The following is a 56732-nucleotide window of genomic DNA, read 5'->3' on the forward strand; positions in this document are numbered from 1 at the left end:
CTGCGGCTCGTCCATCGTCATCGACGGTGCGTTCACGGCCATCTTGGGCCGCCGTGCGCCCCGCCAACCACTCGGTTCGATCGGAGCCGCGTCGAGGAGTTCGCTTACCGCTTCGGACGGGTCGCTGGTTTCCAGCGAACCCAGCCTGTCGACGATCTTGAGCAATGTATCGTGAATGGCCTCGAAGGTGCGCGAATTGCGCTCGTCGGAACGCCGCGTCAATGTCTCCAGCGTCTTCAGGTCCTGGGCGAGGCCAGATACCGCGGCCGTATTGGTGCTCGTTCCGGCCAGCGAGCGCACCGCGTTCTCAGCCGCCTCGCGTGCGGCGCCGAGGATGGAATCGCGGGTCCCGGCCAGCGCTTTTTCGATTTCGTTGAGCCGCGGGCTGATGTCCTCGAAATCCGGCAGCGGCGTGCTCGGCTTGGAAAGATGCGCAGACAGGCCGGCGACCTGCGCCTCCAGGCTGCGGATCAGCGCCGGATCGATGCCGGCGACTTGGGCCGCCGAAGCGTCCAGGCGGCTTGAAATATCCTCGAGCCTGCTTTCCAGCCCGCGGATCGCCGCCTCGCCGGCGGGATCGGGAGCGCGCGTTTCCATGCGCTTGGCCAGTGCGGTGAAGCGGGCGTCGATGGCGTCCATGATGCCGGCGCTGTCGACCTGCGCCATGCTGCGCTGATCCAGCCGGTCGGCAACCTCGTCCAGCCGGCGCTCGAGATCGCGAAACAGCATGTTGCCCTGTTCGATGGCGTCGCCCTGGCGACGCTCCATCATGCCGGACAGCACGTCGAAACGCTGCTCAAGCCCCTGGAAGATGTAGTCGGCGTCGGGCATGGCCGGCGCCTGATCGATCTTGTCGGCGATCAGCGCGATCTGCTTTGCGAGCCGTTCCATCGCCTGCTCGGGCAGGTTGGCGCGGCCGGCGAGGTCATCGACCCGGCTCGACAGCGTGTTCAACCGGTCGACCACGACATTGCCGGGACGGTCCTGCGCCACTTCCTCGATCTGCTGGGCGAGCGAGTCGATCCGCTTCTCGATGCGCTCGAAGGCTTCGTGGTCGATTGAATTCGCCTGTGCGGCGACTGTCGAGGCTACGATGGCGCGGGAAATCTCGTCCAGCCGCTCGTCGATCATGGCCAGCGTGCCGCCGCCGCGATTGTCCTGCTGGTTGGCGAAATGGTCGACCGCCCCAGCCAGTGTGCGGACCTTTTCCTCCAGCGAACGCAGCGACAGCGATTCCGGCAGGTTGTTGACGGCGTTGCTGATCTGCTCCAGCCGATCGGTCAGGGCCGCAAGGGCGGGATCGTCGGAGCGCTTGCGCTGATCGGCGTCGACGCGGTCCTCGAAGGCAGTCCAGCGGCGATCGAAATCGTCCCAGCGGCGGTCGACCTTCTGCACGCTCTCCTCGCGCGCCAGCGTGTCGAGCGCGGCCTTGACCTGCTCGAGTTCCAGTCGCAGCAGGTTGACGCTCCTGTCGTCACTCTTCTCCGACAGCGATTTGATGGCGCCGGACAGCCGCTCGAATTCCACGCCGAGTTCGGCGCTGCCCTTGCCTGTCGCGCCGGGCTTGGCGTTCGCCTGGAAGGCGCGGTCGATGTCCTTGCGCAGCGCGTCGAATTCGCGCTGCAGGCCTGAAGTCACCTGGTGGCGCAGTTCCTCGCGCATGCCGCGCAGCTCGCCCGCGATCTTGCCGACCATGGCGACGCTGTCTTCCTGGCCGCGCACGCGGTCGATGTCGCGCGCGATTGCCTGGTAATTCTGGTCGAAGGCAGGCGAGGGCGCCGGGTTGTGCGCACGCGGTGCCGGCTGCGGATCCTCATACCAGCGCTGCTGGGCCGTCGGCTGCGCGGCGGGATAACGCGGTTCCGCGGCGGGGTAACGCGGGTCGGCGCCATATTGGCGAGGAACGGGCCGTGCCGTCGCGTCCTCACGCGTCTGCCCCAGGCGCTGTTCCAGGGTCTCCAGCGAGCGGTTCAGCTGCTCGAGCGTTGTCTGCGGCTTGCGCTGCCTGCCGGCATTGAGTGTATCGAGATAGGACCGCTTGCTGTTCATCGGTGCGTCCGTCTTTCAGATTGGCCGGCTTGCGACCAGCTCCCCAAGTCCCTGCCGGAACGAGGCGACCGCGCTTCCATGCCACGGTGGAAGACAAGCTTCCCGGGTTTCACCCGCGCTCCGAAAAACCGTGAAAATTCGATACAGGATAACCACGGATAGCCGACACGCGCACATTTCGCCCAACGTGGTAAACAACGCGTTAACCAAGCTTAAGAAGTTGCAAGGAAGTTGGCTGTCGCGATTTCCGGTGCGGCATAAGGCACCGTTCTCAGAACGCCCTTGCGTCATGAGGCGGCTATCGGTATAGAATTGACGTAAACGTAAATGGCGCATCAACTGTGCTGTTTGCGATTTGTTTGTTGAAACCACGGCTGGAAGCACGCCCCCGCTTCCAGTCAGGCGACGCATGGTCCGGGACCGCGACGCCACCAGACGGGGAAGCCAGTGACCATGAAACTTATCTCGGCCGGCGAGACCGCGGCCAATACCAATAATGCATCCGTAGAAGTCGGCGAGGATCTCTCCCGCATCGGCGAAATGGCCAAAAAGTATGGCGTGACGCTGCGCACGCTGCGCTTCTATGAAGACAAAGGCCTGCTCCACCCGCAGCGCGACGGTTCGACCCGTCTCTATACGCGCCGCGACAAGGCCAGGCTGAAGCTGATCCTGCTCGGCCGAAAGGTTGGGTTCTCGCTGCGCGACGTCAAGCAGATGATGGACCTCTACGATCCGACCGGTTCCAACACCAAGCAGTTGCGGTTGGCGCTGGACAAGTCGGAGAAGCAGCTCGCTCGCCTGCAGAAGCAGCGGGCACTGATCGACGACGCCATCAATGAGCTCGGCGGCTCGATGTCGGCGGTGCGCCAGATGTTGGCCGAGCGTTCGACGCCGCAGGCGAGCGTCGCGAGCTAAGCCACTCTCCGACACTGTCGGACTTTCACCATCAAAGCCGCGTGGCCATGCTGCGCGGCTTTTCGCTGTCATGGCCTGCTGTTTCGCGCTGGCTTGCGCAATGCCGCAACGCCAGGCTCCGCGCGCGTGGCGACGGAATCTTGTCGCATCGAAAATATTGACGTTTACGCAAACGTCAATGTTTGCTATTGCCACTTCGACATTGGCCCGCTTGCCGCGCACGGCTTGATTTCGGGGCCTTTATCCGCATGGTGGAGGAAAGCATGCCGATTTACAGGGCCCCGGTCCAGGACACGCTGTTCGTGCTCAACGAGGTGCTGGGCTATCAGCGCTATTCGAACCTTGCCGGATTCGCCGACGCAACGCCCGACATACTGGAGGCAATTCTCGCCGAAGGGGCCAAGCTCGCCGAGAACGTCATGCATCCGCTCAACCGTGTCGGCGACATGGAAGGCTGCGTGCGCCACGACGACGGCTCGGTGACCACGCCCAGGGGCTTCAAGGAAGCGTTCGACCAGTATCGCGAAGGCGGCTGGATGGGCCTGGCGGCTCCGGTCGAGTTCGGCGGCCAGGGCCTGCCCTATGCCGTGCACACGGCGGTGGCCGAATACATGGTGTCGGCCAACATGTCGTTGATGATGTATCCCGGCCTGACCCAGGGTGCGATCGCGGCCATCATCACCCACGGCACCGACGAGCAGAAGGCGACCTGGCTGCCCAGGATGGTCGAGGGCACCTGGACCGGCACCATGAACCTGACCGAGCCGCATTGCGGCACCGATCTCGGCTTGCTGCGCACCAAGGCAGTGCCGAACGGCGATGGCACCTACAAGATTTCAGGCCAGAAGATTTTCATCTCGGCCGGTGAGCACGACATGTCGGACAACATCGTCCATCTGGTGCTGGCCCGTATCGAAGGCGCCCCCGAAGGCGTCAAGGGAATCTCGCTGTTCATCGTGCCGAAGTTCAAGCTCGATGCGTCGGGCAATCCGGGGACAAGGAACACCGTTTCCTGCGGTTCCATCGAGGAGAAGATGGGCATCCACGGCAATTCGACCTGCGTCATGAACTATGACGAGGCTGAAGGCACGCTGCTGGGCGAGGCCAATGGCGGCCTGAAGGCGATGTTCACGATGATGAACGAGGCGCGGCTCGGCGTCGGCCTGCAGGGGCTGTCGCTGTCGGAGATCGCCTACCAGAACGCCGTCGCCTACGCCAAGGACCGTTTGCAGGGCCGCTCGCTGTCGGGCCCTAAGTCGCCGGAGAAGAAGGCCGACCCGATCATCGTCCATCCCGACATCCGCCGCTCGCTGATGACCATGAAGGCGTTCAACGAGGCCGGCCGTGCCCTGGCGCTATGGACCGCGATCAAGTCCGATATCGCGCACCGCTCCGCCGACGACAAGGACCGCCAGGCGGCCGACGACTACACCGGCCTGATGACGCCGGTGGTCAAGGGCGTGCTGACCGACAAGGGGTTCGACCACGCCGTGATGGCGCAGCAGGTGTTCGGCGGCCACGGCTACATCGAAGAGCACGGCATGAGCCAGTTCGTGCGCGATGCCCGCATTGCCATGATCTATGAAGGCGCCAATGGCATCCAGGCGCTCGACCTCGTCGGCCGCAAGCTCGGCTTGAACGGCGGCCGCGCCATACAGGCCTTCTTCAAGGAGGTCGGCGAATTCTGCGAGGAAAACCGCGCGGACGAGAAGATGGCGCCGTTTACCAAGGGTCTGAAGAAGGGCCTCAACGATTTGCAGGCGGCGACCATGTGGCTGCTGCAGAACGGCATGGCCAAGCCCGACAATGCCGGTGCGGCCTCGACCGACTACATGCATCTCTTCGGCCTCGTGGCGCTGGGTTACATGTGGGCGCGGATGGCCAAGGCGGCACAGGGCAAGACCGGCGCCAACGGTTCCCACTCTTTCCTTGAAAACAAGGGGGCGTTCTATGACAACAAGGTCGTGACGGCGCGCTTCTTCATGGAACGGATCATGCCGGAGACCTCGGCCCACCTCGCCCGTATTTCTAGTGGCGCCGATACGCTGATGGCCCTGCCGGCGGAAGCGTTCTAAACTCAACCTCGCTGGTCTGTCTGTCTGTCTGTCTGTCGATACGCGGAGGAAATCGTGGCGACAAATCCCGCCGAAGTGCTCTCTTTGCCGAAGCCAGCCTGGGCGGCCGACGAGGTCGGCATGCTCTACGACATGGCTATCCGTTTCATGTCGGAGGAGATCGCACCGCGCTACGACGAGTTCGAAAACAACGAGATGGTCGACCGCGAAAGCTGGCTGAAGGCAGGTTCCGCCGGCCTGCTCTGCGCCTCGATGCCGGAGGAATATGGCGGCTCGGGCGGCACCTTCGCGCATGAGAGTGCCATCATCGAGGCGATCGGCCATGTCGGCGTCGACGGTTTCGGCATCGGCCTGCACAATTCGATCGTCGCGCCCTACATCCTCCATTACGGTTCGGAAGAGCAGAAGAAGAAATGGTTGCCCAGGCTCGCCACCGGCGAACTGATCGGCGCCATTGCCATGACGGAGCCCGGCGCCGGTTCCGACCTGCAAGGTGTCAAGACGCGTGCCGAGAAGGATGGCAACCAGTACAAGATCAATGGCTCCAAGACCTTCATCACCAACGGCCAGCTGGCGAACTTCATCATCGTCGTCACCAAGACCGATCCGGAGAAGGGCGCCAAGGGCACCTCGCTGATCGTTATTGAGACCGATGAGGTCGAAGGCTTCCAGCGCGGCCGCAACCTCGACAAGATCGGGCTGAAGGCCAACGACACGTCGGAGCTGTTCTTTAACGACGTGCGTGTGCAGACCTCCAACCTGCTCGGCCATGAAGAGGGACAGGGCTTCGTCCAGCTGATGCAGCAATTGCCGCAGGAACGATTGCAGATCGGCACCGGGGCGATTGCCATGATCGAGCGGGCGCTGGCGTTGACCATCGACTACGTCAAGGAGCGCAGGGCCTTCGGCAAGGCGATCATCGACTTCCAGAACACCCAGTTCAAGCTGGCTGAATTGAAGACAGAGGCCACCATCGGCCGTGTCTTCTACAATGACTGCGTCACCCGCCACATCAATGGCGGGCTGGATCCGGTAACGGCCTCGATGGCCAAGTACTGGCTCTCCGACCTGCAAGGTAAAGTCGTCGACGAATGCCTTCAATTGCACGGCGGCTATGGCTACATGAATGAATATCCGATCGCCCGCATGTTCCGCGACGCCCGCGTCCAGCGCATCTACGGCGGCACCAACGAGATCATGAAATTGCTGATCGGACGCTCGCTCTGAGCAGCTCTCTTCAGCGAACCCAAGGAGCATGAAAATGGCCGAAGCTTATGTCTATGACGCCGTTCGCACGCCGCGCGGCAAGGGCAAGAAGGACGGATCGCTGCACGAGGTGCCGGCGGTGCGGCTCGCCGCCAGGACGCTCGAGGCACTGCGCGACCGCAACGGGCTGGACACCGGCACGGTCGACGACATCATCTTCGGCTGCGTCGACCCGGTCGGCGAGGCGGGCTCCGTCATTCCCCGTGCCGCCGCTTTCGAGGCTGGCTACGACACCAAGGCACCCGGCATGCAGATCTCGCGCTTCTGCGCCTCCGGATTGGACGCCATCAATTTCGGCGCCGCCAAGATCGCGCAGGGCGCCGATGAAATCGTCATCGCCGGCGGCGTCGAATCGATGTCGCGCGTCGGCATGGGCATGTCCGGCGGCGCCTGGTTCATGGATCCTTCGGTCGGCCTGCCCGGCTGGTTCGTGCCGCAAGGCATTTCGGCCGACCTGATAGCCACCAAATACGGCTTCTCGCGCGACGACGTCGACGCCTACGCGGTCGAGAGCCAGAAGCGCGCCGCAAGATCCTGGGCTGATGGCCGCTTCAAGAACTCGGTCATACCGATCAAGGACCAGAATGGACTGACCATTCTCGACCATGACGAGCATATGCGGCCGTCGACCGACATGCAGTCGCTCGCCTCGCTCAATCCGTCCTTTGTCATGCCCGGCGAAATGGGCGGCTTCGACGCGGTGGCGGTGCAGAAGCATCCCGAGGTCGAGGAGGTCAACCACGTCCATCACGCCGGCAACTCGTCCGGCATTGTCGATGGCGCGGCGGCCGTGCTGCTTGGCTCGAAGAAGGCCGGTAAGGCGATGGGCCTCAAGCCCCGCGCCCGCATCCGCACCTTCGCCAACATCGGCTCCGAGCCGGTGCTGATGCTGACCGGCCCGGTCGACGTCACCGAGAAACTGTTGAGGCGTGCCAAGATGAAGCTGTCGGACATCGACCTGTTCGAGCTCAACGAGGCCTTCGCCTCGGTGGTGCTGCGCTACATGCAGGCTTTCGAGATCCCGCACGACAAGATCAACGTCAATGGCGGCGCCATCGCCATGGGCCATCCGCTCGGGGCCACCGGCGCGATGATCTTCGGCACGGTGCTGGACGAACTCGAGCGCCGCGACTTGAACACCGCGCTGGTGACACTGTGCATCGGTGCCGGCATGGGTACCGCAACCATCATCGAACGCGTCTGACGGGGAGAGAACGATGAGCTACGCCAATTTCACCCTCGACATCGACGCCGATGGCATCGCGCTGGTCACCTGGAACAGCCCGGACCGCTCGATGAACGTCTTCACCGAAGAGGTGATGCGCGAGTTGAACGCCATCGTGGACAAGGTGGCCGGCGATGCCGCCATCAAAGGCGCGGTGATCACCTCCGGCAAGGACACTTTCTCCGGTGGCGCCGACATCACCTTGCTGCAGAGGATGCTGACCAGCTTCGCCACTGACAAGGTCAGGGATGTCGAGAAAGCGACCAGGGCGCTGTTCGACAATGCCGGCATCATGACCGGCCTGTTCCGCAAGCTGGAAACCTGCGGCAAGCCATGGGTCTCGGCGATCAACGGCACATGCATGGGCGGCGCCTTCGAAATGTCGCTCGCCTGCCATGGCCGCGTCGCCGCCGACTCCGACAAGGTCAAGATGGCGCTCCCCGAGGTCAAGATCGGCATCTTCCCCGGTGCCGGCGGCACCCAGCGCGTGCCGCGGCTGACCGACCAGCAACAGGCGTTGCAGATGCTGACCTCCGGCCAGACCCTGTCGCCGCAGAAGGCGAAGGCGATGGGCCTGATCCACGAGATCGCCGAACCGGCGAAGCTGATCGAGACCGCGAAGGCGATGATCAGGAACGGCCTCAAGCCGGTGGCGCCGTGGGACGAGAAGGGTTTCAAGCTGCCCGGCGGGCCGATCTATTCGGCGGCCGGCGCCAATCTGTGGCCGCCGGCCATCGCCATCCTGCGCCGCGAGACCCATGGCAATTACCCGGCCGCCGCCGCGATCCTGAAATGCGTCTATGAAGGCCTGCTGGTGCCCTTCGACACCGCGCTTAGGATCGAGCAGCGCTATTTCACCGAGATCATGCAGAGCAAGGAGGCGGCGGCGATGATCCGCTCGCTGTTCGTGTCGCTGCAGGAGCTGAACAAGGGCGCGCGCCGCCCGGCCGGCGTGCCGGACACCAGGTTCAAGAAGATCGGTATCCTCGGCGCCGGCTTCATGGGCGCGGGCATCGCCTATGTCACCGCCAAGGCCGGCATTCCGGTGGTGCTGCTCGACCGGGATATGGAGGCGGCCGCAAAGGGCAAGGCGCATTCCGACAGCCTGATCTCGGATCAGGTCAAGAAGGGTCGCGCCAGGCCCGAGGAGAAGGACAAGCTCCTGTCGCTGATCACGCCGACGGCAGACTATGCAGACCTCGCCGGCTGCGATCTCGTGGTGGAAGCCGTGTTCGAGGATTCCGCCGTCAAGAAGAACGCCACCGAACAGGCGGAGGCCGTGCTGAAGTCGTCGGCGATCTTTGCCTCCAACACCTCGACCATTCCGATCACCGGCCTGGCCAAGAATTCGGCGCGGCCGAAGAATTTCATCGGCATCCACTTCTTCTCACCGGTCGACAAGATGATGCTGGTCGAGATCATCCTCGGCAAGAAGACCGGCGACAAGGCGCTGGCGACCGCGATCGACTTCGTGCGCGCCATCAAGAAGACGCCGATCGTCGTCAACGACACGCGCGGCTTCTATGTCAACCGCTGCGTCCTGCGCTACATGTCGGAAGCCTACAAGATGCTGATCGAAGGCGTGCCCGCGCCGATGATCGAGAACGCGGCGAAGGCCGCCGGCATGCCGGTCGGTCCCTTGGCGCTGACCGACGAGACGGCCATCGACCTCGCCCAGAGGATCATGAAGCAGACCATCAGGGATCTCGGCGACAAGGCCGTCGACCCCAGGCAGATGGCGCTGATCAACACCATGGTCGACGACCACGGCCGCTTCGGCCGCAAGAACGGCAAGGGTTTTTACGACTATCCGGCCAAGCCCGCGAAGAAGAAGCTGTGGCCGGGGTTGAAGGACCTCTATCCGCAGCTCGCGGCCGAGAAGGTCGACTATGAGGAGCTGCAGCAGCGCCTGCTGGTCACCATCGCGCTCGAAGCGGCACGCGTGATGGAAGAGGGTATCGTCACCGACCCGCGCGAGGCCGATGTCGGCTCGATCCTTGCCTTCGGCTTCGCACCCTATACCGGTGGCGCGCTGTCCTACATTGACGGGATCGGCGCCAAGCAATTCCTCAAGATCGCCAAGGGCCTGCAGAAGAAGTATGGCGCCGAGTTCAAGGCGCCCAAGCTGCTCATCGACATGGCCGAGAAAGGTAAGACCTTCTACGAACGCTTCGATCCCCATGCGAAGGGCGATGTGAAGCAGGCAGCCTGACATAGCGTCATGTACGTCTGGGCGCGCATGGCGCGCATGCTGGCCACGGCGCGCAGGCGTGGTCCCTATCTCATAGGCGGCGAAGGCCGGCTGGCCTTTCGCTGCCTGCCGACCGACATCGACTTCAACATCCATCTCAACAATGCGCGCTACATGATGCTGGCCGACCTTGGCCGCATCGATCTGTTTGTCCGTGCCGGTCTCATCACGCTGGCGAGGAAGAATGGCTGGGCGCCGATGATGGGCGGGTTGCAGGCCGTCTACGCCCGCGAGATCCGGCTGTGGCGCCGCTTCGAAGTGGTGTCCTCGATCGAGACCTGGGAAGGCACCCAGGTCATCGGCAAGCACCGCTTCGTCCTCGACGATGGCGAGACGGCCGCCCTGATCCTGACGACGGCCGGCGTCTATGACCGCCAGGCGCGCCGCTTCCTCGACATTGACGAGGTAGTCGCCGCACTTGGCCGTGCGGTGAACCCGCGGCCACCGACCGAGGCAGAACGCATCTTCATGACGTCGCACCAGGGACTGCGCGGCCTGGCCAAACGGACCTGATCAACCCGTCGGCGGCCAGGGTTCGATCGACTTTCCCAAGCCAGGCGCGGATGGTACATTAGGTATCGCTAACATGGAGTTGGCGGAGGATTAATCATCATGCGTATGATGCTGAGAGTTTCCATCCCGGCCGAGGAAGGCAACAAAGCGATCAAGGACGGCAGCATGGGCAAGTTCATCGAGCACACCCTGTCCGATCTCAAGCCGGAGGCTGCTTATTTTACCGCTGACGGTGGTTGGCGGACGGCCTACCTTTTCCTAGAGGTAAAGGACAGTTCGGATATGCCCTATGTCGCCGAGCGGTTCTTCTTCGCCTTCAATGCCACCGTCGATTTGATCCCGGTGATGAACGTCGACGAGCTCAAGAAGGGTTTGCCGAGGGCGATGGCGGCATTGGCCGGATAGCGGCTTCGGCCATGACACTGTGCCGTCGTTGCGGCACACAGCTTTGTTCGTGATCCACCGGCCGCGCTGGTGGACAACGCAGCGGTTGCGCGTTAGACAGGGAGAGGCATTTTTTCCTGTTTCGAAGGAGAGCACGTCATGCTCTCGCACGACCGCGTCTGGGCTGCCATCGATGCTCTTGCCGAGCGCTATTCGCTTTCGGCTTCGGGTCTGGCAAGGCGCGCGGGACTTGATTCGACCGCCTTCAACAAATCGAAACGCCTCTCGTCCGACGGCCGGCCGCGCTGGCCTTCGACCGAATCGCTGGCCAAGATCATCGAGGCCACGGGCGCTTCGCTGGACGAATTCACGGGACTGATCGAAGGCCGGGGCGCATCGCCGGCCAGCCGGCGCGCCGTGCCGTTGCTCGGCTTTGCCCAGGCAGGCGCCGGCGGCTTCTTCGACGATGCCGGCTTTCCCGCCGGGCAGGGCTGGGATCTCGTCGAATTGCCTGCGCAATCGACCGAGAGTTCCTATGCGCTGCAGGTGCAAGGGGATTCCATGCTGCCGCTCTACCGCAACGGTGACGTGCTCATCGTCGAGCCGGGCGCCGCCACCCGCAAGGGCGATCGCGTCGTCGTCAAGACCACATCAGGCGAGGTGATGGCCAAGGTGCTCGAACGCCAGACCGTCAAGTCGATCGAGCTGGTCTCGCTCAATCCGGAGCATCCGGATCGCGACATCCCCATGCGCGAGGTCGAATGGGTGGCGCGGATCGTCTGGGCAAGCCAATAGGTGCAGCGGGTGCGACTTCCTCATCTTGTCCTGGCGGTTCTGATGGTTCCGATAATGGCGGCGCTGGTCGTTGCCGGCGGACGCACGCTGAAAGGCAGCGCAAGCACTGTTGCGGTGGATCAGATCGATCCCGGCGCCGATACGATCCCGCGGGCTGACACCGGGACGGTACCAGAAGAACCTGCCACCTCAGCCATAGCTGCTCCGCAGCCGCCAAAACCCGCAGCGCATTCGCGGGCGATCGATCCGCAGGTCGTCGCGCCGCCGGAATTGCCCGCCGGAGAGCTCGAGCGGGTCGAGCCGCGCGAGCCGTTGAGCAAGCTGGCGCTCGCCGTGCCGCCCAAGCCGAAGATGCCCGACGACTGGAACGGCACAAAGCTGTTCCAGCCGGTCGCCCCGGCCGCCGGCCTGATCGAGGCGAAAGGCTATTCGGTCGCCGTTTCCGGCATCGATGTCGTCGGGCAGGACGAGACCTGCACCACCGATGGCAAATCCTGGCCGTGCGGTGTCCGTGCCCGCACGGCGTTCCGCGCCTTCCTGCGCGGTCGCGCCGTGGTCTGCACGGTGCCGCCGGAAGGTGGTCGCGCCCGGATCGCGGCGGAGTGCCGGATCGGCAAGCAGGATGTCGGTCAATGGCTGGTCGAAAACGGCTGGGCGCGCGCCGCCAAGGGCGGGCCCTATGTGGAAGCGGGTGACAAAGCACAAAGCGCGAAGAAAGGCATTTTCGGATCGGCGCCGAACCTTGCCGGCATCTCAGCGGCGCCGGGCGCACCCGCCCCAGCGCCTCAGGCGCCGGGTTCGATCCTGGAAGAGGACCACGGCGTCCTCAAGCCAGCTGACCAGCCAACGCCTTCTGAATGAGGGAGCGGGTCTCGGTGACGCCATAGAGGGCGGCGAAGGATCCGAAGCGTGGGCCGCGTTCCTGGCCGATCAGCACCTGATAGATCATCTGGAAGAAGGCGCCTGAAACGCCGGGGCCGCCTTCCGGGCTCTGCTTGGAATGATCCTGGTAGCGTTCGATCTTGCGCGCCACGTTGAGCGAAGCGTTCTGGATCGCCTCGCCGCTGGCGCCCGCCGGCAAGTCGCCAAGAGCCTTTTCGAGAGCCAGCAGCGCTTCGCGCTCGACCTCGTCGGCCGGTCGAAAGGTCTTCGTCGGCTTCACGAAATCGTCGAAATAGCGGATCGCATAGCCCGTCAGCCGGTCGAGCTCGGGATGGGTGGCAGGCGTCACGCCCTGCACGTGGCGCGAGATGAAGCCCCACAGCACATCCTTGTTCTGCGCATTGGAGGCGCTGACCAGGTTGAGCAGCAACGAGAAGGGCACCGGCATGTCGATGGCGGGCGGATTGCCGTCATGCATATGCCAGACCGGGTTGCCCAGCCGCTCCTTCCAGTCCTGACGCGAGTATGCGGCGAGGAAGGTGTAATATTCGTCCACGGCCCGCGGGATGACGTCGAAATAGAGCTTCTTGGCCTGCCGCGGCCGCTGGTACATGTAGAGCCCCAGGCTCTCGGTCGGCGCATAGGTCAGCCATTCGTCGATCGTCAGGCCATTGCCCTTCGACTTGGAGATCTTCTGGCCGTTCTCGTCGAGGAACAGCTCGTAGACGAAATGCTCCGGCGCCCGCCCGCCCAGGATGTTGCAGATGCGGTCATAGACCACCGCATTGGTCTGGTGATCCTTGCCGAACATCTCGAAGTCGACGCCGAGGGCCGCCCAGCGCATGCCGAAATCCGGCTTCCACTGCAGCTTCACCCTGCCGCCGGTGACCGGCAGCGTGGTTTCGGTGCCTTCATCGTCGAAGGTGATGGTGCCGGCCTTGGCGTCCACATGCTTCATGGGAACGTAGAGCACGCGCCCGCTCTTCGGCGAGATGGGCAGGAAGGGGCTGTAGGTCGCCTGCCGCTCCGGCCCAAGCGTCGGCAGCATGACCGCCATGATCTGGTCGTAGCGTTCGGCGGCGCGCAACAGCATCGCATCGAAACGGCCGGCCTTGTAGTACTGCGTCGCGCTGGCGAATTCGTAGTCGAAGCCGAACGTGTCGAGGAAGCGGCAGAGCATCGCATTGTTGTGGTCGGCGAAGCTCGCATAGTCGCCGTCAAACGGATTGGGCACCGACGACAGCGGCTTGTGCAGATACGGCTCGAGCGCTGCGCGATCCGGCACGCTGTCGGGTATCTTGCGCATGCCGTCCATGTCGTCCGAAAAACACAGCAGCTTGGTCGCGACCTTGTCCTGCGTCAGCACGCGGAACGCATGACGCACCATCGATGTGCGCGCCACTTCGCCGAACGTGCCGATATGCGGCAGGCCCGACGGCCCATAGCCGGTTTCGAACAGGATCGATTCTGGAAAGTCGGCGCCCTTGTAGCGTTCGATGATCTTTTTGGCTTCCTCGAACGGCCATGCCTTGCTCTCGACCGCGGCCGTCAGCAGTTCGGGATTGAGATCGATGATGTTTGATCCCGCCATGGTCCTGTTTTCCAAAATTATTCGCCGCTCTGGCTGCAAGTGTCGATTTTCAACCGGTCTCTAGGCGCGCGTGGCCGGAGCGTCAACGCGTGGGGCGCTTTTTCCTTGCGGCCTCGGGCTCACCTTCCTACCTTCGGAACCCGTTCAAGGAGTAAAGAATGCCGTCGCCCACCCCCCACGAAGCCCTGATCTATCTTATGGTCATCACTTCGGCCTCCGACCGGGACATGACCGACGTCGAACTGGCCAGGATCGGCGATGTCGTCCGCTCGTGGCCGGTGTTCGAGGATTTCAGGCAGGATCGGCTGGTTGCCGTGGCCCAAGCCTGCCAGAAGATGCTGCAAGAGAAGGATGGGCTGGAAGGTGTCCTGACCCAGGTTGCGGAGGCGCTGCCGGAGCGGTTGCGCGACACTGCCTACGCAGCCGCCTTCGAGGTCGCCGCCGTCGATCTGGAGATGCGGCTGGAAGAGGTGCGCGTGCTGCAGCTGATCCGTCGTCAGCTCGATCTCGACACGTTGACCGTCGCTGCGATCGGCCGTGCGGCGAAGGCAAGGCTTCGCACGCTCACCTGACATCTGTCTGAACCAGGACTGTTGGGGTTCAAGTCACCTGAACATCGGCTGTGCTTAGAAGAAACTGACCGGATCGGATCAGAAGAAACTGACCGGGAAATAGCGCAGGTAGAATTCGGCGAAGGTGCCTTTCATCGAAATCTCCTGCAACGCGTAATCGAGCGCCGCGGCCAGCGCCGGATTGTCCGCTCGCGTGGCAATGGCCATGCCGGTGCCCAGATATTCGGGCGCCAGGTAGGGGCCGCCGGCAAAGCGGCAGCAGCCGGCGGCATCGGAGCCGCCCAGCCAGAAGGCGAATCGCATGCCATCGCCGAAGGCAGCGTCGATCTTGCCGGCCTTGAGGTCGCCGTAGAGGGCTTCCGGTCTGTCGAAGGGGACGACCTGGACCGTGCCGAAATAGTCACGCAGCATGCGTTCATGCGCCGAGCCTGATATCACGCCGACGCGCTTGCCGTGCAACTTGTCGAAGATCGGTTCCGCCAGCGCCTTGTTCTTCGGCATAATGAAGCGCGCCGGGAATTGCAGGTAGGCGCGCGAGAAGGCGTATGTCTGTCGTGACTGCGGCGTTGCGGCAATGCCGGCGATGATCGCCTCGCCCTCGCCTTTCTCGAGCGCGCCTTGAAGCTCCGCCCAGGGCAAGGCCTGGATCTGGCACCTGTCGACGATATCGAGTTCCGCGCAGATGGCCCGCGCCAGGTCGATGTGGAAACCGGACAGCTTTCCCGAACCATCGAGGAAATTGAAGGGCGGAAAATCCGTGGTCGTCAGGAACCGCAGCCGCGGCAGTGCCGAAAGGTCTGGCTTGGGCAGCCGCTCCTTGGCGTCCCAGAGCACCGGTACCTGCGGCTCCGTCGCGCGCGCTCCGGGAACCAAAACCAGTGCCGCGATGAGCGCCGCTGCCAGGACCTGGAACCTCCATTGGAACGCCACGATAGAACTCCCCGCACCGTGCTCGTGCCGGTTTTGGTATGAAAATGGTACAGGCACAATGCTTTTTGATTTCAACGCTTCGATTTCGGGATATGATTTGGTGGGTTTGCAAACAGCGGTGGCTGCCCTGGTGGGGGTACCAGGGTCGAGAACCACAACCGGAAGGGGGCGCTTTGCAATTCCTGGTCGGTGGCGAAGCGCCGGCATGGCGTGGACCATGGGCTTCAATGCATAAGGCAACATGGGGTTGATGTTGCGATGAGTCAGTTCGATCGGACGCTGGAATACATAGACCAGCTGCAGCACGCCGCAACGGCGGCCGCGGTATGCGAGAAACTGTTAGGCGTAACATCGGAGTTCGGCCTGACCGCGCTGATGGCCGGAACCGTTCCGCGGCCGGGCACGCCGACGGGGCAGCAAAAGCAGCATGTGCTGCTTTGCGACTGGCCGGTCGAATGGCTCGAGCGCTATGTGACGCGCAACTATGTCGATCACGATCCCGTCGTCAGTCACATGAAACAGCTGCAGGCGCCGTTCCAGTGGCGGGAAGCCGCCCAGGGCGTTCGCATCGACAAGAGCAGTGGCGAAGTAATGGGCGACGCCGGCGCCTTCAAGCTGCGCGACGGGCTGGCCTTCCCGCTGATCACGCTCGATGGCGAAATCGTCATGGTGTCGCTGGGTGGCGAGGCCGTGGAACTGTCGGCGGCCGAATTCGGCCTGGTCTCGCTGGTCTCGACCTATGCCATTGGCCGCGCCATGCAGCTTCACACCATGGCGGCCACGACCATCGATCACATCGAACTGACGCCGCGCGAACGCGAGTGCCTGCAATGGGCCGCGGTCGGCAAGTCCGAATGGGAGATTTCGCAAATCCTCGGCATCTCCGAACACACGTCGGAGAAACATCTTCTTAACGCCAAAAGCAAACTCGGTGCCGTCAACCGGGTGCAGGCAGTCGCCGAGGCGATAAGGCGCGGATACATTAGCTAGGTCGGCCGTGCAGGCCTAGAACTTCTTGCCTACGTGATCACGCAATTTTCGCATCGAAGCACGGCCGTATCTTCCCCTGAAACACAGGAGACTACGGAATGCTTTTTTGTCTTTCGACCAAGGAATTGATGGAACGCCCCGACCTCTGGGAGGCCGTCCATCGGCTGCGCTACCGGATATTCGTCGAGGAAATGGGATGGGAGGACCTGCGGCGCCCCGACGGTTTTGAGGTCGACCAGTTCGATCATGACGAGGCGGTGCATCAGATCGTCATCAGGGGCGATGAAGTCGCGGGCTATCAGAGGATGTTGCCGACCACACGGCCGCATCTGCTGACCGAGGTGTTGACCGATCTCTCCGAAGGAACGCCACCGGCGGGCCCCAACATCTGGGAGTTGACCCGCTATGCGGTGGCTCCGGGTTTTCGCGATGGCCGGCGCGGCGTCTCGACGGTCGGCACGGAATTGATAGCCGGTTTCGTCGAGTGGGGTCTCAAGCGCGGCATCGACAAGGTCATCATCGAGTTCGAGCCGATGTGGGTGCTGCGCGCATTGCAACTGCACTTCCTGGCGACGCCGCTTGGCTATCAGCGCACCTATGGCAACCAGCAGGTCGTGGCGACGCTGCTCACCTTCAACGAGCACACGCTGGACGTGGTGCGTTCGCGCCGCAATCATCATGCACCCGTCCTGGCCAGGGGATATCCCGACATGCTCGGCCAAAGGAGGGCGTCATGAACGCGCACCCACAACCCGAACTGCGCAACCATGCGCTGATCGTCACCGTGTCGTCGAATGACGGCCGGCCGGTGCTCGACAGGAGGGCCTATGAGAGCCTTGCCAGGACGTTTCAGGAAGCCGCCGAGAACGAAGAGGTGCGGGTCGTCGTGCTGCGCGGCCTGGCGGGCTGCTTCTGTCTTGGCGGCGACTTTTCCGAATTCCTGGACGCCACCAAGCATCAGAAGCTGATCGCCGCCGTCACCGACATGTTCCGCATGCTGGCAACGTTTCCAAAGCCCATCCTGGCCTGTGTCGACGGCGATGCCGTCGGCGTCGGCTGCACCATCCTGTTCCATTGCGACATGGTGATCGCGTCAGAAAAAAGCACGTTCCGGGTGCCGTTCGTCGATTTCGGCCTGGTGCCCGACGCGGCGACCAGCATCCTGGCGCCGCAGAAGCTCGGCTATGCCGGTGCCTTCCGCTTCTTCTGCCTCGGCGACACGCTTCGTGCCGAAGATGCCAGGGCGCTCGGCCTAGTCGCCGAGATCGTCCCGGAAGGCAGCGTCGAGGAGGCGACGCTCGGCCGGGCCAGGCAGCTCGCCAAGAAGCCGGTTGCGGCGTTGTTGCAGACGCGCGGCCTGCTCAAGGGCAACACCACCGCGCTTTGCGAGCGCATCGATGAGGAGATATCGCTGTTCCAGCAGGCGCTGCAGGACGACGCCACGCTGCGACGGTTGCAGCGGATCGCACGCCTGGCGGCCTAATGCATGTCGCCCGGAAGTGTCCTCGGTTCCGGGATAACGACATGCATAAATCAGAAGCTTACAGCAGGTCGGGCGAATCCCATTCGCCGCGACATGCTGTAGAGCCGGATCAAGGGCCTTCATCAATTGCGCCGCGCCGCCTTTGGCTGCGCGGCGCCAAAAAAGCGTCAGTCCTGCTTACCCAGGAATGACGGCCCTTCGCCGATGATCTTCCTGTCTTCCTTGCCGATGATATCGAGATCGCGTCCCTCATAGGGCAGCGACAGGAGGATGCGACGCATCACTGCCAGCCGCGCGCGGCGCTTGTCGTTGGCCCGCACGATGATCCATGGCGCGAACTCCTTGTGGGTGCGCTCGAACATACTGTCGCGCGCCTTGGTGTAGTCGTCCCACTTGGTGATGCCGGCAATGTCGATCGGCGAGAATTTCCAGCTCTTGAGGGGGCTGTAGCGGCGATCGTGGAAGCGCTCGAGCTGCGTCTCCTGGCCGATGTTCAGCCAGAATTTGAAGAAATGGATGCCGTCATTGACGATCATTCGTTCGAAATGCGGCGTCTCGTCGAGAAACTTCTGGTGCTGTTCTGGGGTGCAAAAACCCATCACCGGCTCGACGCCGGCGCGGTTGTACCATGAGCGGTCGAAGGTGACGAATTCGCCCGACGTCGGGAAATGGTCGGCATAGCGCTGATAATACCATTGCCCCAGCTCCGTCGGGGTTGGCTTGGTCAGCGCGACGTTGCGCGCCGTGCGCGGGTTGAGGTACTGGCGCAGCACGAAGATCGTGCCGCCCTTGCCGGCGGCGTCACGCCCCTCAAACAGCGCCATCGCCCGCTTGCCGGTCGCCTGCAGCCATGCTTGCGCTTTGACCAGCTCGATCTGCAACTGCTCGAGCGTATCGTCGTACTCCTCGGCTTTCATCTTCTTGTCGTAGGGATACCCGCCCGCGGTCAGCTTGTTCTCCTCGACCCAGTCCGGAAGCTCGGGATTCTCGATATCGAACTCCCGTTCCTTGCCGCCGATCCGGATTTTCAGCGGACCTGAAGTTGGCGAGGCGGAATTTTCCTTGGCCTTATTCATGCAGACGAACCCTTTTAAGTGTCTGGACTCATGCTATTGGGAGCCACTACAGCGCCGCGCGTCCATTTGGGCGCGCAAAGGACGCTGTAGCACTTTTGATTTGCGGTCCAGCGGAAGTTTTCGCCGCCGTGTGACCGGTGGAGGCTGGGCGCGCGAATGACTGACCTGGGCGCAGAGCAGAAAGGCATGGGGCAAGCGATCGCCGCCCGGCTGTGGACCAGCCGCTGGCTGCTCGCGGCCGGTGTCGTGGCGGTCCTGATCGCCTATGGCTTCGCGGGTATTTCCGCCTACGTGCTGGTACCGGCGCTGCTCCTGCTGCTAGCGGCGGCACTATTGCCGGTTACAGCTGCGCGCCATTCCGCCGAGAGCGCCGGGGCAATCGAAGCGATGGGCTTGCAGCGCCTGTCCGGCGAATATCTCGCGGCCGCCGTCGCCGATCCGCTCATCATCTTCGACCAGGCCGCCACCATCGTCCACGCCAACGCCGCCGCTTTTGCCGCCTTTGGAGGCATCGCGCCCGGCATATCGCTGCCGCTGAAATTCCGGGCGCCGGAAATGCAGGCGCTGCTGGACAGTGTTCTGTCGGGCACCGTCGCCTCGGATTTTGTCGACTATACCGAGAAACTTCCCGTCGAACGGGCCTACCGGGTCAGCGCGTCCTCGGTCGGGCATGGCACCGACCTCTATGTGCTGGTCTTCAAGGACCAGAGCGAGGCACGGCGCATAGACCGCATGCGCGCCGACTTCATCGCCAATGCCAGTCACGAGTTGCGCACCCCGCTGGCCTCGATCGCTGGCTTCATCGAAACGCTGCGCGGACCGGCCCGCAACGATCCGGCGGCGCGCGAGCAGTTCCTCCAGATCATGCAGAACCAGACCGGCCGCATGGCGCGACTGATCGATGATCTCCTGTCGCTGTCGCGGCTGGAGATGAAGCCCTATCTGAAGCCGGGAACCGAAGTCGATCTGCGCCAGACCGTCGACAGCGTCATCGATTCGCTCGGACCGCTCGCCCGAGAAAACAATGTCGCCATCGAACGCGATTTCGCCGAGGGGTCGCTCGATGTGCCGGGTGATCGCGACGAGTTGTTCCAGGTCTTCGAGAACCTTTTGGAAAATGCCTGCAAATACGGCCGGTCGGGCGGCCGCGTCGTGGTGTCGATCGCGCGTGGCGATGATGGTTCCGAACCAGGCATCGACGTGACGATCAGGGATTTTGGCCCCGGCATTCCCGAGGAGCATATCCCGCGCATCACCGAGCGCTTCTATCGCATCGATGTCGAGACCAGCCGGACCCAGAAAGGCACGGGACTTGGCTTGTCGATCGTCAAGCACATCCTGACGCGTCACAATGCCAGGCTGACGATCAAGTCCGAGGTCGGCAAGGGCGCCGCCTTCTCGGTCCATTTGCCGGCGCACTGATACTGCCCTAGTTTCCCACTGGACCGTTTCTTTTTTCTGTCATCCGGTTAGCGTATCAGCGGGGATTCGAGGAAACGACTCAAGATCAAGACACCCCGTGGGAAGGCATTTCGTCCATGCAGTCCGTTCACACAATGAGCGCCTTTGACGAGGAACTGAAATATCTCGCCAAGCGCATCGCAGCGATGGGCGGCCATGCCGAGCGCATGGTCGAGCAGGCGGTCGCCGCCTTGGTCAATGCCGATCCGGGATTGGCCCAGAAGGTCATTCGCGACGACATCGTGCTGGATGAGGGGCAGCGTGAGATCGACGACAAGGCGATCATCATCATCGCCAAGCGCCAGCCGATGGCGACGGACCTGCGCGAGATCGTCGGCGCCATCCGCATCTCGGCCGACCTCGAGCGGGTCGGCGACCTCGGAAAGAACGTTGCCAAACGGGTGGTCGCCGTCACCGACGGCCGTCAGCCGACCAGCCTTTTCCGCGGCCTGGAGGCGTTGGCCAACCTGGCGCTGACCCAGCTGAAGGAAGTCCTCGACGTCTATGCGTCGCGTTCGGTCGACAAGATCGGCTTCGTGCGCGACCGTGACGACCAGATCGATGCCATGTACACGTCGCTGTTTCGCGAATTGCTGACCTACATGATGGAAGATCCGCGCAACATCACGCCCTGTACGCATCTGCTGTTCTGCGCCAAGAACATCGAGCGTATCGGCGATCACGCCACCAACATCGCCGAGACCATCTACTACATCGTCACCGGCGACCAGATGCCGGCCGAGCGGCCGAAGAGCGACAAGACGGACAAGATCGGCCTCCCCGCGGCGCTGCCGGTGAAGTGAACGCACCTCCTCTCGAACGCTTGATCATATTGCGCTAAACTATCCCGAGATAAGCTTGCCGGTTCCCTAGGGAAGGCAACGCTTTCGGGAGGCCGCGATGGAATATGTCCGGGAATTCAAGCCCTCGCCGCTGACATCGGGCATCATCGCCTGTGGTGTCTACACCGCCGGGCACCGTATCGCCGATATTCCCATCGAGGAAGCCGGCGATTGGGCCAAGAAATCGGGACATGTCGTCTGGATCGGGCTGCTTGAACCCGACCGCGAACTTCTGTTGCGCGTCAAGGCGCAGTTTCATCTGCATGAGCTGGCGATCGAAGATGCCGAGCACCCGCACCAGCGGCCAAAGGTCGAGCAATATGGCGATGCATTGTTCATCGTCGCTCGCACGGCGCAATTGATCGAAGGGCGCGTCACCTTCGGCGAGACACATCTGTTTGTCGGCTCAGGCTACATCGTCAGCGTCAGGCACGGTCCTTCCACATCTTATGCCGCCGTACGCCAGCACTGGGAAAGCTGCCCGCATTCGCTGGCCAAGGGCGAGGATTTCGTCCTCTATGCCATTCTCGACTTCATCGTCGACAACTACATGCCCGTGCTCGAGCAGATCGAGGACGAGGTCGAGGCGATCGAGGACAAGGTCCTGCTGAAGCCGATGACCGGCCCCGACATCGAACGCCTCTACATGCTGCGCCGCGACCTCCTGCGTCTGCGCAACGCGGCATTGCCCCTGGTGGAAGTCTGCCGCCGGCTGACCAGCGCCGACCTGCCACAGATCCATTCGGCCATGCACCCGCTGTTCCGCGACGTGACGGATCACATCCGTACCGTCCAGGAGAAGATCGACAGCCTGCGCGAGGTGCTGGCCTTCGCCTTCGAGGCCAGTCTTCTGGTCGGTCAAAGCCAGGAAACGGCGATCTCCAAGAAACTCGCCTCCTGGGCGGCCATCCTGGCGGTGCCAACCGCATTCGCGGGCATCTACGGCATGAACTTTACCGACATGCCGGAGCTGAAGATGGAATATGGCTACCCGATGGTGCTGGCCATGATCGCGCTGATCTGCTGCTTCCTGTATTGGCGGTTCAGGAAGAATGGGTGGCTGTAAAAGAGCGAATAGCGAATAGGGAGTAGCGATTAGGGGAAAAACCGCATTGCCCCCTCGCGGAAGCTCAATCACTGTCTATTCGCTATTCGCTATTCGCTATTCGCTCAGCGATTCCGCCGCCGCTCCGCCGCTGGCTGGAACGCCACGCGGGCATGGTATTTGCAGTAGGGACCGGTGTCAGCGGCTTCGTTGCCGCAGAAATTGAAGTCCTCCGAAAGCGGATCGCCGTTCGGCCATTTGCAGGTGCGCTCTGTCAGTTCGACGAGCTGCAGATGCCGTGAGATCGGCACCACGACGTTCTCGACCGGGCGGATGTAGTGCCGCGCCACGGGTTCGGCATCGAATTGCGTCTGAAGGGCCGTCGCGCCGATCGAAGTCGTGACATGGCGTGCCGTGCTCGCGGCGCGCGCCACCGACTTCTGGACGGTCGATCCCTGCGTCGCCTTCTTCTGGCGTGCCGGCGACGCCGTCGCGCGACCGCGGCCCGACAGTTTCAGCCGGTGCACCTTGCCGATGACCGCGTTGCGGCTGACCCCTCCAAGCTGCGCAGCAATCTGGCTTGCGCTCAGACCCTCCGACCACAGTTTTCTCAAGAGTTCTACCCGCTCGTCAGTCCAGTTCATGACCGCGCTCCTCATAAGCGTGCGGCAATCAGAATCCATTCCCGACCCAGCACAACTGCTGGGGCAGACACCACATATATCTGGTGATTAGGTCCGCCGCACGAAATCTAGTTATTTCTCGACTACAACTACTCTATGCGCTGACTCGGTGACAAGAGTCCCAAGTGCAACACGAATCGGTTTTTTCGGTTTTCCCCAACTTGCCCGGTCGCTCATGAGCCGGCGTTGCGTCAGGGGGCTTGCCGCGCGCCACTACGCGACGTTTTCGTTGACTTCATGGCCGAAAAACACGATAAGCCGCAGAAGGCCGCCGCTTTGGCGGCTTTTTTGATTTTCCGGTACCGGAGACGCATATAATGAGCGGTTCGGCGCTTTACGAGACCTTTGCTCGCGCACCCCTGGCCTTCGACCATGGGGAAGGCACCTGGCTGATTACCGACAAGGGCGAGCGATATCTCGATTTCGCCGGCGGTATCGCGGTCAATTCGCTTGGCCACGGCCATCCGCATCTGGTCGCGGCCCTCACCGAACAGGCGGCGAAACTCTGGCACGTCTCCAATCTCTATGAAATCCCGGGGCAGAGCAGGCTTGGCGAGCGGCTGGCTGATGCCACCTTCGCTGACAAGGTGTTCTTCACCAATTCCGGCGCCGAGGCGCTGGAATGCGCGATCAAGACGGCGCGGCGCTACCACTTCGTCAAGGGCCATCCCGAGCGCTTCCGCGTCATCACCTTCGAAGGCGCCTTCCATGGCCGCACGCTGGCGACCATCGCGGCTGGCGGCCAGTACAAATACCTTGAAGGCTTCGGACCCAAGGTCGAAGGCTTCGACCAGGTCGGTTTCGACGACATCGACGCCGCTGAAAAGGCGATCACGCCGGAGACCGCCGCGATCCTGATCGAGCCGGTGCAAGGCGAGGGCGGTATCCGTCCGGTGCCGACACAGTCGCTGAAGCGGCTGCGGCAGCTCTGCGAACAGCACGGCCTGTTGTTGATCTATGACGAGGTCCAGTGCGGCATCGGCCGTACCGGCAAGCTGTTCGCGCATGAGTGGTCGGGTGTGACGCCCGACATCATGGCCATCGCCAAGGGCATTGGCGGCGGTTTCCCGATGGGCGCCTGCCTTGCCACCGACGAGGCAGCCGTCGGCATGACCGCCGGCGTGCACGGCACCACATTCGGCGGCAATCCGCTGGCAATGGCGGTCGGCAACGCCGTGCTCGACGTGGTGCTGGAAGATGGCTTTCTCGAGGATGTCCAGCGCAAGGCGCTGCTGATGAAGCAGGGGCTTGCGTCAATAGCTGACGAATTCCCCGAAATAGTCGAGGATATCAGGGGCACCGGGCTGATGCTCGGCCTCAAATGCGCGATGCCCAACGGCAAGGTGAACATGGCGCTGCGCGACCAGCATTTGCTGGCCGTTCCGGCCGGCGACAACGTCATCCGACTGCTGCCACCGCTCACCGTCATCGATGCCGAGATTCACGAAGCGCTCAACCGCATCCGCGCTGGCGCCAAGGGCCTGTCGGAGGCCATGGCCTCCGCTGCCGCGAAGTAATCCGGAACCATTCCTGATGTCAGTCCGCCATTTCACTGATCTTTCCACCGTTTCCGAAGGCGATTTGCGCTTCATGCTGGATGACGCGGTGACGCGAAAGGCGCGTCTCAAGGCCGGTGAACGGACCAAGCCGCTCGAAGGCAAGGTGCTCGCGATGATCTTCGACAAACCATCGACGCGCACGCGCGTTTCTTTCGACGTCGGCATGCGCCAGCTTGGCGGCGAGACCATCATGTTGACCGGCACCGAGATGCAGCTAGGCCGCTCCGAGACCATCGCCGATACCGCCAAGGTGCTGTCGCGCTACGTCGATGCGATCATGATCCGCACCACCTCGCATGAGCGGCTGCTGGAGCTGACCGAGAACGCGACCGTTCCGGTGATCAACGGCCTGACCGACGACACCCATCCCTGCCAGCTGATGGCCGACATCATGACTTTCGAGGAGCATCGCGGGCCGGTGGCTGGCAAGACGATCGCCTGGACCGGCGACGGCAACAATGTGCTGCACTCGCTGCTCGAGGCCTCGGCACGGTTCCGCTTCAATCTCAACGTCGCCGTGCCCGAAGGCAGCGAACCGGCGCAGAAGCATATCGACTGGTCCAAGGCGCATGGCGGCAAGCTGCATTTCACCCGCTCGCCCGAGGAAGCCGTCGACCAGGCCGACTGCATCGTCACCGACTGCTGGGTGTCGATGGGCCAGGAACACCGTGCTCGCGGCCACAATGTCTTCTCGCCCTATCAGGTCAACGCAGCGCTGATGGCCAGGGCAAAGCCCGATGCCCTGTTCATGCATTGCCTGCCGGCCCACCGCGGCGAGGAGGTGACCGACGAGGTCATCGACGGGCCGCATTCGGTGGTGTTCGACGAGGCCGAGAACCGGCTCCACGCCCAGAAGGCCGTGCTCGCCTGGTGCCTCGGTGCTTGAAGTGTCTTGGGCGCCCGAAATGCCTGGGCGCCTGAAATGCCCAGGCGCTTGATCTGCGGAGGCGCGATGCTTATCTGCGCCGCATCACGCAAATCAAGCGCGTTTGGACGCATGTGCCCACCAGGGCCCCATGGCCGCGCCCTGGAGCTTTGTCATGTTGGAAAGCCATCAAGTGACTGAACATCACCCCAAACTCGGCGAGTTCGGCTACGCCGGCGACGATCACGTCGTTCCCTTCGAAGTCGGTCCGCTCGACGTGCGTGGCCGCACGGTCCAGCTCGGGCCGATGCTCGACGCCATCCTTGGCCGCCACGACTATCCCGAGCCGGTCGCCCGCCTGCTGGCGGAAGCCTGTGTGCTGACGGTGCTGCTCGGCACCTCGCTCAAGTTCGAAGGCAAGTTCATCCTGCAGACCCGTACCGATGGGCCTGTCGACATGCTGGTCGCGGACTTTTCCACGCCCTCGGCGCTGCGCGCCTATGCGCGTTTCGACGCCGCCCGGCTGGAGGCACTGATCGCGGCCGGCGAGACCTCGCAGCAAACGCTGCTTGGCAGCGGCGTGCTGGCACTGACCATCGACCAGGGCGCCCATACGCAGCGCTATCAGGGTATCGTCCAGCTCGACGGCGAGACGCTGGAAGAGGCGGCGCGCACCTATTTCCGCCAGTCGGAACAGATCCCGACCGACCTAAGGCTCTCGGTCGCCAAGCTGCTGACGCCCGGTGTCGGCGGTGCGCGCGAGCAGTGGCGCGCCGGCGGCATCCTGGCGCAGTTCCTGCCGCAATCGCCCGAGCGCATGCGCATTCCGGACCTGCCGGGTGGGGATGGCGATCCGCGCGAGGAGATCCATGATCCGACAGACAATTCCTGGCAGGAGTTGTTGGCCTTGCTCGGCACCATCGAGCCGACCGAATTGATCGACCCGACCATCGGCGCCGAGCGGCTGCTCTATCGCTTGTTCCACGAGCATGGCGTGCGCGTCTTCGGCGGCGTTCCCGTCGCCGATCAGTGCTCATGCTCCCGGGACAAGATCCGCGGCATCCTCGAAGGCTTCTCCGCGCAGGAGATCAAGGACAGCACCGAGGATGGCGGCATCCACGTCGCCTGCGAGTTCTGCTCGACGCGGTACGACTTCGATCCGGCGGAATTTGCGGCTCAGTGAGCTATCTTTCCTTCTCCCCGTTCACGGGGAGAAGGTGCCGGCAGGCGGATGAGGGGCAGCGCGACCGCCGGTGCTCAGTTCACCGTGCGCCTTGTCCCCGGCAGATCGAGCGAGAAGGCGGGGATTGCGATGTCGAACGTCTCGCCGCGCTTGTTGCGCATCGTGTAGCGTCCGACCATGATCCCGGACGGTGTCGAGAGCGGGCAGCCGGACGTATATTGATAGCTGTCGCCGGGATTGAGCTCCGGCTGGTCGCCGACAACGCCCGGCCCGCGCACTTCCTCGACCCGGCCAGCACCATCGGTGATGTGCCAGTAGCGCGACAACAACTGCACGAACTCGTCCGACTGGTTGTCGATCGTTATCTGATAGCCCCAGACATAGCGGTTCTCCGAGGGATCCGAACGGTCCTCGAGATAGAACGGCCTGACCTGCACTTCGATGTTGCGCGTCACGGCGCGGTACATGAGCGGCTCCAAACAATCCGACGATTTTCGACGCTCCCGGTGACAAGGTCAACGTGCGCGTCTTGTCGCGCCCGGCCTTGAAGCGCAGGTGCCGACAAAGAATGTCATTTAGGTGACACACGACAATGGTGGTGTGCACGAACCGGGCGACTCGGCGCTCTGTCGAACTGTTGAAAACGGCCATGATGCGGGCCGCCTTTCCGGAGTGACCAGATCTCGATGGAACTCACCTTCATAGCCGCCTCGCTTTCGACCGCTCTCATCCTCTCAAACGCCGCCAGCATTTCGCTCGCCGCCTCACGGCTGAAACGGCGCGGCACGATCGCCCCGCCCGCCGGCAAGTCGCAACCGGTATCGATCGTCGTCCCGTCGCGTGGCGTCGAGGCATTCACGCATGAAACGCTGGAACGCGCCTTCGCGCTCGACTGGCCACATTATGAGCTGATCTTCTGCGTCGCCCATGCGGACGACCCGGTGGTCAAACTGATAAACAGGGCGATTGCCCGGTTTTCCAAGGTGCCGGCCCGGCTGCTGATTGGCGATGACCGTGTCAGCGCCAATCCAAAGCTCAACAATTGCGTCAAGGGCTGGGAAGCGGCGCGCCACAACTGGGTCATCCTTGCCGATTCCAACGTCTTGATGCCGAGGGACTATGTCGAGCACATGATGGCGGCATGGCGGCCCGACACCGGTCTTGTCTGCTCGACGCCGATCGGTTCGCGACCCGAGGGTTTCTGGGCCGATGTCGAATGCGCCTTCCTCAACACATTGCAGGCCCGCTGGCAGTATGCCGGCGAGGCGCTCGGCCTCGGCTTTGCCCAGGGCAAGAGCATGCTGTGGAACAAGCCGATGCTGAACGCCAATGGCGGCATTCGCGCGCTGGCCGCCGAGATCGCCGAGGACGCCGCCGCCACCAAGCTGGTCAACGGCCTCGGCCTGCGCGTCAATCTCGTAGCGGCGCCCTTCGAGCAGCCGCTCGGCCAGCGTACCGTTGGCGAGATCTGGTCGCGCCAGGCCCGCTGGGCGCGCCTGCGCCGCGTCACCTTTCCGCTGTTCTTCGCGCCGGAACTCCTGACCGGCGCAGCGGTGCCTCTCGCGCTGGCGCTGGTTGCGGCGGCGAGCGCGGGCGTCAGCCTCTGGGCAACCGCGATTGCCATGTTGGCGGCCTTCTACCTTCCGGAATGCGCGCTGGCCTTGTCCAAGGGCTGGCATCTGTCGCCGCGCATGGTCGCGGCGATGATCGCGCGCGACGTGATGCTCCCGTCCATCTGGGCGCGCGGCTGGCTCGGCGGCGCCGTCGACTGGCGCGGCAATGCCATGACCATCCGCACCAAGGCGGCCGAATTGGAGGAGACGCCGTCGCGCGCCTGATCGCCGCGGACGACGCTCCTAAGCAGCTTATCTAGCGGCCTGCAAAGCCTGCGCGATGTCTTCCAGCAGGTCGTCGGCGTCCTCCAGGCCGACAGACAGCCTGAGCGTGCCAGGCCCGATGCCGAGTTCGGCGCGGGCCTCGTCGCTCAAATTCTTGTGCGTCGTCGTCGCGGGATGGGTGATCAGGCTCTTGGCATCGCCGAGATTGTTCGAGATCAGCACGATGTCGAGGGCGTTCTGCAGGGCGAAGGCCGCCGGCTTGCCACCCTTGACGTCGAGGCAAATCAGCGTCGAGCCGCCCGACATCTGCTTCTTGACGATATCAGCCTGCGGGTGGTCGGCGCGGCCGGGATAGATGACGCGAGCGATCTGCGGCTGCTCGGCCAGGAAGTCGGCGATCCTGCCGGCGCTTTCCGTCTGCTGGCGCACGCGCAGCGGCAGCGTCTCGAGGCCCTTCAGCAAGGTCCAGGCATTAAACGGCGACAGGCTGGGGCCGGTGTGGCGGAAATAGTCGTGCAGGTTTTCGTCGATCCACTTCTTGTCCGATAGTATGACACCGCCCAGACAGCGGCCCTGGCCGTCAATGTGCTTGGTGGCCGAGTAGACGACGATGTGCGCGCCAAGCTGCAACGGCTTCTGCTGCAGCGGCGTAGCGAAGACGTTGTCGACGACAAGCCGCGCGCCGATCGAGTTGGCAAGCGAGGCAACGGCCGCGATGTCGACGACTTCCAGCGTCGGATTGGTCGGGCTTTCCAGGAAGAACAGCTTGGTGTTCGGCCTGACCGCCTTTTCCCAATTGGCAATGTCGGTGCCGTCGACCAAAGTCGCCTCGATGCCATAGCGCGGCGCCAGCGTCTCGACCACCCAGCGGCAGGAGCCGAACAGCGCGCGCGCCGCCACTATATGGTCGCCGGCCTTGACGCTGCACAGCAGCGCCGCCGTCACCGCCGCCATGCCCGACGCCGTGGCGCGCGCGTCCTCGGCGCCTTCCAGCGCGCACATGCGTTTTTCGAACATGTCGACGGTCGGGTTGGCGTAACGCGAATAGATGAAGCCAGGCTCTTCGCCCTTGAAGCGGGCTTCCGCCGCCTGGGCGGTCTTGTAGACATAGCCCTGGGTCAGATACATCGCCTCGGAGGTTTCGCCGAAGCCGGAACGCAGGGTTCCGCCATGCACGAGTGCCGTCTGAGGTTTCCAGTTGCGCTTCTTGGTGCTCATCGCTTTGTTCCAGACACAAAAAAACCGGCCGCGAAAGTCGCAACCGGTCCATACGGCCTTGCGGCCCGACGGTCCTTTAGCGACTTGTTTAACGTGGCTGCAAGCCGACCGGCCAAATCACCACGGGATAACGACCCTTTAGACCCGCGCCACGCTTGCGTCAATTGCCGGCTTCATTAAGAGGTTTGTACCAAGGCAGGTTCCGCAAAGTGCCCAGCGGTTTTGCGGCAAGAACCTGCAACAAAGGAGACCAGTCTTGGGGCGGAGCCAGACTTTGCGGCAGACAGGCATTCTTCCCGATCAGGACATTTCGGCGCTGTTCCAGTCCGGCGCGCTGAAGTCGCCGCGTGCGCTTGATGCCGACCAGATCCAGCCGGCTAGTCTTGATCTCAGATTGGGCGAAAAGGCCTGGCGGGTGCGGGCCTCGTTCCTGCCCGGTCCCAACCACAAGGTCTCGGAAAAGCTCGATCGGCTGCAGCTGCACGAGATTAATCTGGCCGAAGGCGCGGTTCTCGAAACCGGCTGCGTCTATATCGTGCCGCTGCTCGAAAGCCTGGCCCTGCCGGCCGACATTTCGGCCTCGGCCAATCCAAAGAGCTCGACCGGTCGCCTCGACATCTTCACCCGCGTCATGACCGACCGTGGCCACGAGTTCGACAAGATCGCCGCCGGCTACAACGGTCCGCTCTATCTCGAAGTCAGCCCGCGCACCTTCCCGATCGTTGCGCGCACCGGTTCGCGCCTGTCTCAAATCCGCTTTCGCACCGGCAACGCGCTGCTTTCAGAAGCCGAACTGCATGAATTGCACAGCGCCGAGATGCTGGTCGCCACCGAGCCGCCAAACATTTCCGGAGGCGGCATCGCGCTGTCGATTGATCTCAACGGCGACAAGGATGGGCTGGTAGGCTATCGCGGCAAGCACCACACTGGCCTCATCGATGTCGACAAGCGTGCCGCCCAGGATGTCCTCGACTTCTGGGAGCCGATCCACAAGAGCGGCGCCGGCGAACTGGTGCTCGATCCCGACGAGTTCTACATCCTCGTCAGCCAGGAGGCGGTGCATGTGCCGCCGCTCTACGCCGCCGAGATGACGCCCTTCGATCCGCTGGTCGGCGAGTTCCGTGTCCACTATGCCGGATTTTTCGATCCGGGGTTCGGCCATTCGGCGGCCGGCGGCACCGGCAGCCGCGCGGTGCTCGAAGTGCGTAGCCACGAAGTGCCGTTCATCCTCGATCATGGCCAGATTGTCGGCCGGCTGGTCTACGAACACATGCTAAAGCGCCCGCAGGCGCTTTACGGGACCGATCTCGGCTCGAACTATCAGGCACAAGGCCTGAAGCTGTCCAAACATTTCCGCCCGCGCTGAACTCCCATTATCACCGGCCGATGCTTGCCCACGGGCAAGCTTTTTGAGGTCGAAATGGCCTCGCCCGCCCTTCGGGCCCCACCAGGGGAGAAGGCAGAGTTGGCGCCAGTTACAGCGCCTTCACCGCCACCTTCACCGGCTTTTCGATTTCCAGCGGGTTGCGCAGCGGCAGGCCGAAATCCCCGGCCTCGATCTCGAACACGTCGCCGGCTTCGGTCGTGACGCCGTCGGCGAAGGACAGCGTGGCCGTTCCGAACATATGCACATGCACATCGCCCGGCTGGCGGAACGCCGAATATTTGAAATGGTGGTGCTCGAGATTGGCGATGGTGTGCGACATGTTCGCTTCGCCCGACAGGAACGGCTTCTCCCACATTGTCCTGCCGTCGCGCACGATGCGTGACGTGCCGCGGATGTCCGAAGGCAGGTCGCCGATCAGAATTTCGGGCCCGAACGAGGCATTGCGCAGCTTGGAGTGGGCGAGGAACAGATAGTTCACGCGTTCGGTCACATGGTCCGAGAATTCGTTCGACAGCGTGAAGCCGACACGGAATGGCGCGCCGTCATCGCCGATGACATAGATCCCGGCGATCTCTGGTTCTTCGCCGGCATCCTTGGCAAAGGCCGGTGACATGAGCGCGGCACCAGGCGCGACCGCCATGGTACCGTTGCCCTTGTAGAACCATTCCGGCTGCACGCCGACCTGGCCTTTCGCGGGCTTGCCGCCTTCCAGTCCCATGCGGAACATCTTCATGGAATCGGTAAGTTGCTCCTCGCCGTCGGTGCTGAGCTTCTTGTGCATGGAATCGCGCGTCGCGGCCGAACCGAGATGCGTTAATCCCGTGCCGGTCAGATGCAGATGCGCCGGGTCGGGGTGATTGATCGGCGACAGGAGGCGGCCCCTCTTGTAGGCGGCGTCGAGATCGACCGTCTCGCCCAGTCCCTTGCGTTCGATCAGGGCCGTCAGGCCGACGCCGGTGCGGGCGGCCTCCATCGCCAGCGAATAGACGCTGCGCGCGCCGTTGATGATCCGGGTCTTCCCGCCGCTGCGGGCAACGACACGGATCGTCTCGGCGTCGTCGAGAATCTGCGAGATCAGCATGATCAGTCCTCTCTCATTTATCTGTATCCGGCTGCCAATGGGCAAACCCTGACCGGCGCGGCGCGGGAACGCGCCACGCTTGAAACGTTTCGTCCGGATTGCGTTCGCGAACCTGGTCCTTCCCCGGACTTCTTGGTGCCGACGGGCCGCCGGCAGCTTCGCGATCTGGAACCCGTATGCCTCCTAGTCCTCGCCCCAGCCCTTAAGCCTTGTTCTTGTTGTAGACGTCGAAGATGACGGCCCCGAGCAGGACCAGTCCCTTGACCACCTGCTGCCAGTCGACATTGACGCCCATGATCGACATGCCGTTGTTCATCACGCCCATGATGAAGCCGCCGACCACAGCGCCGATGACCTGGCCGACGCCGCCCATCGCCGAGGCGCCGCCGATGAAGACGGCCGCGATGACGTCGAGCTCGCTGCCGAGGCCCGCTGCCGGCACGGCCTGGCCGAGACGCGCCGCGATGATCAGGCCGCCGAGCGCCGAAAGCACGCCCATATTGACGAACACCAGGAGCGTCAGGCGCTCGGTGTTGATGCCCGACAGTTGCGCCGCCTTGGCGTTGCCACCCATGGCGTAGATGCGGCGGCCAATGGTCATGCGCTTGGTGACGAAGACGAACAAAGAAATCAGCACGCCCATCACCAGCAGAACGATCGGCAGGCCCCGATAGGTCGCGAACTGGAAGACCAGGAACAGCGCCAGCGCGCTGCCTACCAGGATCTTGATGACGAACAGCGTGAAAGGCTCGGCCTCATAACCGTGGCGTTCGCGCTTGCGCCGCGCCCTGAAGCCGAAATAGGCGTAGGCGAGCACCGCGATCACGCCCAGCACGATCGTCGTCATGTGCAGCGTGAGCCCGCTACCCAAAATAGTCTTGCCGGCCGCATTCACCGTCGGTGGGATCAGCGTCAGCGGGCCGATTACGTCCGGGATGAAGCCGGAACTCAATGCCTTGAAACTGTCGGGAAGCGGACCGACCGAGGAGCCACCGCCAAGCAGCGCCTGGCAAATGCCGCGGAAGATCAGCATGCCGGCGAGCGTCACGATGAAACTTGGTATGCGGTGATAGGCGATCCAGTAGCCTTGCGCCCCACCGATCAACCCACCGACGATCAGGCAGACGATCGAGACCACGAGCGGGTTGCTGAACATGCCAAGCGGCCAAATGACCATCATCATGGCGGCAAGTGCGCCGATGAAGCCGGCGACCGATCCTACGCTGAGATCGATGTAGCCGGCGACGATGACCAGCAGCATGCCGAGCGCCATCACGATGATGAACGAGTTCTGCTGCACCAGGTTGCTGAGGTTGACCGGTTTGAACAGCGTTCCCGACGTCGTGTACTGGAAGAACAGCATGATGACGATCAGCGCGATGATCAGGCCGTATTCGCGCAGGTTCGTCGTCAGCGCCGAGACGGCGATGCGAGGACCCTGCTTGACGTCCTCGGCGGTGCCGCTTTGCGGCGCGGGAGCGCTGTCTGTGCTCATGATGCTTTTCCTTCTCCGCGAACAATGGCGCGCATGATTTTTTCCTGGCTGGCGTCGCTTGCCGCCATCTCGCCGACGATGCGCCCTTCGTTCATGACATATATTCTGTCCGAGATGCCGAGCAGTTCCGGCATTTCCGATGAGATGACGATGATCGCTTTGCCCTCGGCGGCGAGGCGAGCGATGATTGTATAGATTTCGTACTTGGCACCGACGTCAATGCCGCGCGTCGGCTCGTCGAGGATCAGAACTTCCGGGTCGGCGAACAGCCATTTCGATAGCACCACCTTCTGCTGGTTGCCGCCCGAGAGATTGCCGGTCAGCTGATAGACGCTGGATGCGCGGATATTGGTCTTTTTGCGATAATCGTTGGCGACGCTCATTTCGCGCATATCGTCGATGACGCCGCCATTGGAAACGCCGGCGAGGTTGGCCAACGTCACATTGTGCTTGATGTGGTCAATGAGGTTCAGCCCATAGGTTTTGCGGTCTTCGGTGACGTAGGCGATGCCGTTCTGCACCGCCTTGCCCACTGTCGAAAGGTCCACGGGCTTGCCGTTGAGCAGCACCTCGCCGCTGATGCGCCGGCCATAGGAGCGACCGAACAGGCTCATGGCGAATTCGGTGCGGCCGGCGCCCATCAGCCCGGCGATGCCGACAACTTCGCCCTTGCGCACCTTGAGGTCGATGCTCTTGATCACTTGCCGTTCGGCATGGATCGGGTGGTAGACGGACCAGTCCTTGACCTCGAAAATGACGTCGCCGATATGAGGCTCGCGCGGCGGGTAGCGATCGTCGAGGGACCGGCCGACCATGGAGGTGATGATCCGGTCCTCGCTGATGTCCTTCCTCGGCAATGTCTCGATCGTGCGCCCGTCGCGGATGACCGTCACCTTGTCGGCGACGCGGTTCACCTCATTGAGCTTATGGGAGATCAGGATTGAGGTCATGCCCTGCCGCTTGAACTCAAGTAAAAGATCGAGCAGCGCCTGGCTGTCCTTCTCGCTGAGCGATGCCGTCGGCTCATCGAGGATCAGGAGCTTCACTTCCTTGCTGAGTGCCTTGGCGATCTCGACCAACTGCTGCTTGCCGACGCCGATATGGGTGATCAGCGTCTTGGGGTCTTCCTTGAGCCCGACTTTCTTCAAAAGCCCGGACGTGCGTGCCTCGTTGGCGTCCCAGTCGATGACGCCGTAGCTGGCGTGCTCGTTGCCGAGGAAAATGTTCTCGGCGATCGACAGCATCGGCACCAGCGCAAGTTCCTGGTGGATGATGACAATGCCCTTGTGTTCGCTGTCATGGATGCCTTTGAAATGGCATTCCTGGCCCTGAAAAATGATCTGGCCATCGTAGGTCCCGGAGGGATAGACGCCCGACAGCACCTTCATCAGGGTCGACTTGCCGGCGCCATTTTCGCCGACCACGGCGTGGATCTCGCCTTCCTCTACGCTGAGGTTGACGTTCGAGAGCGCCTTCACGCCGGGGAACGTCTTGGTGATGTCGCGCATCTCCAAAATCGTCGAGGTCATCAGGACAAGCTCCTAGGAGGCCGGTAGAACCCATACCGGGGTCGCTTTTAACGAAAAGGGGCCCTGCGTTGCGCAGGACCCCTGACTTTATAACCGAAATTACTTCAGGTCTTCGGCCTTGATGTAGCCGGAGTCGACGACCAGCGCCTGGTAGTTCGACTTGTCGACTTCATGCGGCGTCAACAGGATCGAGGGAACGACCTTGACGTCGTTGTTGTAGGTCTTTTCATCGAGGCCTTCCGGCTTGCCGCCCGAGAGCACCTTGTCGACCAGCTGCACCGTGGCCTTGGCCAGTTCGCGGGTGTCCTTGAACACGGTCGAGTACTGCTCGCCCGAGATGATCAGCTTGACCGAGGCGGTCTCGGCGTCCTGGCCGGTCACGATCGGCCAGGGCTGTGCGTCCGTGCCGTACCCGACAGCGCGCAGCGAGGCGGTGATGCCGCGCGACAGGCCGTCATAGGGCGACAGGACGCCATCGACGCGGCTGCCGTCCGAGTAGTTGGCCGACAGGAGGTTGTCCATGCGTGCCTGGGCGGTTGCCGCGAGCCAGCGCAGCGTGCCGACCTTGTCCATGCCGGTCTGGCCGGACTTGATCTTGATCGAGCCGTCGTCGATCAGCGGCTGCAGGACGGAGATTGCGCCATTGTAGAAGAAGAAGGCGTTGTTGTCGTCGGGCGAGCCGCCGAACAGTTCGACGTTCCACGGCTTGGTGTTCGGGAAACGCTCCTTGAGCCCCTTGACCAGCGAATTCGCCTGGATCACGCCGACGCCGAAATTGTCGAAAGTGGTGTAATAGTCGACATTGGCGGTCTTCTTGATCAGGCGGTCATAGGCGACGACGACGACGCCCGCGTCGTTGGCCTTCTGCAGCGCATCCGACAGGGTGGTGCCGTCGATCGAGGCGATGATCAGCGCCTTCGGGCCCTTTGTGATTTCATTTTCCAGCTGGCTGAGCTGGTTGGGGATGTCGTCCTGCGCGTACTGCAAGTCGACAGTGTAGCCGAGAGCCTCGAGCTGGGATTTGACGGCGTCGCCGTCATTGATCCAGCGCTGCGAGGTCTTGGTCGGCATCAGCACGCCGACAAGACCCTTATCGGCCGCGTGCGCCTGATAGCTCATGGCAGCGATGCCAAGGGCCGCGACGGCGGCCAGCGTTTTGATGATCTTCAACTTACTCTCCCTGGTTGATGGACGCGACACCTCGGGGCTTCGCGGGCCGCGCAGCCAGACAGGAGCGCAAACGCGCCGCTGTCGGCTTTATCGATCTCCGGTATCCTCCCAATCGGCTCCGCGATGCAGTTTCAATCGATACGATTTTGGTCGTTACCGCCCTTGCACCCCGGAACGCGCGAAGGGTGGGTCGCTTTGCCATAACTGTCAAATGCGATCTTTGGTGGTTGCTATACCGAAACCGGTATGATCTAGCATGCGGAAAGGAACCGGCGGAAGGGCTGGAAGATCATGGCGGCATTGCGCGATCCCGATGCGATTCCCGTAAGTTACGAGAAGCTCCCGGGAAATGGGGAGACACTCCTGCGCAGTGGCTTGAGCTTGCGCCACATGCGCATGATCGCCGCCCTCGACGATCACGGACGGGTGAGCGCCGCGGCCCAGGTCATGAACATCTCCCAGCCGGCCGCCTCGCGCATGATCGCCGAGATGGAGGCGGTGCTCGACGTGAAACTGTGCGAACGGCTGCCGCGCGGCGTGACCCTCACCCCCTATGGCCAGGCGCTCGCCAGGCGGGCCCGCTCGATCCTGCTCGAGATGCGCGAAGCCGACCGCGAGATTGCCGAGCTCAAGGCCGGCAAGGGCGGTTCGGTGTTCCTCGGCGCCGTGACCGCGCCGGCGATCGAATTGGCCGTGCCGGCGATTCGCGAGATCCGCCGCATCTACCCGCGCATCGAGATCACCATGCAGGTCGAAACCTCCAATGTGCTCGCCCGCGAGCTGATCGCCTCGCGCCACGACTTCATCATCGCCCGCATTCCCGACGACCTCAATCCGCGGCTGTTCGAATCCCGCGTGATCGGCGTCGAGAAAGCCTGCCTGATCGTGCGCCGCGGCCACCCGCTCGCGAGGGGTAATATAGTGCGGCTGGAAGACACCGCTGCCTATGATTGGGTCTTCCAGTCAGGCGGTTCGCCCTTGCGCCAGGCGATGGAGAGCAATTTCCTGAACCGCAACATCGCGCTGCCGGACCGGATCTTGAATACCAGCTCGCTGCTGCTCACGCTGGTCATGGTCGCTCAATCCGATGCCATAGCGCCGGTCTCGGTGCAGGTGGCGAAGTTCATCCAGAACCCGGACGGACTTGCCGGCGCCATTGACGTCGTCCAGACCGAGTTCGACATCGAGGTCAGGCCCTACAGCCTGATCACGGTCAGGAATCGCGTACTGTCACCGGCGGCCAAGATGCTGCATGATTTCATCCTGCGTGAAGTGGGGTGATGGAACGAGAACCACCTCCGCGCGTTCAAAACCGATCGGCATGCGCGCTGGAGCCTGTTTCGGGCGAGGGAACGAGGTGTCGGTAGTTAACAGCTCGGGAGGTTTTTATGGAACGTCGGTTGTTTCTTGCTGGAATGCTTGGCGTTGCGGGGGCGGTTGCGTTTGCAAGCGTGGCCCGACCCGGCCGCGCGCTTGCCGGTGTTCCCCAGGGCAATGGAATTCTCGATGAGTTGGACAAGCCGGATCCGGCTGTCTTCGAAGGGGATGACGAGGTCGAACTGGAGCAGGTCTCCCACCGCCGTTGGCATCGCTGGAGACATCATGGTCCCGATGGCTACTGGCGTCGGCGCCATGGACGCCGCCGCGGCTGGAGACGGGTTTGCCGCAGCTACTGGCGCCACGGACGCCGCCGCGTCCGCTGCTGGCGCGAGCGCGTCTGGCTCGGCGTCTGGCTGTAATCGCTTCTGGCTGACGTCAAAGGGCGGCCACCACAGCGTGGCCGGCCTTTGCCGGTATCTTCAGGGCTCTTCGAGCCCAAGGCGCGGCGTTGATTACCCAATTGTAACGTGTTTGGGCCTGCATTCTGCCTTAGCCTAAGGTCGAATCGACGGAACCATATAGGCCTTTGTCCGTTGAGGCGCTGTTTAAGCGGAGCTTTGACCATGGCGGGGGACCATCAAGAAGAACGGCATTCTGCAATCGACATGACGCGGGCCGCGGATCATCGGCACGCATGAAGGGCGTCGCGATACTGACCGAAGCCCGCAGCGGCTCCGAATGGCTTGGCAGCCTCACAAACAGCACGGGATTGTTCGGCAAGTCGGCCGAGTGGCTCGACACGACCAATCTGGGGTGCAAGCCGAAATCCTTCGATGATCTGCTGTCCGCCGTGATCCATCGCGGCGGGACTGCGAACGGCACGTTCGCCGTGAAGCTGTTTCCACGGCACCTTCACTGGTCGCAGGCCAAATACGGAGCCGACTTCCTGGCGGAATGCGGCCGGCGCCATGACATGGGTCTGGTCCTGCTGGAGCGACGGGACCGTCTTCGCCAAGCGATTTCCTATTGCCGGGCAAAGGCGTCGGGCCATTGGAGAAGCACGATGGGCGGCGCGGATCTGGTTCCGCAATACGACTTCGCCGGTATCTGCCAGGCCTATTTCCTGATCGAGCAGAGCTATGCCTTCTGGGAGGCTTACCTGCGGTTGGCCGATCTGCATTACGATCGCTTTTTCTATGAGGATCTGTTGGACGATCCTCGTCCTTACGTCGCGTCGGTGGCCCGGCAGCTGTCGGTGGAAATGCCGGACGGAGAGTTCGAGACGAATTTGCGCCTGCAGCGGGACGACCTCACCGAAGATTGGGCGGAGCGGTTCCGCAACGACGTCAAATCGGAAGACCTGCTGGCGCATCTGCCCAGGAAGGTGGCGCCGCGGAATATCAACAACCTCGCCCGGTTCCTCCTCAAGAAGCAGATGCGAATCGGCCAAGCCTAGGCTCACCGACAATGCTGCCAAATGGACGGGTTCCGCCTAGGCCAACGGACTCTTGGCTTCAGGGTGGAGCGGGTAGCGGGAATCGAACCCGCGCGTTCAGCTTGGGAAGCTGACAGGCTACCATTACATCATACCCGCGCTGCAGCCTCGTTATCATGACGGCATGGCTTGGGGCAATCGTAAACCGGTCTCACAATGCGGGCTTCGCCAGCTCACCGGTGACGGTCGGCGCCGGCTCTCTGGCCTTTGCGACATCGCCGCCGGCGGCGAAGCTCGGCCAGTATTTCGAGATGGCCAGCGTTGCGCCGGCGGAAGAGAAATGCCCATAGTCGAAATAGAGAAACTGCTTGCTGGTGGCATCCTCATAGGAACAGCCGATGGCGTCGCACAGATAGGTAAGTGGATCGATGAAGGTCGCGCCCTTGGCGAAGAGCTGCACCTGCTTGTTGATGTCTGGATCCATGGCCATCGGCCAGGATGTGTTCGCGGCGCCTTCGTGTTTAGCAAAGAAAGCGACCTTCTGGACGTCGGCGATGAACTCCGGAGACTGGCCGATGACATAGACCTTGACACCCATGTCGCGCAGCCGGTCGATCGTTGTCTGCAGTCCGTCGAAGCCCCTGGCCTGGTAGTCCGTCCATCGGCCGCTCAGGATCACCGCCTGGATCTTGGCATCGCGGATGATCGACAGCGCCCGTTCGTTGAACCGGGTGCAGGTTGGCCTGGCGTAGGAAAAATAACTGAGGTTCGGTGGACAGCCGGCATAGGTATATTGGATGACGTTGGCCTGGATTTTCTGCGCGTTGGCCTCCAGGCCCGAAACGTAGTGAGCCGCGAAGGAATCGCCCCACAGCAGCACATTGGTGGGAAAGCCATGCGTGCGCGTGCAGTCGGCAAGGTTCCAATTCTCGATCCGGCTCGTACCCTCGTTGAAGCAGACGCCATTGCGCCAGTCGTCCACCACGATCCGTTGCGTCGAGAAATCGGGGAACCGCTGCGGAAAGCCCTTGCCGAGCACACCGGCCAGGCCGCCGACGCACAGCAGGGCGATCGCCGTCGCCGAAAAGGCAAAGATCGGCAGCGGGGCGGTGAAGGTTCGCTTCTGCCGGAAAGGCTGCTCGACATATTTCCACGAGAAGGTCGCCAGGGCGAAGCTGGCCACCGTCATCGCGACGATCGTCGGCACCGAGATGGCTTTCAGCGAGAGGTAATGGACGAAGGAATTGATCGGCCAGTGAACAAGATAGAGCGAATAGGAGATGAGGCCGACCCAGACCATCGGAGCGAATTGAAGCACACGCGTGGCGACAGGCACGGGCCGGTCCGCGTGATTCTGGCCCGCGTAGATGAGCAGGGCCGTTCCGATGCAGGGAAACAGGGCATTGTAGCCGGGAAACGGATCGCTTTCCGAAATCGTGAGGAAACCGAATGCGAGCAGGGCAAAGCCTGCAAGACCGACCAGTTCCGTTGCCGTCCGGTTGGCAAGTGGCGGCGGCTTTTTCAGCATCAGCATGGCACCCAGCGCCAGCTCCCAGGCGCGTGTCGGCAAGAGGTAGAAGCCGGCGGTCGGCGCCATCGTGGTCGCCATGACCGCCAGGGCAAAACTGCCGATGGCGATCGGCAGAAGTATCGTCAACCAGCGCTTCGAGGCATACCGGTAGATCAGATACACAAGGATCGGCGCGAAGATGTAATACTGCTCCTCGACCGAAAGCGACCATGTGTGCAGCAGCGGCCGCAGTTCGGCGTCGATCGAAAAATAGTTCGTCGTCTTCCAGAAATAGATGTTCGACCAGAAGGTCGAGGCCGCAATCACGCTGAGGCTGAATTCGTGCAGATCCGACGGCAACAGGATGAACCAGGCCGCAATGCTAGCAAGCAGGATGACGAAGGTCAGTGCCGGCAGGATGCGCCGTGCACGACGCCAGTAGAAGCGTCCGATCGAGAACTGGCCGCGCTCGAGATCATCCAGCAGGCTGCCGCTGATCAAGTAGCCCGATATCACAAAGAAAATATCGACGCCGGTGAAGCCCCCGGGAATGGCGGATACGCCGAAATGGAAAAGCACCACGGGCAGCACTGCAACGGCCCGCAGACCATCGATGTCGCGCCTGTAATTCATTCGACCGGTCCGTACGCGGTGACCCGCGGTGGCCGTGCGGCGCCGCCTGACATGCCCGTCATAAGGCAATCCCCATTGTGCGAAAAACCTTGGCTCGTAGGCCTCACGGACTGTGCTATGCAGCACAACTTTGCTGCAGTGCAACATCCGTGTCAAGGCGAATAGCAGGCCTTCGAACGCTGGCCACGCCGGTTTTGTGGGGTCGGTGATTCAGTTGCTGGGCAGGTAGATCACGGCATAATCGTCCGCGTAGGCCCGCTTCCAGCCCAGTTCATTGAAGAAGGGGATTCGGGTGTCATCGGCCGTAAGCAATGCCCAGCCGATGGCGTATTTCTGCAACTGGGCCTCGAGCTGCGGCTTTCCGTCGCTGTGCCCCGTTGCGTCGTCGGCTTTCATGAAACCGCCGAGAAACAGCTGGTCCGTCCTGCCGTCGACGTAGGTCTTGATGCCATGGAAAACCAGCGTGCCGCCGAAATTGTAGGAATTCAAGACATTGCCGGACAGGTGGTGATCCCTGGCGAATGCGAGGGCACCGCTGGCCGATGTCTTCGGGCTCGGCGCGACCTGGTAGGCGTTGTTGAGCACAAGCGCCGCGCCAACCAGCAACACCGCCGTCGCGCCGCAGAGCAGATGGAATTGGCCGGCGAAGAATTTTTCCAGTCCGTCACGCTTTTCGTTCAGCCAGACGCTGGCTGACAGGGCGGGGTACTGGCGCGCGACTTCGACCGCAACCACCAGCGGAACAAGCAGGAAGAACAGATAGACGAAGCGCAGATGCGACAGGTAGACATGCAAGGTGAAGACGATGAACAACGCCTTGGCCCAGCCGATCCGCAGCCTTGATGTCATAAGCCCGAAAAGCGCCACCAGTATCGCGGCTTCCTGGATGTCCTGTTCCGGGGCATTGAACGGCCGCCACTCCAGGATCAGCGGCACCGCCTCATTGCCATGGGCAACGGTGAGCGTGGCCAGGATGGCTTGCACACCATAGGGATGGATCAGGCAGACCAGCGGACAGAGCAGGCCAAACGCCACCCACTTCACCAAAAGAGCGGGTTTCGACAGGCCGGTGCGCGCCAGGAGATCGAGACCGGCGAAGGCGGCGATGACGAAGCTCAAGGTGAAGGTAGCGTGCAGGTTGGCCCAGAGCACAACCAGCGCGAGGAGCCACCACGGCGGCGCCCGCTCCTCCGCCGATGCGCGAAACAACACCGCCGTCCAGATGACGATGATCGGCAAGGTGAAGACGTGGGGGCGCGCCGTATAGATAGGGGCGATCAGGAAGGCCAGGATGAATGTCAGCGCTACCGCCACTATCGGCCTCAGCCACGCGCTGAGGAACCATGCCGTCACGAAGACTGTCAGCCCTATCGCGGCGATGATCAGCGCGGCCACACCATTCCATCCGCCGATACTATAGGCAACGCTCAGAAAGACCTGCCCCAGCCATTCCTTCGCGATCCACGGATGCCCGGCAAAAGTGTAGGAATAGGGATCGACCGTTGGAAATGTCCGGTTTGCCAGGAAATCCAGCCCGACTTTCACTTGCCACCAGCTGTCGGGGTCCTTGAGGGTCGAGCCCGCGAATGGGGCCAATCCAGTAGCTATGATGGAGGCTGCGAACAGGCAGAATATCAGCTTGATGCGCTGCGCATCCTCGAGCCGCGACGTGGTCGGAACGATTGCCTCAGCCTGGTTCATGTCGCGCTCCAGGCCATTTCGCCTCTATTCTTGTCACCCGATCGGGGGCATCCGCGCCGCCGACGAACGAAACGGGCCTAGCCGGGATGAAAAACGGCAGCGAAGAGCCGGTTTCCCGCCAGATGGACAAACGGGTTTTCGGTGAGAGCGCCAACCCCGCTGGAATGACCGCATATCCCGGCGTCGTGTTCAACAGGCCGACGGCGCCAGATGGCAGCATCGTCGGACAGTCAAACGAGCGGCTTGACCACATGCGCAAAATATTGGGCTCCAACAGGTATCTTGGTTAGGAAACGTTCGAACGGCCGCAGCCTAGCAAGCAGTCTGGGAAAGAAAATCCGATAGACGATCCGAGTGCCGGAAAGGCCCGCCGCGGCCATTCGCCTGCGCATCTGCGGCGAGCTTATCAGGACCGCGTTCTCGTCGAAGGCGCAGTTCCTTACCGCGTGGGTGGTGAGTGGATTCCACGGATTGTGCTCGAAGACAAAGAAACTGCCGCCATTGGCCAGCACCCTGCCGATCTCCGCGAACAATCCGATCTGAAGGTTCTCGGGGATGTGATGGAAAACGCAAGCCGCGAAAGCAAGGTCGAAGCTACCGTCGGCGAAGGGGATGGTCTGGCCGTCGAAATGCGCGAACGTGGCCTGACCAGGGAAACGTTCGCTGGCGATGTCGAGCGATTCCAGCGAAGGATCGAGCAGGACGATCTCGCTGTCGGGAAACGCTGCGCGCATATGGCCGAGCGAATTGCCGACGCCGGCACCGAAGTCGAGTATGCGCCTGGGTTTCACGCCGGCCCGTCCCAGTGTCGCCGCGACGTCGTCGACCTTGTATTTCGCGAAGAAGTCCGGCGTCTCGCCACTGAGCCTTATGCTCGCGGCATGCTGCTCTTGGTACTCGCGCGCAAACTGGTCGAATTCGGCCTCAAGCACGGGCCGCCCTCTTTGCCATCTCCTGCAGGCGATGTGGGGGCAGACCCCTGTCTCGGGCTGGCTCGCTGCGTGAGACGATCTCGTTGACGAAATAGAGCGGCCGCCGCTTCGTTTCCATGTACATGCGGCCGAGATATTCGCCGAAGATGCCCAGCACCAGAAGCTGGACGCTGCCCAGGATAAGCATGATCGCGGCAAGGCTCGTCCAGCCGGGCAGAACATTGCCGACAGACCATTCCAACAGCGTATAGCCAAGCACGACCAGACCGAGCAGCCCGAACATCATTCCCAGCAGCGAGGCAAAGCGCAAAGGCACGATCGAAAAGCTGGTCATCGCGTCGACCGCCAGAAGAACCATTTTCTTCAGCGGGTAGTGGGTGGTGCCGGCAAAGCGCCGTTGCCGTTCATAAGGGAAGGCGACCTGCCTCAGCCCGATCCAGCTCACCATGCCGCGAATGAACCTGTAGCGTTCGGGCATTGCAACCAGATGGTCGAGCGCACGGCGGCTCATCAACCGGAAATCTCCGGAGTCCGACGCGATCTCGACATCGACCATCCTGCCGAGCAGACGGTAGAACATCGAAGCGGAAGCCAGCTTGAACCAGCTCTCGCCGTCGCGTTTCACCCTTTGGCCGTAGACGACGTCGAAGCCTTCATCCATCTTCGCCATCATCGCACCCAGCAGTTCGGGCGGATCCTGGAGATCGGCGTCGAGAATGAGAATGCGCTGGCCGCGGCAGAATTCCAGCCCCGCGCTCAAGGCGATCTGGTGGCCGTAATTGCGTGCAAGATCGATGGCGACCACATGGTCGTCCCTCTCGGCCAGTTCGAAAATGGCCTCGCGGGTGCCGTCGGTCGCCCCGTCGATGACGAACACGACCTCGTAGGGGAGGCCTTGCTCGTGGCATACCGCGCTGACGCGTCGATGAAGCTCCGCCACGCCGTCGCGTTCATTGTAGCAAGGCACGACGACCGACAACATGGGTGCGCGGTGCGCGCCGATTTTTCCCGTTCCCACCAAAGCCTGGCTCCCGCTTTGGAAATGGCAATAGCGGCAATTGGTTAGAAAACAGATAAGTCAGGGATCGGCGCGGCTACTGGCTGGCCGCCGCCACGCGTTTTGCGTCAACGGCCTGAGTCACGACCGAACCGGCAGTTCCATGCGGATGCGGGCACCGCGCCATGAGCCCGCCAGGATCCGGATCGTTCCCTCGTGCAGCAGCGCGATCTGTCGGGCGAGATTCAGCCCCAACCCCGCCCCGCGCGACTGCGGCTGCAGGCGATAGAAGGGCTCGAAGACATTCTCGCGCTCTTCCACGGGAATGCCCGGACCTTCGTCGCGCACTTCGATGCCACCCGTCCTGTCGATCGCAATCGTGATGGTACCGCCGCCGCCCCCATGCTCGATGGCGTTGCGCACGAGGTTGGCGAGCGCCCGCTCGATCTGCAGCACGTTGACTTCGACGCGTGTCTTGTCGGGCGAAGGCTCGAAGGCAAGGTCGTAGCCGGCCTCGATAGCGAGCGGCGCGAAGTCGGCCGCCACCCGGCTGACGAGATCGTCGAGATCGACGATCTCGCGCTGGTCGGATGGGCGGTCGAGCAATTGGTGGTCGAGCAGTTGTTGTGCGAGGTGCGACAGGCGCTCGATATCATGCAGCAGCCGCGTGCTTTGCGGCTCCTGCCGCAGCAACTCGGCGCGTGTGCGCAGGATGGCGATCGGCGTGCGCAATTCGTGCGCCGCGTCGGTGAGGAAACGGTCGTGTCGGTCGTATCCCTGCGCGAGGCGGGCCAAAGCCTCGTTGAAAGCATGCACCAGCGGCGCGATTTCCTGCGGCACGTGTTTGACCGGCAACTGCATCGCACGGGTACCGATATCGATGCGGGCAGCCTGGCGGACGGTTTCGACAAGGCCGGCAAAGGAGCGGCGGACCACGGCCGGCGTCGTCACCAGCGTGGTGGCGCCCATGACGAGGACGATGGGCAGCAGCAGGATCGCGATGACGAGCGCAAGCGCCGGCAGGGCGCGCTCCCAATTCCTGCTGCCGTCCGGATAGCGGGCGACCTCCACCGTGGCCGAAATATTGATCTCGAGCCCGTCGGTCTCCTGGCGCGACGACTGCGTCGCGGCAATGATCTGTACCGCGCCGGCTTTGGTCGAAGCGTTCTCGATATAGGCTTCCGGCCGCATGTCCTTGTCGGAGAATCCGATCGTGGCGTGGTCTGCTTGGCCGAGCAGGCCACCGATCTCTTTGGTGTAGACATCCGGTATCGTGCCGGAACGGACGCTCTGTCCGCTGTCGTCGCGCACGATGTACCAGACATTGGGGAAGCTCTGGCGAAACGCGGCGAGGTCTTCCGTTTCACGGACGATCAGCCTGCCGTCCTTGTCACGGTCGACGGCGTCCTTGACGGCCGCGACGGCAGCCTCGTTGTCGATAAGCAGCCTCGGATTGGCGATCCAAAGGGCTGCCGCGCACAGCACGATGAAGAGGAGCAGCGTCGCCGCCTGCAGCAGGATCAGCCGGCGGACCAGGATCCATTGCAGCGAGCGCGCGCGCACCTTCTTCACGAGGCTGCCCGCAGGAGATAGCCAAGATTGCGGATCGCCCGTATCTCGATGCCGGCGGCGACGTCGTCGAGTTTGCGGCGCAGCCGCGAGACATGCGCGTCGAGCGCATTCGAGCCGATCTCGTCGTCCAGGGCGTAGACGGCCTCCTCGAGAGCGCTGCGCATGATGGTCCGGCCCGGCCGGCGGATGAGTGTTTCAAGCACCAGCCTTTCACGCCGCGGCAAATCGAGCGCCTGATCCTCGATCAGCGCCTCGCGATGGCGGAAATCATAGGTGAGGCGACCGACCATCGTCTGGTTGGCGCGCGAAGTGAACGAGCGGCGGTGCAGGGCGTGGAGCCGCGCGACGAGTTCCACCGTGGCGAAAGGCTTGACCATGTAATCGTCGGCGCCGGCATCGAGCCCGGCAACCCGGTCCTCCAACCCGCTCATCGCCGTCAGCGCGATCACCGGCACATCCAGATGCAAGGCGCGCAGGCGAGGGATCAGGCTAAGACCGTCGCCATCCGGCAGCCGGCGGTCCAGCACCACGGCGTCGTGATGGCCCAGACGGGCCACCGCCTCCGCGTCGACCAGGGTCGCGGCGTGGTCGACGATGATGTCCAGGCGCTCCAGGGCGGCCTTCAGCACGGAGGCCATTTCCGGTTCGTCCTCGATCAGCAGGACGCGCATTCGCGTTCTCCTTCACTCGCCGCAGCAGGATTTGCGGCGCGGCGGTTCATTCGCACTCCAGCTTTGGCCGGCGGAAATTGGTGATGAACCAGCGGCCGCCGGAAGCTCGGGCATAAAAGGTGTAGAAGCATTCCTGACGCTCGATATAGCCGGGCGTTTCGGTCTCTTCATAGACAGTTCCGTGTTTTGTTTGGCGGACCTCGCCACTCGATGTCCCGGAAACCGCTGACGTAGATATCTTGCGCCACTGATAGGCGCGCTCTCCCTGGCCGAGGTCGACGATCGCCGTTGGCGGACCGTAATCCAGAACGACCGATTCGACCGGTTGTCCGACATAGTTCTTCATGATGTCGGAGGCGCAGCCCGCCAATGCGACTGCAATCGCAATGAACAATAGCTTGGACGACAGTCGGCCGGGGTGATGCGTGGACATTGCTGATTCCCATGGTGACAATTCACGCAGGGGACCTAGATTGCGAAGATTACATCGACATTGCGAAAGCATGGAATGTCCCTTGCCTCGAGCGGACGTCCGTGTCCGGCATCGACGCATCAACAACAAGATCGCGCGATGCCGTTGCGGCCATCGCGCGATTAAGGTCGGCCACTTGCTGTTCTGGTATCTAGAACCGGTAGTTGAGGCCAGCTTTCAGCTCATGACTGCCGATCGTCTCCTTGGACCTCCCAAGGGCCGATGTCGTTTCAACGCCGGGGGTGCGGACATAGTCGTACTCGACCTTGGCCGATAGGCCGCCGGCGAAGCCCTGCTCGATCCCGGCGCCGACGAGGTAGCCGACCTTCCATCCGTCGCTGCTCCTCACGCCGTCGCCCCTGTCGAACCTGGTCATGGCGACGCCACCGGTTCCGAACAGCAACGTCTGGTCGAAGCTCACGCCGGCCTTCGCCTTGGCCGCGCCGCGCCATTTTTCCCTGATCTTGCCGCCCCGGACATCGTGTTCGGCGCCGCCCAGATAGGAACCTTCGATCTCGGCGCCGAGGACCGCCGGGCCCATCTGCTGGTTGTAGCCGGCCTGGACGCCGCCGCTGAAGCCGTTTCGACCGGCGAACGGGTTCGGCATACCCGTGAACGCCGTGCCGCCATGGATGCCGACATAGGCGCCGCTCCACTGGAAGGCGGGGGGATCGTTGTAAGCAGGCGAGAGGTCGGCGGCCATCGCCGGCCCGAGAAGGCACAGGGCGAGGGCACTCGCCGTCAGGATGATCTTTGCTTGAGGGGACACTGCATTACTCCAACACAAACGCGCATCCGACACCCGATACGCTGGTTAATTGCTGAGGACCCTGGCCGTTGAGGCGGCAGGCTCCGATCGGTGTCTTTCAGGGATGGCTGCGCGGTTCTGGGGACCGGCTTTCGCCGGCTGTGGTAGGGGCAGAGCGCCACGCGGTCCGTCACCTGAAAGACGCCCGGGATCTCGCAAGTGAAAATTGCACGCACATTGCGCAAAATTGGAAAATGACGACTTTGTGCTTTATTTTCAATAAATTAAAATGAAATTGTTCACCGATATTTAAGACTTGCGGGCTTTCGAAGACGCCCGACATCTGGCTGCGGCTTATCAGTTTCTCCGTACAGACCGTGCTGGCTTGATGGATGGCCGCCAAGCACGTATCTCTGGGCCGTGCCCATGAGTCCGGGCATCTCAATCGGGAGACGGCTTTGTCCGCACTGACGCGCTTTCTCGGCGACTCGCCGCTCAGGGTTGTCCTGAAGCTGCTGGTGGTATCCTTTCTCGTCGGCCTGGTCATGAACGCCTTCGGCTGGTCGCCCATGGATGTGTTCTACGGCATCCGGAAATTCTTCATCGATCTCTGGAATCTCGGCTTCCACGCCATCGACCGCTTCCTCGGCTATATCCTGCTTGGCGCCGCGATCGTCGTGCCGGCCTTCATCCTGCTCAGGATCGCCAACTACCGGAAGTGACGTTCAGGCGAAGCCCGAAGCGGCCTCGAACAGGATGGCGTGGCGCGCGGCAAGTGCCGGCACATCGGTGGAGTAGCCGCCGCCGATGACACCGCAGACAGGAATGCCGAGCGCCCGAAAATGGCCGATGACCATCTCGTCGCGGGCGCGCAGCCCATTGTCGGAAAGCGCCAGCCTGCCGAGCCGGTCCCCGGCATGGACGTCGACGCCTGCATTGTAGAAGACGATGTCCCAATGGGCGCGGGTGGAGAGCTCCGGCAGGATGGTATCAAGCCTTTCGACATAAGCGGCGTCGCCCGTGCCGTCGGGCAGTGCGACGTCGAGGTCCGAGGCGATCTTGCGTGTGGGGTAGTTGCGCTCGCCATGCATGGAGAAGGTGAACACGCGTGGCTCATCGCCTAGAATATCCGCCGTGCCGTCGCCCTGATGCACGTCGAGATCGACGACCAGGACCTTCTGCACCGCACTCTCTTCCAGCAGAACCAGCGAGGCGACGGCGACGTCGTTGAAGGTGCAGAAGCCGGCGCCTTGCGCGCGTCGCGCATGATGGCTGCCGCCGGCGGTGTTGCAGGCAATGCCGTGACGCAAGGCGAGCCGGGCTGCCAGCACCGTGCCGCCGGTGGCAAGCTGCGCGCGCAGCGAGACGCGGGGGCCGACCGGAAAGCCGATCTCGCGTTCGATTTTTTCCGGCACGGAGCAGGAGACGACCTGGTCGACATAGGTGGCCGCATGGGCAAGCTTCAGCCACGGCGCCGGCGCGGGTTCGGCTGTGTTGAGCGCGCCGGGTCCGGCCAGGCCGCGTGCGCGCAAGGCCTCCATCAGCAGCGGATACTTGCTCATCGGAAAGCGATGGTTGGTCGCGAAGCCGGCGTCGTAGTCGGGGTGATGGACGATCTGCAGGGGCATGAGAGTGGTCCGCCGGCTTCGCGCCAGACCGGGATTTCGGTTGGCCGTCGCAGGAAGAATGATTGCGCGGTGGACGGAAAATGCGGCACATCGGCTCTCCGATCAAGCCGCAATCAGCAAGGCAGGAATCCTTGGACAAGGGTGCAATCCTAACCGACGCCAGAGCCTTTTCCGTCACCAACCGCTCGGTGCTTGCCATCGCCGTGCCGATGACGCTCGCCTATCTGACGACGCCGCTGCTCGGCCTGGTCGATACGGCCGTTGTCGGCCAGTTCGGCGATGCCGCCTTGCTTGGCGGCCTGGCGGCCGGCGCACTGGCTTTCGACGTCGTTTTCACCACCTTCAATTTTCTGCGTTCGGGCACGACCGGCCTGGTCGCCCAGGCTTTCGGGCGTGGAGACGCCCTCGAGGAACAGGCGGTGTTCTGGCGCGCCGTGCTGATCGCGGTCGTTGCCGGCGTCGTGCTGGCGGCGCTTTCGCCGCTCATCGCCGTCGGCGGCCAGTGGTTCATGGATGCCGGACCACGCGTCAGCGAGGCGATGGCCGTTTATATCAGGATCAGGCTGCTCGCCGCTCCGTTCTCGCTGATCAACTACGCCGTCCTCGGTTACGTGCTGGGGCGCGGCGAGGGCGGGCTCGGGCTTGTCCTGCAACTGGTGCTCAATGGCATCAACATCGCGCTCTGCTTCCTGCTCGGCCTTGAACTTGGCTGGGGCGTTTCCGGCGTCGCCTGGGCAACCTTCACCGGCGAATTCCTCGCCATGCTGCTTGGTCTCGCGATCGTGGTGCGCCGGTTCCGATCCAGCCCGCCCTTGCCTCGCCACCGCCTGCTCGACATGCGCGCCTTCCTGCGCATGCTGTCGCTCAACCGCGACATCATGATCCGTTCGTTCTCGCTGCTCGCCGCCTTCGCGCTGTTCACCCGGCAAGGCGCGCAGTTCGGAACGGTGACGCTCGCGGCCAATGCGGTGCTGATGAATTTCTTCCTCGTCGCCGGCTATTTCCTCGACGGTTTCGCCACCGCCGCCGAGCAACTCGCCGGCCGCGCCGTCGGCGCGCGTGCCGAGCAGCCCTTCAGGCAGGCGGTGCGGCTGACCCTGCTCTGGGGCCTTGGTCTGGCCGGTGCCGCGACGCTGGTGCTGCTCGTGGCCGGCACCAACCTGGTCGCCGTCGTGACGACGTCGCAGGATGTCCGCGCCGTAGCCGATACCTACCTGCCCTGGGCGGCGTTCACCGCGCTGAGCGGCGTCCTTGCCTTCCAGATGGACGGGGTCTTCATCGGCGCGACATGGTCGCGCGACATGCGCAACATGATGCTCCTGTCATTCCTCGTCTTTGCCGCCGCGCTGATCACGCTGGCGCCCGCCTTCGGCAATCACGGCCTGTGGGCGGCCTTGCACGTCTTCTTGCTGGTGCGGGGATTGAGCCTGCTGACGATCTTGCGGCTGCGGATGCAAACCGCATTCAGCTGAGCGGCTTCGACGCCCATCGGTCGAGATGGCTGTCGCGCAGCTCGCGCATCGAGCCGAGTTTCTCTGTCTCGGCAAAGCGGGCCATCCCCGCGACGATCCGGCCCGGCAGCGCCGGCCCGGCATAGATCATGCCGGTGTAGAGCTGCACCAGATCCGCGCCAGCGCGGACCTTTTCCAGCGCCGTCTCCGCTGAATCGACACCGCCGACACCGATGATGGCCATTTCGGGCCCGAGCAGCTTGCGCATCTTGGCCAGCACGATGGTCGAGCGCTCGAACAGTGGTTTTCCCGAAAGCCCGCCTGTCTCCCGCGCGGCGTCGCCGCTACGCAGCGCCGGGCGGGAAATGGTGGTGTTGGAGACGATGACGCCGTCGATCCGCTTTTCCATGACTTCGGCGGCGATATCCTCCAACTCGGCCTCGACCAGGTCTGGGGCGATCTTGAGAAAGATCGGCGGCTGCGCGATTGCCGCGGCACGCGCGGCCATGACGCGCCACAGGAGCTCGCCGAGCTGTTCGCGCGCCTGCATGGTGCGCAGGCCAGGCGTGTTGGGTGAGGAAATGTTGACGGTGAGATAGCTGGCGTGGGGCGCGAAGCGGGCGACGCCGCGTTCATAGTCGCCGGCGCGGTCGGCGCTGTCCTTGTTCGCGCCGATGTTGACGCCGACGATGCCGCCGCGCTCCTTGCGCGCGGCAAGGCGTTTTTCGGCCGTCGCGTGGCCTTCATTGTTGAAGCCCAGCCGGTTGATGACGGCTTCATCCGATGTCAGCCGGAAGATGCGTGGCTTCGGGTTGCCGGATTGCGGCAGGGGCGTGATGGTACCGACCTCGGCGAAGCCGAAACCGAGGCCAAGCAGCGCATCGGGTACTTCGGCGTTCTTGTCGTAGCCAGCCGCCATGCCAAGTGGGTTCGGGAAATCGAGACTGCAAAGGCTGACCTTCAGCCTTGTATCGCGTACCGTCCGCGCGCCAACCGGCAGGCCGCAGCGCAGCGCCGCGATCGACAGGCCGTGCGCGGTTTCCGGATCAAAGCTGAACAGCAGCTTCTGGCCGATCCGGTCGAGCACGCTCATTGGCCCTCCAGGGGTGGGAATTGGTGAGTACCGTCGGCACCGAGCGGCAGCGGCTTGATCCACAGCACGGCTTTCAGGTCGAGCACGCCGTAGAGATGCGGAAACAGCGCGCCGCCGCGCGAGACTTCGTATTTCAGCGCATCGCCCAGGCCGATCCCGTCGATGGCGACCAGCAGAAGGTCGGTCTGGCCGGAAAAATGCTTTGCCGCGGTTTCCGCAACCTGCGCTGCCGTCGAAAAATGGATGAAGCCGTCGGCGACGTCGATTGGCGCTCCGGTGAAGCGGCCATTGGCTTCGGCCTCGCGCCAAAGCGCTTGCGGAGTTATCTTGTAGATAATCTGTGACATGGTTGCGCTATAATCCGAACCAGTCGCGCGGGGAAGGCCACGCCAAGGGTCGTCCCCATTTCCGGCGCAAACATGCGATATTTCAGGCTTGGCCATGGAGGACAACATGCGTCTGCAGCACATCTTGATCCCCGCCGCGCTCGTTTCACTGGTCGCGGCCTCAGCTTATTCGGAAGAAGCCGACCGCTACCGGCTGGAAAAGTCTGATAACGGCTATGTCCGCATGGATACGCAGACCGGCGCGATGTCGATCTGCGAGGAGCATTCGGGCCAGCTCGTCTGCAAGATGGCGGCCGATGAACGCGCCGCTTACCAGGATGAGGTCGATCGCCTACAGACCTCGATGAAGGCGATGGACGAGCGTGTCACCAAGCTGGAGAATTCGCTCTCCGCCCGCCTCGAATCGAAACTGCCGAGCGAGGAGGATTTCAACACGACGATGAGCTATATGGAGCGCTTCCTGAAGAGCTTCATGGGCATCGTCAAGGATATGGACAAGGACAGCGGCGGCGGCGCCCAGCTCAACTCGCAGAAGACCTGAGCGCTAGTGACGAGGGAATACGCGGCGCGCTGGCTTTGCCGCTTGAAAACAGCGCGCGGCCCCTCATAATCGTCCGACTGATCCCGCAAAAAGCAGTAAATCGGGGATTCGGGGAGGGACATCTTGCCGTCAGGCTATACTTTCGTCATCGCCGACGACCACCCGCTGTTTCGCGGCGCCCTGCGCGAGGCGCTTGCCGGCATCGGCAATGTCACCGCCATTCATGAGGCGGGCGATTTCGAAAGCGCCAAGGCGCTGGTCGTTGCCAATGAAGATGTCGATCTCGTGCTGCTGGACCTGTCGATGCCTGGCGCCAGCGGCCTCTCCGGCCTGATCTCCCTGCGCGGCATCCATCCGGCGGTGCCGCTGGTCGTGGTGTCGGCGCATGATGATCCAGCGACCATCCGGCGCGCTCTCGATCTCGGCGCCTCCGGTTTCATCTCCAAGTCGGCCAGCATGGAGGAAATCCGCGGCGCCGTGCAGTCGGTGCTTGCCGGCGATATCGCGGCACCCGTCGGCGTCGATCTCGGTGTCGAACGCGATCCCGAAATATCGGACCTGATCAAACGGCTGCAGGCGTTGACCCCGCAGCAGACCCGCGTGCTCGGCATGCTGGCTGAAGGCCTGCTCAACAAGCAGATCGCTTATGAGCTCGGCGTTTCCGAGGCGACGATCAAGGCGCATGTCTCGGCCATATTGCAAAAACTCGGCGTCGACAGCCGCACCCAGGCGGTGATCCTGCTGTCCAAGATCGGCAGCGACCCGCTGCAACCGGCGGGCTGAGTGCCGGCTGCAGCGGGTCGCGACTATTCGGTTGCCGGACTTGGCGACCATGGTACCGGCAACTCCGGTGGATTGACCGCTTCCGGCCTGGCGCTCGGGTTCGAGTTGGATTCGTTTGAAGGCCGCCGTGCGCGGCCGATCGCGGCGCCAAGACCGAGCGAGGCGATTGCCACCAGCGGAATGCCGGCGATCCAGGGCAGGCGCGGCGCCAGTGCGTAGAGCGCCGTGCCGATGGACGGACCGAGCGAATCCTTGAGGTCGACCGCCACCGACGAGGCCGCCATGTAGGAAGCCCGTCGTGCCTGAGGCGCCAGCGCATTGACGGCGGTCGGTACCAGCGGGCCGACCAGCATCTGGGCGATCGAGCACAGGCTGACCGCGCCGATCAGCGCCAACATTGCAGGCGAGGCGGCCAACAGGGCGAAGGCGAGTATCGTTGCCAGGCCGGCACCGACCGTCAGCCACAAGGCGGACCGTGCCTCGACCATACGGCTTACCAGCATCTGCAGGCCGACCGTCAGGGCGGCCGCGTAGGCGAACAGCGCGCCGACGCCGGATGGTGTCAGCGTGCCGGCGTCATGCGCATAGAGCGGGATAACCGCCTCGATCCAGTTGCCGGCGACCTCGAACAGGACGACCCAGAGCAGGAGCTTCGCCAACCGGCCGTCGCGGAACGCCGGCAGCAGCGCGGACAAGCCTTCTTCCTCTTCGTACTCTTCATCGCCGTCGCCGGTGGCGCGGCCGGCGCTGATCGTCTCGTCCAGGGCCAGCAGCATCATGATTCCGTCCAGCACAAGCATCGTGCCGCCGGCGAGAAACACGCAGCGCAGTGACATAAGCGCAAGCAAGGCACCACAGGCCGGCCCGAGTATCTGTCCCGCGCTCGAACTCACCCGTGCCATGCTGAACCAGCGCGGATGCGCGGACGGCTCTGTCACATCGGCGATCGCGGTCAGTATTGTCGGGTGAAGCACCGATTCGCAGATGCCGGTCAAAAGCAGCACGAGCGCGGTGGCGACGACGCCGTGTACGAAGAACAGGGCCAGAAAGCCGGCACCGACGCCGAGCGACGAGGCAATCAGCACCGGCCGCCGGCCGATGCGGTCGGCGATGCCGCCGATGAGCGGCGCCGCCAGCAGCTCGCCGCCGGCATAGCAGCCGAACAGCAGGCCGATCGCGCCGACAGGGATGCCGGCTTCGCTGCTTGCCCAGAGTGGAAAGAAAGGCACCAGCGCGCCATCGGCGAAACCGGCGCAGAAGAACAGAAAAAGTCCAAGCGTCGCCGGGCGCGGCAGCCCGCGCCAGGAGGGAATTGTGGTCATGATGATGTCACCTACGCGTCGGAGGCCCGAAGGGCCGGATTGCGCGTTGTCTGACGTTAACGCCTACGGCCGCTCGAGGAGCGGCGTCGTCTATGCCGGAGTGTTCAGCCGAGCCGCATCGACAACTCCACCTCGTCGCCGAACGGCGTCGACATGTAGCCTCCCGCCGGCAAGTGCACGCGCTCGAGATAGTCAGGAGCGAAATCGGCGTTGTCGGCAATGACCAAAGCGCCGGGCCTCAACCGGCTCTCGACCAAACCAACAATCTCCGGATGGAGCGCCTTGGCGCCGTCGAGCAGCAGCAGGTCGATCGTATCGGGCAAGTCGGCGCTCAGCGTCTCCAGCGCGTCGCCCTCGCGGATTTCGACCAGGTCGATGAGGCCGCCTTCCCTGAGATTGGCCTTGGCCCGCATCACCTTGGAACTCTCGAATTCGGTCGTGATCAGACGGCCGCCGCCATTGTCCCGCAGCGCGGCGGCGAGGTAGAGCGTCGAGATGCCGAACGAGGTGCCGAATTCGACGATGATGCGCGCCCCCGTGCTGCGCGCCAGCATGTAGAGCAATGTGCCGGTTTCCGGCGAAACCGCGAGCCAGAGATCCTTTATGCTGCCATAGAACTCGCGATATTCGGTCTTGCTGTTGAGCAGGCGGGCCCGTTCTTCATGCGAATATCGCGCCATGGCCGGGCTTGTCGCGGCATTGGCTTCCTCGAACAGGCGCGCGAGCAGGGGAGCCAGCGGGGTTCCGGTGAGCGTGGTCATGGCAGTTCTCCAGTCGGAAATGCATGCGTCGTTGTGTTGTCTCGAGAATACGAATAATCCTTCAGGTTTCCAATTCGCATTCCCGGGTGCCGCCATGATCCAATGCCCAACCCCTTCAGTTTCCACCCGAAAACAGCCTAAGCAGGCGCGCGCCACGGAACTCGTCGCGGCGATTTTAGAGGCTGCTGTTCAGGTTCTGGCGAGTGAAGGCGCACGGCGTTTCACCACCACGCGCGTGGCCGAAAAGGCCGGCGTCAGCGTCGGCTCGCTCTACCAGTACTTCCCCAACAAGACGGCTCTGCTGTTCCGGCTACAGAGCGATGAATGGCGGCAGACGACGGAGCTCTTGTGCGGCATCCTGGAGAACGCCGAAAGTCCGCCGCTTGAGCGGACGCGCACCCTGGTGCACGCCTTCATCCGTTCGGAATGCGAGGAGGCAGCGGTGCGCGGGGCCCTGAACGA

53 protein-coding genes, 1 tRNA gene and 1 riboswitch (2 of these 55 cut by a window edge) are annotated in these 56732 nt (G+C 63.0%); of the genes, 28 read left to right on the plus strand and 26 right to left on the minus strand.

The genetic code is table 11. The annotated features are described in order from the left end of the window. On the minus strand, positions 1-2049 hold the 5' portion of the coding sequence (locus FJ960_RS19545) for a peptidoglycan-binding protein (RefSeq protein WP_140716157.1). 2034 nt of this gene lie to the left of the window's left edge; 2049 of the gene's 4083 nt are visible here — the first part of the coding sequence; the start codon lies at positions 2047-2049; its stop codon lies off the left edge, out of view. A gap of 453 nt (positions 2050-2502) precedes the next feature. Between FJ960_RS19545 and FJ960_RS19550 the strand changes: the two genes are divergently transcribed. The 9 genes from FJ960_RS19550 to FJ960_RS19590 all read left to right on the plus strand — a co-directional run bounded on the left by FJ960_RS19550 (position 2503) and on the right by FJ960_RS19590 (position 12334). Next, positions 2503-2964, plus strand: a complete 462-nt coding sequence (locus FJ960_RS19550; RefSeq protein WP_140507737.1) for a MerR family DNA-binding transcriptional regulator — start codon at positions 2503-2505, stop codon at positions 2962-2964. Between the two features lie 263 nt (positions 2965-3227). Continuing rightward, a complete protein-coding gene (locus tag FJ960_RS19555) occupies positions 3228-5039 on the plus strand; it encodes an acyl-CoA dehydrogenase (protein WP_140716159.1) in 1812 nt (603 codons plus the stop codon). A 54-nt stretch (positions 5040-5093) separates the two neighbouring features. Beyond that, positions 5094-6266: an acyl-CoA dehydrogenase family protein gene (locus FJ960_RS19560; protein WP_140716161.1), complete on the plus strand. Its 1173-nt coding sequence runs from the start codon at positions 5094-5096 to the stop codon at positions 6264-6266. A gap of 34 nt (positions 6267-6300) precedes the next feature. After that, positions 6301-7509: an acetyl-CoA C-acetyltransferase gene (locus tag FJ960_RS19565; protein WP_140507584.1), complete on the plus strand. Its 1209-nt coding sequence runs from the start codon at positions 6301-6303 to the stop codon at positions 7507-7509. 13 nt (positions 7510-7522) lie between these two features. Further along, on the plus strand, positions 7523-9742 hold the full coding sequence (locus FJ960_RS19570; protein ID WP_140716163.1) for a 3-hydroxyacyl-CoA dehydrogenase NAD-binding domain-containing protein: 2220 nt from the start codon (positions 7523-7525) through the stop codon (positions 9740-9742). A gap of 9 nt (positions 9743-9751) precedes the next feature. Further along, on the plus strand, positions 9752-10294 hold the full coding sequence (locus FJ960_RS19575) for a thioesterase family protein (RefSeq protein ID WP_140716165.1): 543 nt from the start codon (positions 9752-9754) through the stop codon (positions 10292-10294). A gap of 99 nt (positions 10295-10393) precedes the next feature. Next, a complete protein-coding gene (locus FJ960_RS19580; protein ID WP_140507581.1) occupies positions 10394-10699 on the plus strand; it encodes a hypothetical protein in 306 nt (101 codons plus the stop codon). 138 nt (positions 10700-10837) lie between these two features. Beyond that, positions 10838-11473, plus strand: a complete 636-nt coding sequence (locus tag FJ960_RS19585) for a helix-turn-helix transcriptional regulator (protein ID WP_140507580.1) — start codon at positions 10838-10840, stop codon at positions 11471-11473. Positions 11474-11482: 9 nt separating this feature from the next. Further along, positions 11483-12334, plus strand: a complete 852-nt coding sequence (locus tag FJ960_RS19590; RefSeq protein WP_348642362.1) for a thermonuclease family protein — start codon at positions 11483-11485, stop codon at positions 12332-12334. On the opposite strand, the gene FJ960_RS19595 is transcribed toward FJ960_RS19590, so the two are convergent. After that, the gene (locus tag FJ960_RS19595; protein WP_140507577.1) at positions 12300-13946 is read right to left on the minus strand and encodes a lysine--tRNA ligase; all 1647 of its coding nucleotides are present in this window, start codon (positions 13944-13946) and stop codon (positions 12300-12302) included. The two genes, FJ960_RS19590 and FJ960_RS19595, sit on opposite strands and share 35 nt — an antisense overlap. 158 nt (positions 13947-14104) lie before the next feature. On the opposite strand from FJ960_RS19595, the gene FJ960_RS19600 reads away from it, so the two are divergent. Continuing rightward, positions 14105-14518: a tellurite resistance TerB family protein gene (locus tag FJ960_RS19600; protein ID WP_140507575.1), complete on the plus strand. Its 414-nt coding sequence runs from the start codon at positions 14105-14107 to the stop codon at positions 14516-14518. A gap of 78 nt (positions 14519-14596) precedes the next feature. Here FJ960_RS19600 and FJ960_RS19605 read toward each other — a convergent pair whose 3' ends face one another. Beyond that, on the minus strand, positions 14597-15421 hold the full coding sequence (locus FJ960_RS19605) for a transporter substrate-binding domain-containing protein (protein WP_246672879.1): 825 nt from the start codon (positions 15419-15421) through the stop codon (positions 14597-14599). Positions 15422-15706: 285 nt separating this feature from the next. On the opposite strand from FJ960_RS19605, the gene FJ960_RS19610 reads away from it, so the two are divergent. The 3 genes from FJ960_RS19610 to FJ960_RS19620 all read left to right on the plus strand — a co-directional run bounded on the left by FJ960_RS19610 (position 15707) and on the right by FJ960_RS19620 (position 17921). Continuing rightward, positions 15707-16438 (plus strand): LuxR family transcriptional regulator, encoded by a 732-nt coding sequence (locus FJ960_RS19610; RefSeq protein ID WP_140716171.1) that lies wholly within the window; start codon positions 15707-15709, stop codon positions 16436-16438. 98 nt (positions 16439-16536) lie between these two features. Continuing rightward, positions 16537-17175, plus strand: coding sequence for an acyl-homoserine-lactone synthase (locus FJ960_RS19615; protein WP_140716173.1), 639 nt, complete (start codon positions 16537-16539; stop codon positions 17173-17175). Next, positions 17172-17921, plus strand: a complete 750-nt coding sequence (locus FJ960_RS19620) for an enoyl-CoA hydratase-related protein (RefSeq protein WP_140716175.1) — start codon at positions 17172-17174, stop codon at positions 17919-17921. The genes FJ960_RS19615 and FJ960_RS19620 overlap by 4 nt, the downstream gene beginning before the upstream one ends. 167 nt (positions 17922-18088) lie before the next feature. Here FJ960_RS19620 and ppk2 read toward each other — a convergent pair whose 3' ends face one another. Continuing rightward, complete coding sequence (gene ppk2, locus FJ960_RS19625; protein ID WP_140716177.1) at positions 18089-18997, minus strand: polyphosphate kinase 2; 909 nt, start codon at positions 18995-18997, stop codon at positions 18089-18091. Between the two features lie 156 nt (positions 18998-19153). Between ppk2 and FJ960_RS19630 the strand changes: the two genes are divergently transcribed. The 3 genes from FJ960_RS19630 (at position 19154) to FJ960_RS19640 (ending at position 22366) form a co-directional block, all read left to right on the plus strand. After that, the gene (locus FJ960_RS19630) at positions 19154-20419 is read left to right on the plus strand and encodes an ATP-binding protein (RefSeq protein WP_140716179.1); all 1266 of its coding nucleotides are present in this window, start codon (positions 19154-19156) and stop codon (positions 20417-20419) included. Between the two features lie 116 nt (positions 20420-20535). Next, positions 20536-21261 (plus strand): phosphate signaling complex protein PhoU, encoded by a 726-nt coding sequence (gene phoU / locus FJ960_RS19635; protein WP_140507564.1) that lies wholly within the window; start codon positions 20536-20538, stop codon positions 21259-21261. A gap of 97 nt (positions 21262-21358) precedes the next feature. Next, a complete protein-coding gene (locus tag FJ960_RS19640; protein ID WP_140716181.1) occupies positions 21359-22366 on the plus strand; it encodes a magnesium and cobalt transport protein CorA in 1008 nt (335 codons plus the stop codon). Positions 22367-22470: 104 nt separating this feature from the next. Here the strand turns inward: FJ960_RS19640 and FJ960_RS19645 are convergent, their stop codons facing one another. After that, complete coding sequence (locus tag FJ960_RS19645) at positions 22471-22989, minus strand: GcrA family cell cycle regulator (protein WP_140716183.1); 519 nt, start codon at positions 22987-22989, stop codon at positions 22471-22473. A gap of 356 nt (positions 22990-23345) precedes the next feature. Here FJ960_RS19645 and FJ960_RS19650 point away from each other — a divergent pair, with 356 nt between their 5' ends. The 3 genes from FJ960_RS19650 (at position 23346) to FJ960_RS19660 (ending at position 26635) form a co-directional block, all read left to right on the plus strand. Then, positions 23346-24545, plus strand: a complete 1200-nt coding sequence (locus FJ960_RS19650; RefSeq protein ID WP_140716185.1) for an aspartate aminotransferase family protein — start codon at positions 23346-23348, stop codon at positions 24543-24545. Positions 24546-24561: 16 nt separating this feature from the next. Further along, positions 24562-25473, plus strand: a complete 912-nt coding sequence (gene argF / locus FJ960_RS19655) for an ornithine carbamoyltransferase (protein WP_140507557.1) — start codon at positions 24562-24564, stop codon at positions 25471-25473. Positions 25474-25603: 130 nt separating this feature from the next. Beyond that, positions 25604-26635 carry an Hsp33 family molecular chaperone gene (locus FJ960_RS19660; RefSeq protein WP_140716187.1) on the plus strand — a complete coding sequence of 344 codons (1032 nt, stop codon included), beginning with the start codon at positions 25604-25606 and terminating at the stop codon, positions 26633-26635. Positions 26636-26709: 74 nt separating this feature from the next. Here the strand turns inward: FJ960_RS19660 and apaG are convergent, their stop codons facing one another. Further along, a complete protein-coding gene (gene apaG, locus FJ960_RS19665) occupies positions 26710-27102 on the minus strand; it encodes a Co2+/Mg2+ efflux protein ApaG (RefSeq protein ID WP_027146773.1) in 393 nt (130 codons plus the stop codon). Between the two features lie 219 nt (positions 27103-27321). Between apaG and FJ960_RS19670 the strand changes: the two genes are divergently transcribed. Further along, the gene (locus tag FJ960_RS19670; protein ID WP_140716189.1) at positions 27322-28473 is read left to right on the plus strand and encodes a ceramide glucosyltransferase; all 1152 of its coding nucleotides are present in this window, start codon (positions 27322-27324) and stop codon (positions 28471-28473) included. A 27-nt stretch (positions 28474-28500) separates the two neighbouring features. On the opposite strand, the gene FJ960_RS19675 is transcribed toward FJ960_RS19670, so the two are convergent. Further along, the gene (locus FJ960_RS19675) at positions 28501-29691 is read right to left on the minus strand and encodes an O-succinylhomoserine sulfhydrylase (protein ID WP_140507551.1); all 1191 of its coding nucleotides are present in this window, start codon (positions 29689-29691) and stop codon (positions 28501-28503) included. 56 nt (positions 29692-29747) lie between these two features. Beyond that, a riboswitch (SAM riboswitch) is annotated at positions 29748-29825 on the minus strand. 140 nt (positions 29826-29965) lie between these two features. Here FJ960_RS19675 and FJ960_RS19680 point away from each other — a divergent pair. Then, the gene (locus FJ960_RS19680; RefSeq protein WP_140507736.1) at positions 29966-31057 is read left to right on the plus strand and encodes a 2'-deoxycytidine 5'-triphosphate deaminase; all 1092 of its coding nucleotides are present in this window, start codon (positions 29966-29968) and stop codon (positions 31055-31057) included. Between the two features lie 109 nt (positions 31058-31166). Here the strand turns inward: FJ960_RS19680 and araD1 are convergent, their stop codons facing one another. The 4 genes from araD1 to chvE all read right to left on the minus strand — a co-directional run bounded on the left by araD1 (position 31167) and on the right by chvE (position 36353). After that, positions 31167-32159 carry an AraD1 family protein gene (araD1, locus tag FJ960_RS19685; RefSeq protein WP_140507549.1) on the minus strand — a complete coding sequence of 331 codons (993 nt, stop codon included), beginning with the start codon at positions 32157-32159 and terminating at the stop codon, positions 31167-31169. Positions 32160-32361: 202 nt separating this feature from the next. Continuing rightward, complete coding sequence (mmsB, locus tag FJ960_RS19690) at positions 32362-33654, minus strand: multiple monosaccharide ABC transporter permease (protein ID WP_027145661.1); 1293 nt, start codon at positions 33652-33654, stop codon at positions 32362-32364. Further along, positions 33651-35183: a multiple monosaccharide ABC transporter ATP-binding protein gene (gene mmsA, locus FJ960_RS19695; RefSeq protein WP_027145662.1), complete on the minus strand. Its 1533-nt coding sequence runs from the start codon at positions 35181-35183 to the stop codon at positions 33651-33653. The genes mmsB and mmsA overlap by 4 nt, the downstream gene beginning before the upstream one ends. Before the next feature lie 99 nt (positions 35184-35282). Then, the gene (chvE, locus tag FJ960_RS19700; protein ID WP_140507547.1) at positions 35283-36353 is read right to left on the minus strand and encodes a multiple monosaccharide ABC transporter substrate-binding protein; all 1071 of its coding nucleotides are present in this window, start codon (positions 36351-36353) and stop codon (positions 35283-35285) included. Between the two features lie 291 nt (positions 36354-36644). Here chvE and FJ960_RS19705 point away from each other — a divergent pair, with 291 nt between their 5' ends. Beyond that, complete coding sequence (locus tag FJ960_RS19705) at positions 36645-37634, plus strand: LysR family transcriptional regulator (protein ID WP_140716191.1); 990 nt, start codon at positions 36645-36647, stop codon at positions 37632-37634. 86 nt (positions 37635-37720) lie between these two features. Here FJ960_RS19705 and FJ960_RS29545 read toward each other — a convergent pair whose 3' ends face one another. Next, the gene (locus FJ960_RS29545; RefSeq protein WP_181166158.1) at positions 37721-37987 is read right to left on the minus strand and encodes a hypothetical protein; all 267 of its coding nucleotides are present in this window, start codon (positions 37985-37987) and stop codon (positions 37721-37723) included. 380 nt (positions 37988-38367) lie between these two features. Between FJ960_RS29545 and FJ960_RS19715 the strand changes: the two genes are divergently transcribed. Continuing rightward, complete coding sequence (locus tag FJ960_RS19715; protein WP_140507542.1) at positions 38368-39129, plus strand: Stf0 family sulfotransferase; 762 nt, start codon at positions 38368-38370, stop codon at positions 39127-39129. 64 nt (positions 39130-39193) lie between these two features. On the opposite strand, the gene FJ960_RS19720 is transcribed toward FJ960_RS19715, so the two are convergent. The 9 genes from FJ960_RS19720 to FJ960_RS19765 form a co-directional block, all read right to left on the minus strand. Beyond that, a tRNA-Gly gene (locus tag FJ960_RS19720) sits at positions 39194-39267 on the minus strand. Between the two features lie 52 nt (positions 39268-39319). Next, on the minus strand, positions 39320-41251 hold the full coding sequence (locus tag FJ960_RS19725; RefSeq protein ID WP_140716193.1) for an acyltransferase family protein: 1932 nt from the start codon (positions 41249-41251) through the stop codon (positions 39320-39322). A gap of 210 nt (positions 41252-41461) precedes the next feature. After that, positions 41462-42952, minus strand: coding sequence for a hypothetical protein (locus FJ960_RS19730; protein WP_140716195.1), 1491 nt, complete (start codon positions 42950-42952; stop codon positions 41462-41464). A gap of 230 nt (positions 42953-43182) precedes the next feature. Next, positions 43183-43884: a class I SAM-dependent methyltransferase gene (locus FJ960_RS19740; RefSeq protein ID WP_140716197.1), complete on the minus strand. Its 702-nt coding sequence runs from the start codon at positions 43882-43884 to the stop codon at positions 43183-43185. After that, entirely contained in the window at positions 43877-44902 is a 1026-nt protein-coding gene (locus FJ960_RS19745) for a glycosyltransferase family 2 protein (RefSeq protein ID WP_210243288.1), read from the minus strand. Before FJ960_RS19745 ends, FJ960_RS19740 begins: the two co-directional genes overlap by 8 nt. A gap of 120 nt (positions 44903-45022) precedes the next feature. Next, positions 45023-46453: a HAMP domain-containing sensor histidine kinase gene (locus FJ960_RS19750; protein WP_140716199.1), complete on the minus strand. Its 1431-nt coding sequence runs from the start codon at positions 46451-46453 to the stop codon at positions 45023-45025. Continuing rightward, positions 46450-47124: a response regulator transcription factor gene (locus FJ960_RS19755; RefSeq protein WP_140716201.1), complete on the minus strand. Its 675-nt coding sequence runs from the start codon at positions 47122-47124 to the stop codon at positions 46450-46452. The genes FJ960_RS19750 and FJ960_RS19755 overlap by 4 nt, the downstream gene beginning before the upstream one ends. A 46-nt stretch (positions 47125-47170) precedes the next feature. Further along, positions 47171-47557 carry a hypothetical protein gene (locus tag FJ960_RS19760; RefSeq protein ID WP_140716203.1) on the minus strand — a complete coding sequence of 129 codons (387 nt, stop codon included), beginning with the start codon at positions 47555-47557 and terminating at the stop codon, positions 47171-47173. A 190-nt stretch (positions 47558-47747) separates the two neighbouring features. Continuing rightward, positions 47748-48365 carry an outer membrane protein gene (locus FJ960_RS19765; protein WP_140716205.1) on the minus strand — a complete coding sequence of 206 codons (618 nt, stop codon included), beginning with the start codon at positions 48363-48365 and terminating at the stop codon, positions 47748-47750. 437 nt (positions 48366-48802) lie between these two features. Between FJ960_RS19765 and FJ960_RS19770 the strand changes: the two genes are divergently transcribed. Further along, entirely contained in the window at positions 48803-49066 is a 264-nt protein-coding gene (locus tag FJ960_RS19770) for a DUF6460 domain-containing protein (RefSeq protein WP_027145674.1), read from the plus strand. Between the two features lie 3 nt (positions 49067-49069). Here the strand turns inward: FJ960_RS19770 and FJ960_RS19775 are convergent, their stop codons facing one another. Next, on the minus strand, positions 49070-49972 hold the full coding sequence (locus FJ960_RS19775) for a histone deacetylase (RefSeq protein WP_140716207.1): 903 nt from the start codon (positions 49970-49972) through the stop codon (positions 49070-49072). A gap of 131 nt (positions 49973-50103) precedes the next feature. Here FJ960_RS19775 and FJ960_RS19780 point away from each other — a divergent pair, with 131 nt between their 5' ends. After that, the gene (locus tag FJ960_RS19780) at positions 50104-51444 is read left to right on the plus strand and encodes an MATE family efflux transporter (protein WP_140716209.1); all 1341 of its coding nucleotides are present in this window, start codon (positions 50104-50106) and stop codon (positions 51442-51444) included. On the opposite strand, the gene FJ960_RS19785 is transcribed toward FJ960_RS19780, so the two are convergent. Together FJ960_RS19785 and FJ960_RS19790 are read right to left on the minus strand one after the other, a co-directional pair. Next, entirely contained in the window at positions 51437-52516 is a 1080-nt protein-coding gene (locus FJ960_RS19785) for a quinone-dependent dihydroorotate dehydrogenase (RefSeq protein ID WP_140716211.1), read from the minus strand. The genes FJ960_RS19780 and FJ960_RS19785 overlap by 8 nt on opposite strands. Continuing rightward, the gene (locus tag FJ960_RS19790) at positions 52513-52863 is read right to left on the minus strand and encodes a DUF952 domain-containing protein (protein ID WP_140507523.1); all 351 of its coding nucleotides are present in this window, start codon (positions 52861-52863) and stop codon (positions 52513-52515) included. Before FJ960_RS19790 ends, FJ960_RS19785 begins: the two co-directional genes overlap by 4 nt. Positions 52864-52969: 106 nt before the next feature. Between FJ960_RS19790 and FJ960_RS19795 the strand changes: the two genes are divergently transcribed. Both FJ960_RS19795 and FJ960_RS19800 read left to right on the plus strand, forming a co-directional pair. Next, the gene (locus tag FJ960_RS19795; RefSeq protein WP_140507521.1) at positions 52970-53404 is read left to right on the plus strand and encodes a hypothetical protein; all 435 of its coding nucleotides are present in this window, start codon (positions 52970-52972) and stop codon (positions 53402-53404) included. Positions 53405-53527: 123 nt separating this feature from the next. Continuing rightward, positions 53528-54187 (plus strand): response regulator transcription factor, encoded by a 660-nt coding sequence (locus FJ960_RS19800; RefSeq protein ID WP_027145680.1) that lies wholly within the window; start codon positions 53528-53530, stop codon positions 54185-54187. Between the two features lie 23 nt (positions 54188-54210). Here FJ960_RS19800 and FJ960_RS19805 read toward each other — a convergent pair whose 3' ends face one another. Beyond that, positions 54211-55509, minus strand: coding sequence for an MFS transporter (locus tag FJ960_RS19805; protein WP_246672877.1), 1299 nt, complete (start codon positions 55507-55509; stop codon positions 54211-54213). A 104-nt stretch (positions 55510-55613) separates the two neighbouring features. Next, complete coding sequence (locus FJ960_RS19810; RefSeq protein WP_140716213.1) at positions 55614-56270, minus strand: O-methyltransferase; 657 nt, start codon at positions 56268-56270, stop codon at positions 55614-55616. A 94-nt stretch (positions 56271-56364) separates the two neighbouring features. Here FJ960_RS19810 and FJ960_RS19815 point away from each other — a divergent pair, with 94 nt between their 5' ends. After that, positions 56365-56732, plus strand: the 5' portion of a protein-coding gene (locus tag FJ960_RS19815) for a TetR family transcriptional regulator (protein ID WP_140716233.1). It continues 268 nt past the right edge of the window; the window shows 368 of its 636 coding nt (coding positions 1-368); the start codon lies at positions 56365-56367; the stop codon falls past the right edge of the window.

This window comes from Mesorhizobium sp. B2-3-11 (assembly GCF_006442215.1).
Lineage (GTDB): Bacteria > Pseudomonadota > Alphaproteobacteria > Rhizobiales > Rhizobiaceae > Mesorhizobium > Mesorhizobium salmacidum.

Coding starts and splice junctions, on each gene's coding strand:
- FJ960_RS19705 (WP_140716191.1), top strand. CDS start 36,645: ATGGCGGCATTGCGCGATCCCGATGCGATTCCCGTAAGTTACGAGAAG.
- FJ960_RS19790 (WP_140507523.1), bottom strand. CDS start 52,863: ATGTCACAGATTATCTACAAGATAACTCCGCAAGCGCTTTGGCGCGAG.
- FJ960_RS19595 (WP_140507577.1), bottom strand. CDS start 13,946: ATGGCGGGATCAAACATCATCGATCTCAATCCCGAACTGCTGACGGCC.
- apaG (WP_027146773.1), bottom strand. CDS start 27,102: ATGTACCGCGCCGTGACGCGCAACATCGAAGTGCAGGTCAGGCCGTTC.
- FJ960_RS19610 (WP_140716171.1), top strand. CDS start 15,707: ATGAGTCAGTTCGATCGGACGCTGGAATACATAGACCAGCTGCAGCAC.
- FJ960_RS19805 (WP_246672877.1), bottom strand. CDS start 55,509: ATGACCACAATTCCCTCCTGGCGCGGGCTGCCGCGCCCGGCGACGCTT.
- FJ960_RS19585 (WP_140507580.1), top strand. CDS start 10,838: ATGCTCTCGCACGACCGCGTCTGGGCTGCCATCGATGCTCTTGCCGAG.
- FJ960_RS19775 (WP_140716207.1), bottom strand. CDS start 49,972: ATGCCCCTGCAGATCGTCCATCACCCCGACTACGACGCCGGCTTCGCG.
- FJ960_RS19640 (WP_140716181.1), top strand. CDS start 21,359: ATGGAATATGTCCGGGAATTCAAGCCCTCGCCGCTGACATCGGGCATC.
- FJ960_RS19730 (WP_140716195.1), bottom strand. CDS start 42,952: ATGAACCAGGCTGAGGCAATCGTTCCGACCACGTCGCGGCTCGAGGAT.
- FJ960_RS19620 (WP_140716175.1), top strand. CDS start 17,172: ATGAACGCGCACCCACAACCCGAACTGCGCAACCATGCGCTGATCGTC.
- mmsA (WP_027145662.1), bottom strand. CDS start 35,183: ATGACCTCGACGATTTTGGAGATGCGCGACATCACCAAGACGTTCCCC.
- FJ960_RS19555 (WP_140716159.1), top strand. CDS start 3,228: ATGCCGATTTACAGGGCCCCGGTCCAGGACACGCTGTTCGTGCTCAAC.
- FJ960_RS19715 (WP_140507542.1), top strand. CDS start 38,368: ATGAAGGGCGTCGCGATACTGACCGAAGCCCGCAGCGGCTCCGAATGG.
- FJ960_RS19675 (WP_140507551.1), bottom strand. CDS start 29,691: ATGAGCACCAAGAAGCGCAACTGGAAACCTCAGACGGCACTCGTGCAT.
- FJ960_RS19670 (WP_140716189.1), top strand. CDS start 27,322: ATGGAACTCACCTTCATAGCCGCCTCGCTTTCGACCGCTCTCATCCTC.
- FJ960_RS19755 (WP_140716201.1), bottom strand. CDS start 47,124: ATGCGCGTCCTGCTGATCGAGGACGAACCGGAAATGGCCTCCGTGCTG.
- FJ960_RS19645 (WP_140716183.1), bottom strand. CDS start 22,989: ATGAACTGGACTGACGAGCGGGTAGAACTCTTGAGAAAACTGTGGTCG.
- FJ960_RS19570 (WP_140716163.1), top strand. CDS start 7,523: ATGAGCTACGCCAATTTCACCCTCGACATCGACGCCGATGGCATCGCG.
- FJ960_RS19795 (WP_140507521.1), top strand. CDS start 52,970: ATGCGTCTGCAGCACATCTTGATCCCCGCCGCGCTCGTTTCACTGGTC.
- FJ960_RS19600 (WP_140507575.1), top strand. CDS start 14,105: ATGCCGTCGCCCACCCCCCACGAAGCCCTGATCTATCTTATGGTCATC.
- mmsB (WP_027145661.1), bottom strand. CDS start 33,654: ATGAGCACAGACAGCGCTCCCGCGCCGCAAAGCGGCACCGCCGAGGAC.
- FJ960_RS19760 (WP_140716203.1), bottom strand. CDS start 47,557: ATGTCCACGCATCACCCCGGCCGACTGTCGTCCAAGCTATTGTTCATT.
- FJ960_RS19725 (WP_140716193.1), bottom strand. CDS start 41,251: ATGAATTACAGGCGCGACATCGATGGTCTGCGGGCCGTTGCAGTGCTG.
- FJ960_RS19660 (WP_140716187.1), top strand. CDS start 25,604: ATGGCCGCGCCCTGGAGCTTTGTCATGTTGGAAAGCCATCAAGTGACT.
- FJ960_RS19785 (WP_140716211.1), bottom strand. CDS start 52,516: ATGAGCGTGCTCGACCGGATCGGCCAGAAGCTGCTGTTCAGCTTTGAT.
- FJ960_RS19615 (WP_140716173.1), top strand. CDS start 16,537: ATGCTTTTTTGTCTTTCGACCAAGGAATTGATGGAACGCCCCGACCTC.
- FJ960_RS19575 (WP_140716165.1), top strand. CDS start 9,752: ATGTACGTCTGGGCGCGCATGGCGCGCATGCTGGCCACGGCGCGCAGG.
- FJ960_RS19565 (WP_140507584.1), top strand. CDS start 6,301: ATGGCCGAAGCTTATGTCTATGACGCCGTTCGCACGCCGCGCGGCAAG.
- FJ960_RS19580 (WP_140507581.1), top strand. CDS start 10,394: ATGCGTATGATGCTGAGAGTTTCCATCCCGGCCGAGGAAGGCAACAAA.
- FJ960_RS29545 (WP_181166158.1), bottom strand. CDS start 37,987: ATGGCGCCGACGCCAGTAGCCATCGGGACCATGATGTCTCCAGCGATG.
- ppk2 (WP_140716177.1), bottom strand. CDS start 18,997: ATGAATAAGGCCAAGGAAAATTCCGCCTCGCCAACTTCAGGTCCGCTG.
- araD1 (WP_140507549.1), bottom strand. CDS start 32,159: ATGCTGATCTCGCAGATTCTCGACGACGCCGAGACGATCCGTGTCGTT.
- argF (WP_140507557.1), top strand. CDS start 24,562: ATGTCAGTCCGCCATTTCACTGATCTTTCCACCGTTTCCGAAGGCGAT.
- FJ960_RS19650 (WP_140716185.1), top strand. CDS start 23,346: ATGAGCGGTTCGGCGCTTTACGAGACCTTTGCTCGCGCACCCCTGGCC.
- phoU (WP_140507564.1), top strand. CDS start 20,536: ATGCAGTCCGTTCACACAATGAGCGCCTTTGACGAGGAACTGAAATAT.
- FJ960_RS19550 (WP_140507737.1), top strand. CDS start 2,503: ATGAAACTTATCTCGGCCGGCGAGACCGCGGCCAATACCAATAATGCA.
- FJ960_RS19810 (WP_140716213.1), bottom strand. CDS start 56,270: ATGACCACGCTCACCGGAACCCCGCTGGCTCCCCTGCTCGCGCGCCTG.
- FJ960_RS19630 (WP_140716179.1), top strand. CDS start 19,154: ATGACTGACCTGGGCGCAGAGCAGAAAGGCATGGGGCAAGCGATCGCC.